Below are 55,607 nucleotides of genomic sequence, written 5' to 3' on the forward strand. Positions count from 1 at the left end.
GTCCTGTGCGTGGTGAGCGGCAGACTGCAGCTGCGCGGTCATGGGGAGGGAGCTGTCGCGCCCGAGGGTGATTTCGCCGCCGCCGGCTATTTTCAGCACCACTGAGCCGTGGGCACCGGTGACCAGCTGTTCGCCGACGAACACCTTGTCTCCCTGGCTCAGAGGACGACGCGATCCATCGGCGGCTACCGCAAACACTTCGCCGACCACTTTACTGACGACACCCATCAACGTAGCCATGAGTCCTTCCTCCGCTCCACTGCCCAACCGGTCCTACCGGAAAGCAGGCGTCCGAAACAGGCCAAGGCACGCTTGTATTCGGATGTTGCGAAGAAAGTTGCGAAGGTGGCGAAAAGGACTGGTGGCGTCTCAGCATCAAAAAGCCAGCGACATTTTTTTGTCACTCTGACGACGCTTTTTCGTGTCCTTCTGCTGTAGTCCCCGCCCTAACTGCTCCAAACCGTACCTGGCTTCGTTCGCAAGCGCCGTCCAGCCCATACTCAGGAAACACCGGGGCTTGCAGGCTTAAACAATGTGCTGCTTTTCAGATGTGTCATAAGACTTTTTCAGAATAAGCCTTGTGAAAAATTCTTCTGAGCTGCCCGGAAAGTTGTTCTTAGCTGTGATGTTACAGGCGTGAAACGCTTGATAAGAGAAAAAAGCCAATAAATTGGCGCCTAAAGAGCATCGAAGGTAAGAAAACGCTAGGAGCAGAACCATGCGCAGTCGTAACGCGGCACTATGGAGCGGTGTAGTTATGGCAGCGTCATGCGCCCATGGGCAGGCCATGACACTGACCGAAGCCATACAAAGCACACTGCAATATCACCCGGAAGTCAGCCAGAGCGTGAACAGCCGCCTGACCGCCGATGAAGAACTCAAATTCGCCAGGGGCGGCTACCTGCCCACTGTCGACCTGATTGCCGACTATGGCCGGCAGAACACCGACAGCCCGACCACCCGCTCCAACAATCCCAACAATGGCGACCAGACCCTGACCCGCGGCGACTCCGAGATCCGCCTGCGGCAGATGCTGTTCGACGGCTTCGGCACGCCCAACGAGGTCCAGCGCAACGAGGCCAACGTCAACTCCAAGGCCTTCCGCATCCTCGGCACCTCGGAAACCGCCGCCCTGCGCACCGTCGAGGTCTACCTCGATGTACTCAAGCGCCGCGAGATGGTGACCCTGGCCAAGAACAACCTGCAGGCCCACGAGCGTATCGGCGACCAGATCCGCCTGCGCAGCGAGCGTGGCGTGGGCAGCACCGCCGACAACGATCAGGCCGTCGCCCGCCTGGCCCTGGCGCAGAACAACCTCTACACCGAAGAGGTGAACCTGGCCGACGCCGAGGCCAGCTTCTATAGCGCCACCGGCCGGATGCCCGACCAGTTGGAAGCCCCCTCCACCGTCAAGGCCGAAGTACCGCCGGACCTCCTGGTCGCGCGGCAGAACATGCTCAGCGACAACCCGCTGCTGAAATCCGCCCAGGCCGACGTGAACGCCGCCCAAGCCCAGTACGAAGCAGCCAAGGCGCCCTTCTACCCGCGCTTCGACGCTGAACTGGCCAAGTCGGCCAACCACAACGTCGATGGTGAAGAGGGCTACTACAACAGCTGGGAAGCCCAGGTGGTGATGCGCTACAACCTGTTCAACGGCATGCGCGACAAGGCCCACCTGAACGCCACCTCGCACCAGATTGGCGAGGCCCAGGACGTGCGCAACAACGCACTGCGCCTGATCAACGAGAACCTCTCGCTGGCCTGGGACGCGATGGAGAACGCCAAGAAGCAGACCCCGCCGGCCCGCGAATACGCCGACTACTCCCGCAAGGTACGCGAGGCGTACCAGCAACAGTTCACCCTCGGCCAGCGCACCCTGCTCGACCTGCTGGACAGCGAGAACGAACTGTTCACCGCCAACCGTCGCTACACCGAGGTCCGCTACACCGAGGAATTCTCGATGTACCGCGTGCTCGCCAGCATGGGCGGACTGCTCCGGTCCCAGCACGTGGTGGCGCCGCACGAGTCCGTGGCCCTCACGGATGTGAAGAACGAGGCACGCCTGCCTGACCTGAAATAAGAAGGTCGCTGACGACCGTCCTCCGTACCCCGTGCCATCCGGCCACGGGGTGGCGGTCGTAAAGCGATACGACAGCGTGCACGGAACCGTCGTGCGGCGAAATGCCGGGGCACCCCGCGGGGGGCGGCCAGCGGCGACTCGGTCCGGGAGGAAGTAGCGTGACCATGATCATCCAGGAGCGCGGCACACCCGCGCCCGGCGACCCACGCCTGAGCCATGACGACCCCCTGCTCGACGGCCTGCTGATCCTCTGTCGCCTGCATGGCTGCACGGTCAGCCGCAACAGCCTGTCGGCCGGTCTGCCACTGCGCGACCAACGCCTGTCGGCCAGCCTGCTGCCCCGCGCGGCGGCCCGCGCCGGATTGCAGGGGCGCCTGCTGCGCCGCGAACTGAAGAGCATCTCCAGCCTCAACCTGCCAGTCCTGCTGCTGCTCAACGACGGCCGCAGCGCCGTGCTGCGCCAGTGGCGCGACGACGGCCAGGCGCTGATCCTGCCCTGCGAGACCGACGGTGGCGAGCAGTCCGTCAGCGCCGACGAACTGGCCGCCCAGTACAGCGGCCAGGCCTTGTTCGCCCGCCCGCGCCATGAACTGGAAGCCGCGCGCAAACCGCTGGTGCCGCGTGTCGAAGCCTGGTTCCGCGACACCCTCAGGCTGTCGCGCTGGCTGTACACCGATGCAATGGTCGCCAGCCTGCTGATCAACCTGCTGGGCATGCTGGTGCCGCTGTTCGTCATGCAGACCTACGACCGCGTGGTACCCAACCAGGCGCTCTCGACGCTCTGGGTGCTGGCCGCCGGCCTGCTGCTGGGAACGATGTTCGAACTGCTGCTGCGGATACTGCGCTCCAACCTGCTGGACATGGCGGGCAAGAAGACCGACGTGGTGCTTTCGGCGACCCTGTTCGAACGCATCACCGGCATGTCGATGATCGCCAAGCCGGAGACGGTCGGCGGCTTCGCCCAGAGCATCCATGACTTCCAGGGCCTGCGCGAATTCCTCACCGCACTGACCCTGACCAGCCTGATCGACCTGCCCTTCTCTCTGCTGATGATCCTGGTCATCGGCCTGCTCGGCGGCTGGCTCATCGCGATCCCGCTGCTGGCCTTCCCAATCACCATCGTCTTCGCCCTGATCATCCAGAGCCGCCTGCGCGACACGGTGCAGAAGAGCCTGGCACTGGGTGCCGAACGCCAGGCACTGCTGATCGAGACCCTCGGCGGCCTGGAAACCCTCAAGGCCTGCGGTGCCGAGAGCGAGCGCCAGTACCGCTGGGAAAGCACCCACGGCGCCCTGGCGCGCCTGGACAACCACGCCCGCTTCCTCTCCGCGCTGGCCGCCAACGGCACCCTGTTCCTGCAGCAGTTCGCCGGCATGGCGATGATCTGCGCCGGGGTCTACAGCATCCTCGACGGCAACCTCAGCGTCGGCGCACTGGTTGCCAGCTACATGCTCAACAGCCGCGTGCTGGCGCCGCTCGGGCAGATCGCCGGACTGATCACCCGTTACCAACAGGCGCGCCTGACCATGACCAGCACCGACGCGCTCATGGCCCTGCCGCAGGAACGCCAGCCACGCCAGCGCCCGCTGGAGCGCACGCAACTGCACGGCGCCCTGGAAGTGCGCCAGCTCAGCTTCAGCTACCAGGGCCAGAGCGCCCCGGCGCTGAGCCACGTCAGCCTGCGCCTGTCCCCCGGAGAGAAGATCGGCATCATCGGCAAGAGCGGCTCCGGCAAGAGCACCTTCGGCCGCCTGCTGATGGGTTTCTACCAGCCCGAGGAAGGGCAGATCCTGGTCGACGGACTGGACCTGCGGCAGATCGATGTCGCCGACCTGCGCCAGCAGATCGGCTATGTCGCCCACGACCTGCCACTGCTGGCCGGCAGCCTGCGCGACAACCTGACCCTCGGCGCGCGCTACATCAGTGACGCACGGATGCTCGAAGTGGCCGAAATGACCGGCGTCAGCGAACTGGCCCGGCAGCATCCGGCGGGCTTCGACCGCCCGGTGGGCGAGCGCGGCCAACTGCTCTCCGGCGGCCAGCGCCAGGCCGTGCTGATGGCCCGCGCACTGCTGCTCGACCCACCGATCCTGTTGCTTGACGAACCCACCAGCGCCATGGACAACAGCAGCGAAGAAATCCTCCGCAAGCGCCTGCATGAAACCTGTCGCGACAAGACCCTGCTGCTGGTCACCCACCGTACCTCGATGCTCAGCCTGGTCGACCGCCTGCTGGTGCTCGACAGCGGCCGCATCGTCGCCGACGGCCCCAAAGACGCGGTCATCGAAGCATTGCGCAAGGGCCACGTCGGCCCGGCAGCGGGGTAATCGCCATGCAGTTCTCCCAATCGATCCGCGACTACCTCGGCGGCAACGGCGCCCGCGATACCGAGTTCATGCCGGAGGTCCAGGGCACCCTGCTGGAAGACTCGCCCAACGCCACCCGCATCACCCTGTGGGCAGCACTCGGGCTGCTGGTGGCAGCCATCACCTGGGCCTACTTCGCCAATATCGAAGAAGTGACCAAGGGCGAAGGCAAGGCCATCCCCTCCTCCAAGGTGCAGACCATCCAGAACCTGGAGGGTGGCATCATCTCGGAGATCTTCGTCCGCGAAGGCCAGGTGGTGGAAAAGAACCAGCCGCTGCTGCGTCTGGATGACACCCGCTTCGTCTCCAACAAGGGCGAAACCGAGGCCGACCGCAACTCCCTGGAGGCCCGCATCGAGCGCCTGAGCGCGGAAGCCGAAGGCCGGCCGCCGGTGTTCACCGATGCGTTGAAGAAAGACGCGCCGCAGGTGGTGGAAGACCAGTTGGCCCTCTACCAGACCCGCCAGCAGCGCCTGGCCAGCGAGCTGAACATCCTCCAGGAGCAACTGCGGCAGAAGACCCAGGAGCTCCAGGAGTTTCGCGCCAAGCAGCAGCAGTACCGCTCGAGCCTGGGCCTGGTGCAGCAGGAGATCAACATGTCCGAGCCGCTGGTCAAAAGCGGCGCCGTCTCCCCCGTGGAACTGCTGCGCCTGCGCCGCAGCTCCGTGGAGATCAGTGGCGATCTCAATGCGACCAGTCTGGCCATCCCCCGCGCGGAAGCGGCAGTCAACGAAATCCAGCGCAAGGTCGAGGAGTCGAAACTGGGCTTTCGCAGCGACGCGCTGAAAGAGCTCAACGAAGTCCGCACCGACTTCAACAAACTCACCGCCACCAGCCGCGCCATCGACGACAAGGTCAACCGCACCCTGGTGGTCTCGCCCATGCGCGGCATCGTCAAGCAACTCAAGGTCAACACCATCGGCGGCGTGGTGCAGCCGGGCAGCGACATGGTCGAGATCGTCCCGCTGGAGGACAACCTGCTGGTGGAAGCGCGGGTGCGCCCACAGGACATCGCCTTCCTCCACCCCGGCCAGAGCGCCACGGTGAAGTTCACCGCCTATGACTACACGATCTACGGCGGCCTCAAGGCCAAGCTGGAACTGATCAGCGCCGACACCATCACCGACGACAAGGGCAACAGCTTCTATCTGATCCAGGTGCGCACCGACAAGAACCACCTGGGCACCGACGCCAAGCCGTTGCTGATCATCCCCGGCATGGTGGCGACGGTGGATATCACCACGGGCGAGAAGAGCGTGCTCGATTACATCCTCAAGCCGGTGCTGAAAGCGCGGTGGGAGGCTCTGCGGGAGCGGTGAGTTCCGGGGGCTCCGTGCGCGGGCTCGCCCCTCACCCAGCCCTCTCCCGAGGAGAGGGGGCAGTATGTGCCGACTGGACGGGTGACGCTCCTCCGGGATCACGGCATCCGGCGAACTCTACGGACACACTTCACTCGGGACAGTCCCCTTTCCCCCTGGGAGAGGGTTAGGGCGAGGGGCTCTTCAACCGCCCTCCTGCTCCCCCCGCCAATGCGCCCCCGGCCCCTCCTCTGCCAGGCAATCTCCCGGATTACGCAACGGGCAAGCCTCCATCGACAGACAACCGCAACCAATACAGCCGTCCAGCTGATCGCGCAGCAACAGCAGCTTCTCGATCCGCTCGTTCAGATCGTCCCGCCAACGCGCGGACAATCGCGCCCAGTCCGCCGCCGTCGGATTGTGGCCGCTGGGCAACGAACCCAGCGCCTCGGCGATTTCGCCCAGGGGGATGCCAACTCTTTGCGCAACCTTGATCACCGCCACCCGCCGCAAGGTTTCACGGGGATAGCGGCGCTGATTGCCGGCATTGCGCGTACTGCTGATCAATCCCTTGGCTTCGTAGAAATGCAGTGCGGAGACTGCAACGCCGGAGCGCTTGGCCAGCTCGCCGACACTCAGCTCCCGGTGGAGCGAACAGATAGAAGATTCTTTCATGGGCTATTGACCTCAACTTAAGTTGAGGTTTTACCCTCGCCAGGCATTCGATTCAAGACAGGGAGCCAAGGAACATGACCCAGCCCAGCTCGATTCACGCCAAGGCCTGTGTGGACAATCCGCACTTCGTGCTGCAGATCGAAATCGGCGTGACACCTCAGCAGCGCTCGCAGATCGCGGCAAAGCTGGGGAATTACCTGGAGCATCTCCAACAGCTTTTTTCCCTGCGCCCCGGCTACCTCGCCAGCGAACTGCACGCCGAGGACGAATCGCAGCGCCTGATCGGTCGCCTGCACTGGCGCCGCCGCGAAGACTGGGAAGCCGCCTGGGATTGCCGCAGCACCGCCAGCGACCTGTTCGCCGACAGCCTGCTCAAGCTCGGCGCACGGAGCATCCGCTTCGGCAGCGGCGAGACGGAGCAAGTGCAGGCCTAGGGCGTACAACCGTTCGCGGTTGTACGCCGATGTACCCGGCTCGTCGGCGGCTCTGCGATCAAACTCGAAGCACCCTGAAATCAGGGGCAAACGGCGCATAACGTGGAACGTTATACGCCCTACGGAACTGCACCTGCAGGAGCGCCCCATGGGCGCGATCGCGGGCATGGCCCGCTCCTACAGGGGAATGCGGACTTACTCGCCATCCGGCAGGCTCATGTGCAACAGCGGGAATGGCCGCCCTTCACCATCGGTGGGCGAGCGCCCGGTCTGGACGAAGCCGTAGTGCCGATAGAACCCCACTGCCTGAGGATTCTGTTCATTGACGTCGACACTTAGCGTACCGCGCAATTCGCGCGTGAAATCGAGCAGCGCGCGGCCGAGGCCGCGCCCCCGACAGTCCGGATCGATGAAGAGCATTTCCACATGCCGTTCATTGAGCCCGATGAAACCCAGCGGGCGGTCGTCGTTGTCCACCGCCACCCAGACCTCGACGGCGGGCAGGTAGAGGTCACGGACCTGGGGTAGCAGGTCGTCGATGTCCGACGCCTGGAGGAAGTGATGGGTCGCGCGCACGGCGCGCAGCCAGATGTCGAGCAGGCGCGGGTTGTCCGCAGCAATGCGTTGGCGAATGAGCATGAATTCATCCTGAATCAGCAGATCACAAAGGGATAGCACGCCACGCAGGGTGACGGCCGTTGGAGCGTCGGCAGCATGAATGCCCGCTTCGCGATTCAACGCCTGGGCGGAGCACGGCAGAGGCAGCCGGAAAGAGAGGGACGTCGATCCTACCCAGCCCTCCCCGGCCGGTAAAGCCTCACTCGACCAGCCAGCGCCAGCCGCTCTCTCCGCACTCCAGCCGCGCATCCAGTTGCAGCCGCTCGAGAAACGCATCGTCATGGGACACCACCAGCACTGCCCCCCGGTACTGCCGCAGCAGCGTCTCCAGCGCTTCACGGGACTCCAGGTCGAGATGGTTGTCCGGTTCGTCCAGCAACAGCAGTTGCGCCGGTTGCTCCGCGTAGATTTCGCAGGCCAGCGCCGCCTTCAATCGCTCGCCGCCGCTGAGCAGCCCGCTCGGCTGATCGAGCCGCTCTGCCGGCAATCCCAGTTGCGCCAGCCTCATGCGCAGCACGGACTGATCCACCACCCGATTGCGCGCCTGCAACTGCTCCAGCACCGAGCGCTCGGGCTCCAGCGCCGTCAGATGCTGATCCAGGTAGGCGCTGCGCACCTTCACCTGGCATGAGCCGGAAGCCGGGCTCAGCTCGCCCGCGACGACCTTGAGCAAGGTCGACTTGCCGCTGCCATTTCGCCCGATCACCGCCACCCGGCGCGGCCCCGTCAGCTGCAGATCGAGCGGCGCGGCATTGCCGAACGGCAGGCGCAAGACCTCCAGCGAGAGCACGCCGCGCTGTTCGGGCATCGTGAAGTCCGGCGCGTTGAGCGTCACCTCAGCCGTCTCGCGCACCTGCTCGAACGCCTCACGCACCCCGTGCGCCAGCTGCTCGCGGCGATCGCCGTGCTGGGTGCTCAGCCGGGCGATGCTGGTCTGGCTGCGTTCCTTCTGCCGGTCGACGAGGATCTTCGCCTGGTTGGCGTCCTTCGCGTCCTTGCGCCCCTTCGCCTGGCGGTGCGCCTGGCGTTCGCGCTGCTCCTGCATGACCCGTTGCTGACAGTCGCGCTCCAGCTTGCGGCGCTGCAATTCGCGCAGCGCGTTGTCCTGCTCCTGCTGGCGAGCATCCCGATAGACGCCATAGCCGCCGGCGTAGCTGCGCAGCCCCGCAGATGACAGTTCGACGATGCGCGGCAGGTCATCCAGCAACAGCCGGTCATGGCTGACCAGGACCAGCCCACCGCGCCAGCGCCGCAACTGTTCACGGAGCGCCTCGCGCCCGGCGCGGTCGAGGTGGTTGCTCGGCTCGTCGAGGATCAGCCAGTCCGCCCCGCTGAGCCAGGCACCGAGCAACGCGACCCGCGTGCACTCGCCACCACTCAGCCGTGCGGCCGGCGTGTCCGGCTGCAGGTGCCCGAGTCCGCTGGCGGTGAGCTCGGCCTCCAGGCGCGCGCGAACATCCCAGTGGCCGTCGAGGCGCTCGAAATCGGCGGGATCGACGCCGCCCGCCTCGATCCGCGCCAGCGCATCCAGCAAGGGCTGTACGCCGGCGAGATCGGCCACACTGCGAAACGCCTGCGGCTCGATGCGCTGCGGCAGGTAATGCGCAGGCCCCGAGCGCAGGCAGCGCCCGGCGCTGGGCTGTAGATGGCCGGCGAAGATCCGCGCCAGCACGGACTTGCCCGCACCGTTGCGCCCGACCAGCGCGGTGCGGCGGTCGTCGAAGGTTTCGTTGAGATCGCTCAGCAGCGGTTCGCCGCTGGACAGATGGAAAGAGACGCCGTGCAGCGCCAGGGTGAAGGGGCTCGTCATATGCCATCCAGATTGATGCCGGAAATCCCCCAGGGCAGAACCTGGGACGGAAGCGGGCCGTGAAACCACGGCGGCATCAATTGCGCATCGGACGAACACCTCGCGAAGGGGAATGAGGGGCGCAGTATAACGGGTCGATCGCAGCAAGCGTACCCGCCGGCCTACCGGCCGGTTCGCGGGCATGGCCCGCTCCTACAAAAGACGCGCGGTGCCAGATTGCAGGAGCGTGCCATGCACGCGAAGGCGGACAAGGTCCGCCGTCAGGTGGAAGAACGCGGCCCGTGATTGCGCAGGAAGGTCTCCTCGCCCATCGCGGCGATCTGTCCTTCGATCAGGGCTTCGAACGGGCGCAGCAATTCGGCATGGGACTGCGGCGCATCCAGCGCATCGAGGGCGTGCACCACCGCCTCGATGGTCGACAGCGCGCCCTCGGCCGGCGCCTTGCGCAGGCGATAGCGGGAAGTCAGCCCTTCCGCCATGACGACTCGCGGGAGCGCCGCAAGGTTCGGATTGAGGTGCAGCAACTTGCGCGCCTTGCGCCAGGTGCCGTCGGGCACTACCAGCAGGCGGGGTTTATCCACAGGCCGCGCGGCCAGATCGGCCAGCGCCAAGGCAGACTCGCCGGGGAACAGCAGCCAGGCATCCCAGGCCGACAGGTCCAACCCGCTGAAGTCCTCGCCCACCCGCAACTCCGCATTGGCCAACCCCAACGCCGCCAGCCGCGCGGTGTTCAGCGCATGGCCGGTCTCACTCGGGTGCTGCAGCAGCAGGACGCGGGTACGGTTGTCCAGGCGCGGGATCAGCGCACACAGGCAATGCTGCAGCGGGCGCTCGCAGCGCGGGCAGCGGGCGCGGCTCATGGCGTGTTCGGCTGCGTACGCAGCAGGTCACGGAAGTTCTGGATCAGCGGCTCACGGGAGCGGCCACGGCGCAGGATCAGCGAGAACGGCGCCTGGTAGCCGAAGGTGGTCGGCAGCAGGGCGCGCAGCCGCCCTTGATCCACCCAGGGATGGGCGTAGTGCTCGGGCAGGTAACCGATGTAGCCACCGGAGAGGATCAGGATCAGCTGCGCCTCCATACTCTCCACGGTGCCGGCGCTGTGCTTGAAACCGTGCCGCGCCAGTTCCGCCTGGCTCCAGTAGCCACGGCCGACCATGCGCTGCTGGGTGATCAGCTCGGCGGGTATGCGCCGGCCATCGAACAGGGGGTGGCGATCGCTGCAGTACAGCCAGTGCTGCTCTCTATATAAAGGCTGGTAGACCAGACCGTTCATCCGGCTGAAGAAGGAGCCGATGGCCAGGTCCAGGCGGTTGTCCAGAACCGCCAGCTGCAATTCGTAGGGGCTCTGTACCTGCAGGTGCAGGTGCACCGCCGGGTGCAGGCTGCTGAAGGCGCCGATCACCTCGGCCAGCGGCAAGGCCGGGTCGCTCACCGTGGAGTCCAGCACGCCGAGGTTCAGGGTGCCGCGCAGCTCGCCCTTCAAGGTGGCCGCATAGCGCTCGAAGCCTTCCAGTTCGCCGAGAATACGCAGGGTTTCCTGGTAGAACAGCTCACCTTTGCTGGTCAGCCCGAAGCCGCCGCGCCCCCGGTGGCAGAGCACGATGCCCAGTTGGTTCTCCAACTGGCTCATGTAGGTGCTGATCGCCGAGGTCGACAGGTTCAGCTCCTGCTGGGCGGCGGCGAAGCCCTGGCTGCGTACCACGCAGGCAAAGATTCGCAGCAGCTTGACGTCGGGCAATGCGCTGGCGCTCATGAGGACTCCGTAAAACGGCGGCAAAGCCGCTCTAGTTCAGTACTTTCTGCACCAGTGAATCGAATGATAGCAAGCTGCCTATCGATCTACAGGTCACGCCCCATGCGTCCGGCAAGCCGGGCCCTGCGACGAGGTGGCGCAGTCTAGCGCTCAGGGATAGTTTAGAAAACTCTGAACTGATTATTTGTAGCCAGCGATTTTTCCCACTACCCAACCTGATGAGAATCCAGCCTCAGTATCAACAAGCCTGTTTCCAAGAAAACAGCGAACCAGCGTGAGGCGTACCCCATGGACAAGAAACTTCATCAGCCCCTGGGCGGAAACGAAATGCCGCGTTTTGGTGGTATCGCCACCATGATGCGCCTGCCGCATATCCAGTCCCCTGAAGAACTCAACAAACTGGATGCGGCCTTCGTCGGCGTACCGCTGGACATCGGCACCTCCCTGCGTTCGGGAACCCGTTTCGGGCCGCGCGAAATCCGCGCCGAATCGGTGATGATCCGTCCGTACAACATGGCCACCGGTGCCGCTCCGTTCGATTCGCTGAACATCGCCGACATCGGTGACGTGGCGATCAACACCTTCAATCTGCTGGAAGCCGTGCGCATCATCGAGGAAGCCTACGATGGCATCCTCGACCACGGCATCGTCCCGCTGACCCTGGGTGGCGACCACACCATCACCCTGCCGATCCTGCGTGCCATCCACAAGAAGCACGGCAAGGTCGGCCTGGTGCACATCGACGCCCATGCGGACGTCAACGATCACATGTTCGGCGAGAAGATCGCCCACGGCACCACCTTCCGCCGCGCGGTGGAAGAAGGCCTGCTGGACTGCGACCGCGTGGTGCAGATCGGCCTGCGCGCCCAGGGCTATACCGCCGAAGACTTCAACTGGAGCCGCAAGCAGGGCTTCCGCGTGGTTCAGGCCGAAGAGTGCTGGCACAAGTCGCTGGCTCCGCTGATGGCTGAAGTGCGCGAGAAAGTCGGTGGCGGCCCGGTTTACCTGTCCTTCGACATTGACGGTATCGACCCGGCCTGGGCGCCCGGTACCGGCACTCCGGAAATCGGTGGCCTGACCACCATCCAGGCCATGGAAATCGTGCGTGGCTGCCAGGGCCTGGACATCATCGGTTGCGATCTGGTGGAAGTCTCCCCGCCCTACGACACCACCGGCAACACCTCGCTGCTCGGCGCCAACCTGCTGTACGAAATGCTCTGCATCCTCCCGGGCGTAGAGCGCCGCTAAGCGCGCGAGTACACACATGAACAACGATGCCTGCGTAGCACAGGTGCTGGAGGCTGCCCGCGATCTCGTGGCAGCCTTCGCGCGCACCGACACCGAGGCCTACTTCGCGGCCTTCAGCGAAGACGCCAGCTTCATCTTCCACACCTGGCCGCAGCCTTTGCTGTCGCGCGCGGCGTATCGCGAGGTGTGGGAAGGCTGGCTGCGTGACGACGGCTTCGAAGTCCTCGAATGCCAGTCCAGCAATACCTTTGTCAGCCTGCAAGGCGAAGACGTGGCGGTGTTCTGCCACGACGTCGCCACGCGGCTGCGCATCCAGGGAGAGGAGAGCCTGAACCACGAACGGGAGACCATCGTCTTCCGCCGTGATCCGAAACAAGGCCGCTGGCTGGCCACGCACGAGCACCTGTCACCGTCTCCGACGCCATAAAGACAGGGCATCCCGGGAGGAAGTCATGGATAACAAGAACAACGCACACGCCATTACAACGATCGAGACATTCGGGGTCGAACAGATCCCGGATCACGAACGTAACGCCACGCCCACCGATCTGTTCCGCATGATCTTCGGCGGCGCCAACACCTTCGCCACCGCTGTGCTCGGCAGCTTCCCGGTTCTGTTCGGGCTGTCGTTCCAGGCTGGCGTCTGGGCCATCGTCCTCGGCGTCCTGGTCGGCTCGCTGATCCTCGCGCCGATGGGCCTGTTCGGCCCGCTCAACGGCACCAACAACGCGGTCTCCTCGGGCGCCCACTTCGGCGTGCACGGGCGGATCGTCGGCTCGTTCCTGTCGCTGCTCACGGCGGTCGCGTTCTTTTCCCTCTCCGTGTGGAGCTCGGGCGATGCGCTGATCGGCGGTGCCAAGCGCCTGTTCAACCTGCCGGAAACCGACCTGACCCTGGGCCTGGCCTACGGTCTGTTCGCCGTGCTGGTGCTGATCGTGTGCATCTATGGCTTCCGCTTCATGCTGATGGTCAACAAGATCGCCGTATGGGCCGCCAGCCTGCTGTTCCTGCTCGGCCTGTTCGCCTTCTCCGGCCACTTCGATGCCAGCTACGCCGGCACCGTGCAGATGGGCAGCGAAGGCTTCTGGGCCGCCTTCATCGGCGCCGCCCTGCTGGCCATGAGCAACCCGGTGTCGTTCGGCGCCTTCCTCGGTGACTGGGCGCGCTACATCCCGCGCCAGACCTCGCAGAAGCGCATCATGCTGGCGGTGATCTGCGCCCAGCTGGCGACCCTGATCCCGTTCCTGTTCGGCCTGGCCACCGCCACCATCGTCGCGGTCAACGCCCCGGATTACATCGCCCAGAACAACTACGTCGGCGGCCTGCTGGCGGTATCGCCGAGCTGGTTCTTCCTGCCGGTGTGCCTGATCGCGGTAATCGGCGGCATGTCCACCGGCACCACCTCGCTGTACGGCACCGGCCTGGACATGTCCAGCGTGTTCCCGCGCCTGCTGAACCGCGTTCAAGCGACCCTGCTGATCGGCGTGCTGTCCATCGCCTTCATCTTCATCGGCCGCTTCGCCGCCAACCTGGTGCAGAGCGTGTCCACCTTCGCCGTGCTGATCATCACCTGCACCAGCCCCTGGATGGTGATCATGATCCTCGGCCTGGTCATTCGCCGTGGCTTCTACCACGCCGACGACCTGCAGGTGTTCACCCGTGGCCAGGAAGGCGGTGCCTACTGGTTCCACAACGGCTGGAACTGGCGCGGCATGGGTGCGTGGATCCCGAGCGCGGCCCTTGGCCTGTGCTTCGTCAACCTGCCGGGCCAGTTCGTAGGTCCGATGGGCAACCTGGCCGGCGGCATCGACATCAGCCTGCCGGTCACCCTCGGCATGGCCGCCCTGCTCTACATCGCCCTGCTGCGGACCTTCCCGGAATCGGCCGGCGTGTATGGCCCCAAAGGCCCGCGCTGGGTCGGCAGCCATGATCGTCCGGTACTGGACATCAGCGAGCCGGCAGCCTGATCGACCGCCTGTCCGAGGCGGAGCAATACCCCCAAACCCCATCGGACCGACCTCCGTCGGTCCGGTGAATCACCGCACGCCACAAGCGTGCGGCAACAATGACAATGCACGCGTGAGGAGCCAGCCATGGCCTTGGATATATTCGTCGTTCTGATCTATGCCGCCGGCATGTTGGTCCTGGGCTGGTACGGCATGCGCCGCGCCAAGACCCATGAAGACTTCCTGGTGGCCGGCCGCAACCTCGGCCCGTCCTTCTATATGGGCACCATGGCTGCCACCGTACTGGGTGGCGCGTCCACCGTCGGTACCGTGCGCCTGGGCTACGTCCACGGCATCTCCGGCTTCTGGCTGTGCGCGGCCCTCGGCGCCGGGATCATCGCGCTGAACCTGTTCCTCGCCAAACCGCTGCTCAAGCTGCGCATCTTCACTGTTACCCAGGTGCTGGAGCGTCGTTATAACCCCATGGCCCGCCAGGCTTCCGCGGTGATCATGTTCGCCTACGCCCTGATGATCGGCGTGGTCTCCACCCTGGCCATCGGCACTGTCATGCAGGTGCTGTTCGGTCTGCCGTTCTGGGTCTCCGTCCTGCTGGGCGGCGGCGTGGTCGTGGTGTACTCCACCATCGGCGGCATGTGGTCGCTGACCCTGACCGACATCGTGCAGTTCATCATCAAGACCGTTGGCCTGATGTTCGTCCTGCTGCCGATCTGCCTGTACCGCGTAGGCGGCTGGGATCAGCTGGTGGCCAAGCTGCCGGCCAGCGCCTTCAGCTTCCACACCATCGGCTACGACACCATCATCACCTACTTCCTGATCTACTTCTTCGGCATCCTGATCGGCCAGGACATCTGGCAGCGCGTGTTCACCGCCCGCGACGAGAACGTGGCCAAGTACGCCGGCACCACCGCAGGCGTGTACTGCGTGATCTACGGTCTGGTCGGTGCCCTGATCGGCATGTGCGCCAAGGTACTGCTGCCTGACCTGGACAACGTCAACAACGCCTTCGCCGCCATCGTCCAGTCCGCCCTGCCGGACGGCATCCGTGGCCTGGTGATCGCCGCTGCCCTGGCCGCGATGATGTCCACCGCCAGCGCCGGCCTGCTCGCCGCTTCCACCACCATCACCGAAGACCTGCTGCCCAAGCTGCGCGGCGGCAAGGAATCGAGCCTGGGCACCAGCCGCCTGTTCACCGCCCTGACCGGTCTGGTGGTACTGGCCATCGCCCTGGTGGTGAACGACGTGATCAGCGCCCTGACCCTGGCCTATAACCTGCTGGTCGGTGGCATGCTGATCCCGCTGATCGGTGCCATCTACTGGAAGCGCGCCACCACTGCCGGCGCCATCACCAGCATGGCCCTGGGCTTCGTCACCGCGCTGGTGTTCATGCTCAAGGATGGCTTCGACGCCAATACCCCGATCTACTACAGCCTGGCCATCGGCCTGGTCAGCTTCGTCGTCGTCAGCCTGCTGTCGCGCCGCCCGGCGGCGGTCGCCAACGCAGCCTGATCAAGACCTGCACAAGGCAAAAGGGCGCGGCGAGTGATCTCCGCGCCCTTTTGCTTGATGACAACAATCTCTCTCACGAACAGTAAGGAACTGCCATGACCACCTGCGGCGAATTCCTCGTCAAGCAACTCGAAGCCTGGGGCGTCGACACCGTATTCGGCATCCCCGGCGTGCACACCGTCGAGCTGTATCGCGGGCTGCCCCACAGCGGCATCCGTCACATCACCCCACGCCACGAACAGGGCGCCGGCTTCATGGCCGACGGCTACGCCCGTGTCACCGGCAAACCGGGCACCTGCTTCATCATCACCGGCCCGGGCATGACCAACATCCTCACCGCCATGGGCCAGGCCTACGCCGACTCCATCCCCATGCTGGTGATCTCGAGCGTCAACGAGCGTTCGCGCCTGGCCCACGGCAACGGCTACCTGCACGAGCTGCCCAACCAGCGCGCCATGACCGCCGGCGTGACCGCCTTCAGCCACACCCTGATGAGCGTCGAGGAACTGCCCGCCGTGCTGGCCCGCGCCTTCGCCGTGTTCGACAGCGAGCGTCCGCGTCCGGTGCACATCGAGCTGCCGCTGGACATCATCACCGCCCCGGCCGACCACATGCAGGTGCTGCCGCGTGTGCAACTGGCCCGCCCTGCCCCGGCCCGCTCGCCGCTGCACGAGGCCGCCGCCAAGCTGGCCAAGGCGCAGAAGCCGCTGCTGCTGCTCGGTGGCGGCTGCGTCGAAGCCCAGGCCGAAGCCCGCGCCCTGGCCATCGCCCTCGACGCCCCGACCGCGCTGACCATCAACGCCAAGGGCCTGCTGCAGCCGGACCACCCGCTGCTGATCGGCAGCAACCAGTCGCTGATCCCGGTCCGTGAACTGGCGCTGGAAGCCGACGTGGTACTGGCCATCGGCACCGAGCTGGGCGAGACCGACTACGACGTGGTGTTCGACGGCAACTTCAAGATTGGCGGCGAGCTGATCCGCATCGACATCGACCCGCAGCAACTGATGCGCAACCACGCGCCGAAGATCGCCATCCACGCCGACGCCCGCACCGCCATGCGCGGCCTGCTGGAACTGCTGCCGGCCCGTGAAGCCGACACCGCCAGCCCCGGCGCCCAGCGCGCGGCCAAGGTGCGCGCACAACTGGCCGAGGACTTCAGCGGCTGGGAGCACTACCGCACCCTGTTCGGCAAGATCCTCGAAGTGCTGCCCGATGCCCGCTTCGTCGGCGACTCCACCCAGACCGTCTACAGCGGCAACCACCTGGTGGAACTGGACGGCGGCCGCCGCTGGTTCAACGCCTCCACCGGCTACGGCACCCTGGGCTACGGCCTGCCGGCGGCCATCGGCGCCAAGCTCGGTGAACCGGGTCGTCCGGTGATCAGCCTGATGGGCGACGGCGGCCTGCAGTTCACCATGACCGAACTGGCCAGCGCCGTGGAAGCCAAGGTGGGCATCATCGTGCTGCTGTGGAACAACTACGGCTACGGCGAGATCAAGCGCTACATGGAACGTCGCGACATCACTCCGCTGGGCGTGGACATCTACACCCCGGACTTCCTGGCCATCGCCAAGGGCTTCGGCTGCGCCGCCGAGCGTGCCCGCGACCATGCGCACCTGCAGGAGCTGCTGCGCAACGCGCCGAGCGATCGTCCGCTGATCGTGGAAGTGATGGAAGCGGCGCCCTTTGTGCCGTAATCCTCTGTAGGAGCGAGCTTGCTCGCGAACCACCCAGCTCGGGATTGTTCGCGAGCAAGCGAAAGCACCAAGCGCTCCGGGCTTAGCCCTGGCGTCAATGAGTGGCACGGTGTATCGGCGTACAACTGCGAAAGGTTGTACGCCCTACGCTCCCTTTTCTGGGTTCCCGCGTTCGCGGGAATGACGGCGTCGAGCGTAGTGTTTCCTGGCGTCATTCCCGCGAACGCGGGAACCCAATAGACAGCTGCTACAGCACGCACCAACGCCACAGAACAAGGACTCGCCATGAAAATAGTCACCCGTGACCGCTGGTTCGAAGTCCGCCACTGCTACGACGGCGTCAGCCTGATCCACGAGCCCTACGTCCGGCCCTTCTACCGCTGCAACCTGTGGCACATCCAGGGCCGCGACCGCGACGTGCTGGTGGACAGCGGCTCCGGCCTGGTCAGCCTGCGCGAACAACTCCCGTGGCTCACCGAGCGCCCGCTGCTGGCCGTGGCCAGTCACACCCACTTCGACCACATCGCCGGCCACCACGAGTTCGACGAGCGCCTGGTGCATCCGGCCGAAGCCGACATCCTCGCCAACCCCGACGGTGAGCGCACCCTGGCCACCGCCTTCGTCGGCGACGAGATGTTCGACGCCCATCCGGATTGCCCGCTGTGCTATGCCGAATACCGGATCAAGGCCGCGCCGGCCACCCGCACCATCGACGAAGGCGATGTGCTCGACCTGGGCGACCGCACACTGCAGGTGCTGCATACCCCCGGTCATTCGCCGGGTGGCATCAGCCTCTGGGAGGAGAAGACCCGGACGCTGTTCTCCGGCGATATCATCTACGACGGCCCGCTGATCGAGGACGCCTACCACTCCAACCTCGACGACTATGCCAGGAGCCTGGCGCGTCTGCGCGAGCTGCCGGTGCGCACCGTGCACGGCGGGCACTTCCCGAGCTTTTCCGGGGAGCGACTCAAGGCAATGATCGACGACTGGTTCAAGGCCCACGACTGACGGGCAAGAAAAAACCCGCCATCAGGCGGGTTTTTCTTTTCGCTCAGGCCAAGGCTCAATCAGTAGCGCCGGCGCTGCTCCATCAGGCGACGCTGTTCGTCGCTGCGGACGGGGATGGGTTGCAAACGTGGAGGCTGGATCAGTCCGAGCGTGACAGCCAGTTTCCACGCGATGCCTTGCAGCCAGACTTTCATGGGATGCCTCCTCATTCCAATTCGGGTCGGGCGGCCCGTTACCACCGTGGACCGCCCTGGGAAAGAATAGCTCGGCGTCCCACTCTCCGCCCGCGCTACTCATTCCTTGATACAAAGCCTATCGGTTAGCGCCGGATCGTCGCCTGACCTGAATCAACGGCGCGACACATCGCCGATCATCGACGCAGCTTTCGCCGTATCCACTGCTCGCTGCTGACCAGGGTGATACCCGCCAGCACCAGCACCGCGCCGCCGACGAAGTTCAGGCTCAGCGGCTCGCCCAGGATCAGCACGCCGAAGGCGATGCCGAACATCGGCGTCATGAAGGAAAACACCGCCAGGTTCGACGCCAGATAGCGGCGCAGCAGCCAGAACCAGCAGAAGTAGCTGAAGAACGACACCACCACGCCCTGGAACAGCACGCTGCCCACGCCGATGGCGGTGAAGCTGACCTCGTGGGTCTTGCCCAGCACCATCGCCGCCAACGGCAGCAGCAATGCGGCGACGAACATCTGGTAGAACAGCGTCAGGCTCGGCGGCGCCTCGGACAGGCGCGTCGTGCGCACCGCCACCGTGGTCATGCCCCAGGACAGCCCGGCGAGCACACCGAAGAAATCGCCCAGCAACATGCGGCTGTCCATCCCGGCGAGGTCGAAACCGCCACCGAAGCACAACAGGATGCCGCCAAAGCACACCGCGATGCCCAGCCACTGCAAGCGCCGCAGGCGTTCGCTGGGCAACAGGAAGTGCAGGGCCAGCGCGGAGAAAATCGGCGCCGTGTAGAGGAACACCGCCATGTGCGAGGCGGAGGTGTACACCAGCCCCTGAGCGATGAAGAAGAACTCCGCGGCGCACAGCACCCCGGCCACCGCCCCGCCTTTCAGGGTGCCCTGGCGCAGGCCTTCCCAACCGCCGCGCCAGCACATCCACAAGCCCAGCAGCACGGCGGCGATCAGGTTACGCCCGAAGGCCTGCATGATCGGCGCGATGTCCGGCGCCGCCAGCTTCACCGCCACTTGCTGGATGCCCCAGATCACGCACAGGCCGGTCATCGTCTGGATGGCGAACGCATCGGCGTTCCTGCGTTCGGGAATCATGGGCGCCTCCGGACAAGGGCGCATTCGTAGTTCGGACGGGACATGGCAAGGCTCGGCAGCAGAAAGGGGATGTCCAAAGAAAATCGGCGAACATGAAAGTCCGCCGATTATTCCAGTTCCAGGCAGCTCACTGCCAACGGAAACCCGCTGTCCAGCCAGCCGCGAACGACATCACTTGCCCGACTTCACCTGGCTCCAGGTACGGGTGCGGATGCGCTCAAGCTTCTGCGGCAGCGGCTCCACCGAGTACAACCGGGCCTGCACCTCGGCGTTGGGGTAGACGTTGGGGTTGTCGCGCAGCTCCGCCGAGATCAGCTTGTCGGCTTCCTGGTTGGGGTTGGCGTAAGCCACGTAGTCGGAGATCGGCGCCACCACGTCCGGGCGCAGCAGGTAGTTGAGGAAGGCGTGAGCCTCTTCGACGTTCCTGGAATCCTTCGGGATCGCCAGCACGTCGAACCAGGCCGCCGCGCCTTCCTTGGGAATGCGGTACTCGATGTGGATGCCATTCTTGGCTTCCCTGGCGCGGTTGGCCGCCTGCATCGCACCGCCCGACCAGGCCAGCGCCACGCAGACATCGCCGTTGGCCAGGTCGGTGACGAACTTCGAGGAGCTGAAGTAGGTAATGCTCGGGCGCAGCTGCATCAGCAGCGCCTCGGCCTTCTTGTAGTCCTCGGGGTTGCGGCTGTTCGGCGACAGGCCCAGGTAGTGCAGCACCTGCGGGACCACTTCGGTGGGTGAATCGAGGAAGGCGACGCCGCAGGATTTCAGCTTGGCCAGGTTTTCCGGCTTGAACACCAGGTCCCAGGAATCCACCGGCGCGTTGTCGCCGAGCACGGCCTTGACCTTGTCGACGTTGTAGGCGATGCCGTTGGTGCCCCACATGTAGGGCATCACGTACTGGTTACCCGGGTCCTTGCTCTCCAGCACCTTGAGCAGCGCCGGATTGAGGTTCTTCCAGTTCGGCAGCTTGCTCTTGTCCAGCGGCTGGAACACGCCGGCCTTCAGGTAGTTGGGCAGGAAGCCGTCGCTGGGCACCACCACGTCGTAGCCCGAATGACCGGAGAGCAGCTTGGCCTCCAGCACTTCGTTGCTGTCGTAGACGTCGTACTGCGGCTTGATGCCGGTGTCGGCCTGGAAGCCCTTCAGGGTATCCGGGCCGATATAGTCGAACCAGTTGTAGATGCGGACTTCGGGCCCGGCGCTGGCGGCGCAGGCAGTGGCGAGGGCGGAGGCGGCGAGCAGGCCGCGCAGCGCATTATTCTTGTTCATGTCCTTCCCCAGGTGATGGGCCCGCGCAAAGGTTCGCGAGCCAAAATGCAAACGGGCGGACTCTCGTCCGCCCGCTTGCGTCTGTCAACGTGCCTTGGCTTCGTAGCCTTGCAGCACGTTCACCGCGTTGACGCCGATGGCCTCCACCGCGTAACCGCCCTCCATGATGAACAGGGTCGGAATACCCATGGCGGCGATGCGCTCGCCCATCTTCAGGTAGTCCGGGCTGTCCAGCTTGAACTGGGAGATCGGGTCATCCTTGTAGGTGTCGACGCCCAGCGAGACCACCACCGCGTCCGGCGCGTAGGCGGCGATCTTGCGGCACGCGTCTTCCAGCGCGGCGGACCAGCCGTCCCAGCCGGTGCCATGGGCCAGCGGGTAGTTGTGGTTGTAGCCTTCACCGGCGCCTTCGCCGTGCTCGTCGGCGTGGCCGAGGAAGTACGGGTACTCCACCAGCGGGTCGCCGTGGATCGAGGCGAACAGCACGTCGTTGCGGCGGTAGAAGATGTCCTGGGTACCGTTGCCGTGGTGGTAGTCCACGTCGAGAATGGCCACGCGCTTGGCGCCCTGGTCGAGGAAGGCCTGGCTGACGATGGCGGCGTTGTTCAGGAAGCAGTAGCCGCCCATGAAGTCGCTGCCGGCGTGGTGGCCCGGCGGACGGCACAGCGCGAAGGCGGTGCTGGCACCCTGGCGCATGTGGTCCTGGGCAGTCAGCGCGACCTGGGCCGAGCTGTACACGGCCTGCCAGGTGCCGGCGGTGATCGGCGCCTCGGTGTCGAAGCTGTAGTGTCCCACTTCGCCCATCAGCGCAGTCGGGATCGGACCGTCACGCAGCAGGCGGCGCCCCGGGAAGGTAGTGGAGACCAGGTCGCCGGTGTGGCCTTCGGCCGCCCAGCGGGCCCAGGCGCCCTTGAGGAATTCGACGTAGCGGGCATTGTGAGTGCGCAGGATCGGCTCCATGCCGAAGTCCTTGGGCTCGATGATTTCGCCCAGGTTCTGCGACTTCACGCGGGCCAGCACGGTGTCCGCGCGGCTGGGCATTTCGAAGCAGGGCTGGAGTTTGCCGTCGACCAGTTCGGACTGGCCGAAGTGCAGGCGGTGATCGTCGCTGTAAACCGTGAGCATGAGAGTAGACCTCGCAGGATTCTTGTTCTCGGGTGACAGGATTCTGCCCAGCCTGGGCACGGCACAGAACAGCGTGAGCGGCCAAAAGGGGATCGATATGGCCATAATTTTTGACCCTTAACCAACCGTATCGATCAACAGTTCACCACGAAACCCTCCCCCAGGGCACCCTGCCTCGCTATGCTTCAGGGAATTGCCACGGCGCGAACCGGCGTATCCCCGGTATCAGGCCATGACCAGCGGATGAGGGGAAGATGCGGGAAACCATCGCACGGGCGTGCCGTCATGCCGTGATGCTACAGGTGTTGGCGCTGATGCTGTTGCTGACCGGCATCACCACTGTGCAGGCGGACGAGCCGGCCACGGCGGCGCCGGCCTCCGCCTTCGAACTGCCGGAGCTGCCCGAAGACGCCAGTCTGGACCAGTTGAGCGAGCGCCTGGAACTGATTCGCCAACGCGTCTCCGCCAACAGCGACGACAGTCTGCTCGCGGCACTGCGCCAGGCGGCGCTGCAGGTCCAGCTGCACGCCGAACAGAACGCCGGCGGCCTGGGCACCCGGCTCGCTCGCACCGAGGACCAACTCAAGGTCCTCGGTCCGGAAGTAGCCGGCGAAGCGGAAAAGCTCACCCGCCAGCGCAATGACCTGCAGGCGGAGCAGAAGCAACTGGCCTCCCAGGTACAGCGCGTCAACCAGGTGGTCAACGCCGCCCAGGACCTCGCCGCGCAGATCGTCAACCTGCGCCGCAGCCAGCTCAACTCGCAGATCGCCACGCGCTCCCCGCCGCCCTTCAGCCCGCGCTTCTGGTCCAGCCTGATCCGCCCCACCGACGATGACCTGGCGCGCCTGAGCGCCGTCCACCGCCAGGTTGCCGACAGCTTCGTCCAGGCGTGGCAGCCCGGCAATCGCGCGCCCTTCATCGTCTGCCTGATTGCCGCCACGCTGCTCTGGGTGCCGGGGCGCCGCCTGCTCGAGCGCCTGCTGACCAAGGTGATGATCCGCTGGATACCCGTCGGCCGGCTGCGGCGCAGCGCCCTGGCCCTGTCGGTGAGCCTGGCGACCATCGTCACCCTGGGCGGCGGGGCCGCCCTGGTCCGCGAAGGGTTGGACTGGCGTGAACAACTCGACGGCAACATGACCAACCTGGCGGACCAGTTGCTCGCCCTGGTGATCTTCTGCACCTTCACCGCCGGGCTCGGCCGTGGCCTGCTGGCCGTACAGCGCCCCACCTGGCGCCTGCCCGACCTGCCCGACCCGGTGGCCAGGGCCCTGTCGCCCTTCCCCTGGCTGATGGCCTGGCTGCTCCTGCTGCTGGGCACCCAGGAGCGCCTGAACAGCACCAGCGGCGCCAGCCTCGCCCTGACCGCAGCAGTCAATGGCATCACTGCACTGGCCACCTCGGCACTGTTCGCCACGGCGCTATACCGCTACCGGCGCAGTAGCCGCGACGCGGGCGACTATGAAGCTTCGCCACTGACTGGCGTGATGGTCCTGGCGATTCTGTTCACGGTGCTGCTGATCCTCCTCGCGCTGTTCAGTGGCTACCTCTCGCTGGCCTATTTCCTCGCCGGCAAGCTGCTCTGGGCCAGTGTCATCTGCGCCAGCGGCTACCTGCTGACCGCCCTCTTCGGCGACCTCTGCGTGGCCCTGCTGTCGCCCAAACACCCGATCGGCGAGCGCCTGGCACAGAGCCTCGGGGTCAATCCGCAGCACCAGGCGCAATTCACCACGCTGCTCACCGGGAGCGGCCGCACGCTGCTGGTGCTGTCGACCCTGCTGGTGGCCTTCTCCACCTCCGGCACCAGTCCGGGCGAGCTGCTGCAGGGCCTGGTGCAACTGGTGAAGAGCGGCCAGTCGCTGGGCCGCCTGAACATCGTCCCGCAGGACATCCTGCTGGCCCTGGCGACCCTGGGCGGCGGCCTGTTCGGCCTGCGCCTGCTCAAGCGCTGGCTGGCCGACGAGCTGCTGCCGGAAACCAGCATGGACGTGGGCATGCGCGCCTCGCTGGTGACCCTGGTCGGCTACCTCGGCATGGTCATCCTGGTGCTGCTGGTGCTCTCGGCGTTGCGCATCAACCTCACCAGCCTGACCTGGGTGGTCAGTGCCCTTTCGGTGGGCATCGGCTTCGGCCTGCAGGCGATCGTGCAGAACTTCATCTCCGGCCTGATCCTGCTCACCGAGCGCCCGGTGAAGGTCGGCGACTGGGTCAGCCTGACCGGGGGCGTGGAAGGCGATATCCGCCGGATCAACGTGCGCGCCACGGAAATCCAGATGTCCGACCAGTCCACGGTGATCGTCCCCAACTCGCAGTTCATTTCGCAGAACGTGCGCAACGTGACCATGAGCAACGCGCTGGGGCTGGTCAGCATCAGCCTGACGCTGCCGCTGGATACCGACGTGCTGAAGGTCCGCGAAGTGCTGCTGGCCGCCTACGCCGAGCACGAGTCGATCACCGCCACGCCTGCCACGTCGGTGACCTTCAAGGAGCTGGGCGCCACCGGGCTGACATTGTCCGTGTCGGGCTACGTGAACAGTCCGCGAGCGGTCTCGAACACGCGCAGCGACCTGCTGTTCACCATTCTCGGGCGCCTGCGCGAGCTCGGCATCCCGCTGTCCTCACCGCAGAGCCTGGTGCTGCAACAGCCCTTGCCGGCCCCGGAGGCAGCCCCGCAGAAGGCCGGTGAATGAGCCTCGACCGTGGGTCGGCGCTCACGCCCGCGCAAGTGGGCGAACCTAGACTGAACAATGGGCCCCCGCACGGGGCCACGCCCCGCTGAGTCCGTCGTCGAGCGCAACACCGTCGGTGCCGGTGCGCTCCGATTCGGCTGGCCAGCACGCAATGCTCCCGCCCGGGACGCCGCCATTGCGTGACGACGCACCGGGCCGTCGCGCCCGGTGTGCGGCGCGGCAATGGGTCATCCGGCATGCTCCCCCTCGCCGCCCTACTCCCTACCCGACCACCGTCGGGCCGACGCGTGCACGGTGGTCCAGCGCAGGAGTCGCGCCATGGACGAAGCCAAACTCAATGAATTCATGGGCAAGCTGGTCACCGACATGGGCGGGGCGGCGATGCTCGCCAACATCATCCTCGGCGACGAGCTCGGCCTTTACCGCGCCATGGCCGACAGCCAGCCGATCAGCGCCGAGACCCTGGCCGAACGCACCGGCTGCAACGCCCGCCTGGTGCGCGAATGGCTCAGCGCCCACGCCGCCTCCGGCTACATGGAGCACCACGACGGACTCTTCCGTCTGCCGGAAGAGCAGGCCCTGGCGCTGGCGGTGGAAGACTCGCCGGTCTACGTCGCCGGCGGCGCCGTGGTCGTTGCTGCGCTGTTCCATGACAAGGACAAGCTGGTGGCCGCCATGCGTGGCGACGGCGCGCTGCCCTGGGGCGATCACCATCCCTGCATGTTCTCCGGCACGGAGCGCTTCTTCCGCCCCGGCTACCGGGCGCACCTGGTCAGCGAATGGCTGCCGGCGCTCGACGGCGTGGTCGAGAAGCTCCAGCGCGGCGCGCGAGTCGCCGACATCGGCTGCGGCCATGGCGCCTCCACGGTGATCATGGCGCAGGCCTTCCCCGACTCGCGGTTCGCCGGCTTCGACTACCACGCGCCGTCGATCGACACCGCCACCCAGCGCGCCATGGATGCCGGGGTGAGCGATCGCACGCACTTCGAGCGCGCCAGCGCCAAGGACTATCCAGGCGACTACGACCTGATCTGCTTCTTCGACTGCCTGCACGACATGGGCGACCCGGTCGGCGCCGCCCGCCATGCGCGCCAGGCGCTCAGGCCGGGTGGCACGGTGCTGCTGGTTGAGCCCTTCGCCAACGACCACCTCGACCAGAATCTCAACCCGGTGGGCCGGCTGTACTACGCGGCGTCCACCTTCATCTGCACGCCCAACTCGCTGTCCCAGGAAGTGGGCCTGGGGCTGGGCGCACAAGCGGGCGAGGCACGTCTGCGCAAGGTCTTCGAGGAAGCCGGGTTCAGCCAGTTCCGCCGCGCGGCGGAGACGCCCTTCAACCTGATCCTGGAAGCTAGCGCCTGACCTTCATCGAGCGGCGGCACACCCTTGCCAAGGGGCGCGCCGCCGCGCACAAATCGTTCATCTACCAGTCATCACTCCGTTACAAACGCTGGCGAAACTCCCTGGCTTTCAACCTGGGGAGGTAAACCGATGTTCAACAACAAAGTGTACAAAGCCGCATCCATCGCCCTGCTCGTCGCCGGCCTCGGCGCCTGCGCCATGCAACCGCCGGTTGCCAGCAAGGAAGTCACCCCGAACAACGATGACTGGTACCTGGTGCGCACCGACGAAACCCTCTACCTGTTCGACGACGCCACCGTCTACCGCGACTACCTGGTGACCGGCAAGACCACCTACACCAAGGACGTGGGCGAGAAGGACAAGTTCGGCCAGAACGTCGTGCTGGTCGTACGCGCCGAGGACAAGGACAAGGACGTGAAGAAGATCGCCTCCTACCAGTTCTACAAGCAGAGCCTGCCGCCGGCAGCCGGCTTCTACGGCGAAATCCGCAAGGATGGCGTGATCTATGTGGCCCAGCGCTACGGCGACATGGTCGACATGAACGGCCTGGGCGAGCCGATCTTCCGTCACACCGAGATCGCCAGCGGCCCCAACGGCGAGCGCGTGGTCTACCTGATGCAGAAGGAAGAATCCAAGCCGGTCGCCCTGATCAGCAAGTTCCAGAAGATCTACGGCATCACCCCGGCCAAGGGCTGATCCCGCAGCCGCGTCCGGCCCGACCAAGGGCCGGATGCGGGCTTTGCCACGGCGTAGACTCTGCTCATCGGCATCCGCAATGGAGGCAACCATGAGCATCGAGCTGGATCACCTGCTGGTGCCCGCCGCCGACAAGCTGGCCGCGGCGCGGCAATTGGCGCAGCTACTGGACGTGCCTTGTGCGAGCGAGGGCGTCGACCCCTTCATACCGGTGTTCGTCAATGCGGGACTGACCCTGGACTTCGACCAGTGGCAAGAGCCCTTCCCCCGCCTGCACTTCTGCTTCCGGGTCAGCGACGCGGAATTCGATGCGATCCTCGGCCGCCTGCGCGACGCGGGAATCCCCTGGCGCAGCCGCGTGCACGGGCCGGTGGATCATCAGGTCGACACGGAAAACGGCGGACGCATCCTCTACTGGAACCAGCCGGACGGCCACCAGTGGGAAATCCTCACCGTCAGTTACGCGCGCCAGGACGGCGCGGCGTGAGGCGCTAGCTGGAAGGCTCCAGCTGCACGGGAATCTTCTCCGGCACTTCGATGCCCCAGTCGCCGAACTGGTACCAGTCCTCGCCGAGCATCTCCGACGGGTGCATGGTGCGGTCCGCACCATTGCCGCAGGCCAGGTTGGTGGACGGGCAGTAGCGGTCGCAACCCCAGCAGATGCGCTCGGGGTGCGGTGGATTGAGGGGGAATTTCTTGGCCATGGTCAGGCCCTCGGGTTTCCTTGCGGGATTCCTGAACGCTATGCCTGTCGGACTGGCCTACTCCTTGATCTGCGACAATTTCGCCCGGATTTCAGGCGCGGCTTTTACGCACGGCCTACTATGCGCGGCTTTCTATCTATGCACGGAAGTGGCTCGGCGGCTGGCCGCTCCAGCGCTGGAAGGCATGGCGCAAACTGGCCGTTTCGCTGAAGCCGAGTTCCTCGGCGATGCGGTAGATCGGCATGTCGCCGTCCTGCAGCAGCTCCTTGGCGCGGGCGAAGCGCAGCTCGTCGAGCAGCTGCTGGTAGCTGGTCTGCTGTTGCTGCAGGTGCCGGCGCAGGCTGCGCGAGGAGCAGTTGAGGCGGCGCGCCAGTTCCTCCAGGCCCGGCGGCTCCTGCAGGCGTTCGCCGAGGATCGCGCGGACCTTGTCCAGCCAGGCGCGGCGGGCGGCCAGGTCGATGTTCTGGCGGCGGCACTGTTCCAGCATCTCGCGGTGGGTCACGGCATCGGCCAGGGGCAGGCGCATGTCCAGCCAGGAAGCTGGGAAGCCGATGGCGCTGCGTTTGCTCCCGAAGCCCAGCTGGCAGCCAAACAGGGTGGCGTAGGCGGCGCGGCGATCCTCGGGGCCGTCATAGTCGAACTCGGCGCGCACCAGCGGCAGCGGCTGGCCGAGCAGGTCGGCACAGGCCACCTTCAGCGAGCCCAGGCACAGCTCGGTGTTGAACGGCCGCATCGACTCGGTTTCGCCATAGCCGGTGGCGACCAGCCAGGCCATGTCGCCGTCTACTTCCAGCACCAGGTGGAAGTAGGTGCCCAGCAACACCGGGTAGCTCAGGCCGATGCGCAATGCCTCGCCCAGAGTCGGTGCGGAAAGCAGCGCGTAGCCCAGCAGGCCGTAGGCGGTGATCCGTGTGCGGACGCCCAGGCGCAGGCCGAGCGCGGGCTCGCCGGCGAGATTCTGCACGTTGCCGAATACCTGCTGCTCCTGCCACGGGCTGACCAGCCGGCGCAGGTCGAGGAGATCGTCGCTGGTGATCCCGCTGCCTTCGAGGATCGACTCGCGGCTGTGCCCTTCGGACTCCATCAGCGCGACGGTCAGCGAGGTCATGTGCAGGGAGTTGAGCCAGGTGGAGCGGGAGAAGGTCAGCGGAGTCATGTCATGCCCAGGGTAGACGCGATGGCGTGCCCGTCGGTGTTACCGCGACGGGCGCAGCTCAAGGGCAGGCAAGTTGCGTGCCGGCCACGCCAGGTGGCCGGATCGATCCCCGCGCTACGGGGACTTCGACACAAGACGGGCTTTTTCCGTCCTGCCGAAAGGTTACCTTTGCGGACACCAGGACGGTGCGGGCGCACCGTCCTGGCGCTCAGCCGAGGGAAAGCTCAACCGCGGGAGAGGAACCGCATGCCCTCTTCCAGGCCGCTCAGGGTCAGCGGGAACATCTGCTCCTTCACCAGCTCACGGACGAGGCCCGTGGAGGCGGTGTAGTTCCAGGTGTCTTTCGGGTAGGGGTTGATCCAGATGAGCTTCTTGTACTTCTCCATGAAGCGCTGCATCCAGACGTAGCCGGCCTCCTCGTTCCAGTGCTCGACGCTGCCGCCGGCCTGGGTGATCTCGTAGGGCGCCATGGCGGCGTCGCCGACGAACACCACCTTGTAGTCCGGCCCGTACTTGTGCAGCAGGTCGAAGGTAGAGGTGCGCTCGCTGCCGCGACGCAGGTTGTTCTTCCACACCGACTCGTAGATGAAGTTGTGGAAGTAGAAATATTCCAGATGCTTGAACTCGGTCTTGCAGGCCGAGAACAGTTCCTCGCAGACCTTTACGTGGGCATCCATGGAGCCGCCGATATCCAGCAGCAGCAGGAGCTTCACGGTGTTGCGGCGCTCCGGGCGCATCTGGATGTTGAGCAGGCCGGCATCCTTCGCGGTGTGGTCGATGGTGCCGTCGATGTCCAGCTCTTCCGCTGCGCCCTCGCGGGCGAACTTGCGCAGGCGGCGCAGGGCGATCTTGACGTTGCGCGTGCCCAGCTCGACCTGGTCGTCGAGGTTCTTGTACTCGCGCTGGTCCCACACCTTGGCGGCCTTGCCCTGGCGCTTGCCGGCGTCGCCGACGCGGATGCCCTCGGGATTGAAGCCGCCGGAGCCGAACGGGCTGGTGCCGCCGGTGCCGATCCACTTGTTGCCGCCGGCATGGCGCTCCTTCTGCTCTTCCAGGCGCTTCTTGAACTCCTCGATGAGCTTGTCCAGGCCGCCGAGGGACTGGATCTGCGCGCGCTCCTCGTCGGTCAGCAGGCGCTCGAATTCCTTGCGCAGCCACTCTTCGGGGATCAGTGCCTTGAGGTGGTCGTCGAGCTTTTCCAGGCCCTTGAAGTAGGCGCCGAAGGCCCGGTCGAACTTATCGAAATGGCGCTCGTCCTTCACCATGATGGTGCGGGCGAGGTAATAGAACTCGTCCATGTCGGCGAACACGACGCGGTGCTTGAGCGCATCGATCAGGTCGAGCAGCTCGCGCACCGACACCGGCACCTTGGCCGCGCGCATTTCGTTGAACAGGTTGAGCAGCATGGCTGCGCCCTCTTGTCGTCAAACCCGCTGGAGCGGTCGTCTTCTGGGTTCCCGCGTTCGCGGGAATGACGTGGGGTGGAAACACTCTCTGGCGTCATCCCCGCGAACGCGGGGACCCAATTAACCCGCTCCGGCGAAGGAACAGGTTCAGCGCGAAGCGCGGCGGCTCATGAACGCCAGGCGTTCCAGCAGTTGCACATCCTGCTCGTTCTTCACCAGGGCGCCGGCCAGCGGCGGGATGGCCTTGGTGGGGTCGCGCTCGCGCAGCACGGCTTCGCCGATGTTGTCGGCCATCAAGAGCTTCAGCCAGTCCACCAGTTCGGAGGTGGAGGGCTTCTTCTTCAGGCCCGGCACCTTGCGCACGTCGAAGAAGATGTCCAGCGCCTCGCTGACCAGCGTGCCGCTGATCTTCGGGTAGTGCACGTCGACGATCTTCTGCAGGGTCTCGCGGTCGGGGAAGGCGATGTAGTGGAAGAAGCAGCGGCGCAGGAAGGCGTCCGGCAGCTCCTTCTCGTTGTTCGAGGTGATGATGATGATCGGGCGCTGTTTGGCCTTGATGGTCTCGTTGGTCTCGTAAACGAAGAACTCCATCTTGTCGAGTTCCTGCAGCAGGTCGTTGGGGAACTCGATGTCGGCCTTGTCGATCTCGTCGATCAGCAGGATCACGCGCTCTTCGGCCTCGAAGGCCTCCCAGAGCTTGCCCTTCTTGATGTAGTTGCGCACGTCGTGGACCTTGTCCACGCCCAGCTGCGAGTCGCGCAGGCGGCTGACCGCATCGTACTCGTAGAGGCCCTGGTGAGCCTTGGTGGTGGACTTGATGTGCCAGGTGATCAGCCTGGCGCCGAAGGACTCCGCCAGCTGCTCGGCCAGCATGGTCTTGCCGGTGCCCGGCTCGCCCTTCACCAGCAGCGGACGCTGCAGGGTGATGGCGGCGTTGACCGCCAGCTTGAGGTCGTCGGTGGCGACGTAGGACTGAGTGCCTTCGAACTTCATCGGGAAATCCTCGAACGGTAGCGGCCGGGGCTGACCCGGGCGGAGAGGTGCGTTTGGGAGACTGCGACTATAACGCGCATGGCGCTCGACTGTGAACGCAGGACGGGCATTCAGTCACTGAATGCCCGGTCATCGCGCGGACGGCCATTTCTCGCCAGCTCGCGCCTCCCGGACACTCATTTGAGGCCCGATCCAGGCGCTGCGGCGACCGATCTTTCCGCCGGTTCTGCGTCTGGACGCAGAGGCGGGCGGGGAATAGGCTTTCGGGTCTACTCAAGAGTGACAAGGACTCTCTCCCCATGAGCCGCATTTACGCAGACAACGCGCAGTCCATCGGCAACACGCCGCTGGTCCAGATCAATCGCATCGCCCCGCGCGGCGTCACCATCCTGGCCAAGATCGAAGGGCGCAACCCCGGTTACTCGGTGAAGTGCCGGATTGGCGCCAACATGATCTGGGATGCCGAGTCGAGCGGCCGCCTCAAGTCGGGCATGACCATCGTCGAGCCGACCTCCGGCAACACCGGTATCGGCCTGGCCTTCGTCGCCGCCGCCCGTGGCTACAAGTTGATCCTCACCATGCCCTCCTCCATGAGCCTGGAACGCCGCAAGGTGCTCAAGGCACTGGGCGCAGAGATCGTCCTGACCGAACCGGCCAAGGGCATGAAGGGCGCCATCGCCAAGGCCGAGGAAATCCTCGCCAGCGACCCGGCGAAGTACTTCATGCCGGTACAGTTCGACAATCCGGCCAACCCTGCGATCCACGAGAAGACCACCGGCCCGGAAATCTGGAACGACACCGATGGCGCAGTGGACGTGCTGGTGGCCGGCGTCGGCACCGGCGGCACCATCACCGGGGTCTCGCGCTTCATCAAGAACACCAAGGGCAAGCCGATCCTCTCGGTGGCCGTGGAGCCGATCAGCTCGCCGGTGATCAGCCAGACCCTGGCCGGTGAGGAAGTGAAACCCAGCCCGCACAAGATCCAGGGCATCGGTGCCGGCTTCGTGCCGAAGAACCTCGACCTGTCGCTGGTGGATCGCGTCGCCACCATCGCCGACGACGACGCCAAGGCCATGGCCCTGCGCCTGATGCAGGAAGAAGGCATCCTCTGCGGCATCTCCAGCGGTGCCGCCATGGCCGCCGCGGTGAAGCTGGCCGAGGAGCCGAACATGCAGGGCAAGACCATCGTGGTCATCCTGCCCGACTCCGGCGAGCGCTACCTGTCGAGCATGCTCTTCGACGGCCTGTTCGACGAGCAGGATCTGGTCCAGTAAGACTCCTCCGCCCCGTTCCGGGGCGGATTCCTACCTGCGATTCCGACTCAGCGCGATCCGAGTCACGCCTGGCTGTCTGCGGACCCGCAAGCAGCCAAGGCCTCTCGCCATACTCCGGCAAAATGATTAATTCTTGCCCAGCCCGTGACACCTTGCCGCCCTGAGCGGACGGCACCGGGCATCCCGCACCGCCGTCAGGAATACAAGAATGAAAATTTCCGCCCCGTTGCTCTCCACCCTCGCAATTTCCCTCGCCGTGTCCGCTGGCGCCGCCCAGGCCGACACCGTGAAGATCTACAACTGGTCCGAGTACATCGCCCCGGAAACCGTGCCGAACTTCACCAAGGAAACCGGCATCCAGGCGACCTATGACGTCTACGACAGCAACGAGACTCTCGACGGCAAGCTGATGACCGGCAAGTCCGGCTACGACGTCGTATTCCCGTCCAACCACTTCATGGCCAAGCAGATCCAGGCCGGCGCGCTGAAGAAGCTGGACAAGAGCCAGCTGCCGAACTGGAAGAACCTCAACCCGGTGCTGATGAAGGCGCTGGAAGTGAACGACCCGGGCAACGAGCACGGCTTCCCCTACCTGTGGGGCACCACCGGCATCGGCTACAACTCGGCGAAGATCAAGGAAGTGCTGGGCGACAACGCGCCGATCGATTCCTGGGACATCTTCTTCAAGCCCGAGTACATGGAGAAGCTGGCCAAGTGCGGCGTAGCGGTGCTGGACAACGGTCCGGAACTGCTGCCGATCACCCTGAACTACCTGGGCCTGCCGCACCACAGCCAGAAGCAGGAGGACTACAAGAAGGCCGAGGAAGCACTGCTCAAGGTGCGTCCGTACATCCGCTACTTCCACTCCTCCAAGTACGTCAGCGACCTGGCCAACGGCGAGATCTGCATGGTGGTCGGTTTCTCCGGCGACATCCTGCAGGCCGCCACCCGCGCCAAGGAAGCCAAGAACGGCGTGGACGTGCAGTACTCCACTCCGAAGGAAGGTTCGCCGCTGTGGTTCGACATGGTCGCCATGCCGGCAGACGCGCCCGATGAAAAGGCCGCCTACGCCTTCATGAACTACCTGCTGCGTCCGGAAGTGATGGCGGGCGTGAGCAACTCGGTGCACTACGCCAACGGCAACCTGGCCGCCGATCCGCTGGTGGACAAGGCGATCAAGGCCGACCCGGCGATCTACCCGCCGCAGGACAAGATGGCCAAGCTGTTCGCCCTCGAATCCATGCCGCAGAAGATCGACCGCCTGCGCACCCGCATCTGGAACACCATCAAGACCGGCAAGTAAGCGTCACCCTTGCCCCTGCAACGCGCGGTTTCGGCCGCGCGTTGTCATTTCTGTCGCGAGAGTCGCGCTTTGCCGCACGACTCGCGCAGGGCTCGCCTCGGGGCACGTTGCCCGCTATAGTCAGCCCACACGGCACTTCGCTGCCTCACTGAATCAGGTTTCCGTCCATGTCCCGATACCCGTTGCCCACCCAGGCAATCATCGCTGCAGCCTCCCCGGCACGCGGCGCGGGTATGGGTGCGGCCTGCCCTCCCCCTCCTGTCGTCGCCATCGCGTCGCCTCCGCCTCCCAGCGCGGCCAATCCGCCGCCCGGCGTGAGCTGCTGACGCCCACGCATCACGCGTTTTCCATCGCCCGGTTTTCCGCGCTCATCTGACGCGGCACCTGGCTTGTGGCCGGCCGCCTGAAGGCCGGTCGTGATCTGCCTGACGACAGGTGCATTGCATGATTTCGTTCAATCGTTCTTCCCTGGCCGCCCTGGCCAGTACCTCGCTGTTCGTGCTGCTGTGGAGCAGCGCCGCCATCATCAGCAAGTGGGGGCTGGCCCATGCCTCGCCCATGGTCTTCCTCATCGCCCGTTTCGGCACCGCGCTGGCGGCGCTGCTGATCCTTTCACCGCTGATCGGCCTGCGCTGGCCACGCGAGCGCCGGCAGGTGCGCCAGGCGGTACTGACCGGCCTGGTGATGCTCGGCGTCTATCCGATCTTCTACCTGCTGGCGCTGGACCAGCACGTCACCCCCGGCGTCATCGCCACGGTGCTTGGCGTGCAGCCGATGCTCACCAGCTTCCTGCTGGAGCGCCGGCACTCGGCCACGCGCCTGGGTGGCCTGGCGCTGGGGCTGGTCGGGTTGGTGATGGTGGTGTACCAGAGCATCGGGCTGTCGGGCCTGACCTTCGCAGGATTGGCCTGCTGCCTGCTGGCACTGCTGTCGATCACCGGCGGCTCGATCCTGCAGAAGAACATCCGCGAGAATCCGCTGGGCACCCTGCCCCTGCAGTACATCGCCGGCCTCACCCTGTGCCTGGCCGTGGCGCCTTTCCAGCCGCTGTACGTGGAGTGGAACACCGCGTTCATCCTCAGCGCGCTGTGGATGGGGCTGATGGTCTCGGTGCTGGCCACCGTGCTGCTCTACCGGCTGATCGCCGCGGGTGATCTGGTCAACGTCACCAGCCTGTTCTACCTGGTGCCGGCGGTTACCGCGCTGATGGACTACCTGGTGTTCGGCAATCGCCTGTCCGCGCTGGGCCTGCTGGGCATGGGATTGATCGTGGCGGGATTGATGCTGGTGTTTCGCAAGGCGGGCCCGGCGCGCACTTCAGCAGCCACACAGGCGGTCGATAGCTGATCGTCTGGTGCACAAGCCGGAGGCGGGGACTCTTCCTCGCCTCCGGCTCACTCAACTGGCCGTTTCCACTTTCGCCAACGGCGCCGGCCGCAGCACCAGCCACAGTGCCACGGCAATCAGCACCCCGCCCTGCAGGTGCGCCCAGGACAGCGACTCGTCCAGCAACAGCACCCCCCAGAGCACGCCGAACAGCGGAATGAGGAAGGTCACCGTCATGGTCTTCAGCGGGCCGACGCTGGCCAGCAGACGGAAGTACAGGACGTAGGCGAAGGAGGTGCAGAGGAAGCCCAGCCCGGCCAGGGCCAGCAGAATCTTCGGCTCGAACAGCGGCGCCAGCGGCATGTCCAGGCTGGTACCGAGAAAGGCCGGCAGCAGGCACAGGGTCGCGCCGATCTGGCTGCCGAGTGCCGAAATGCCGAAGTCCAGGCCACCTTGATCGTTGATCCAGCGCTTGGTGATGAACCCGGCAAAGCCGTAGCAGGTCGTCGCCACCAGGCAGGCAGCGGCACCCCACAGCACGGCGGCGTCCAGCGGCACCGGGCCGGCACCGGTCAGCACGGCCACCCCGGCCAGCCCCAGCAATACACCCAACGCCTTGGAGCCGGTCAGCGACTCACCGAAGAACAACGAGCCGATCAGTACGCCCATCAGCGGCGTGGTGGCATTGAAGATCGCCGAATAACCGGCCGGCAGCACCCGCGCCGCCAGGCTGTACATCAGCACCGGAATGCCCGAGCTGATCACCCCGATCACCAGCAAGCGCCCGAACTTGCCGCGAAAATCCCAGCGCGTGCGCAGCACCAGCAGGATCGCCACCAGCCCGAGGGCGGACAGGAACACCCGGAAGAATGCCGTCGGCATCACCCCGATACTTGGCACCAACTGGCGCATGAACAGGAAACTGGCACCCCAGATGGCGGCCAGGCCGAGCAGATTCAGCAGTGCTGCGGGACTCATCGCGAATAGCTCCATGGCAGGTGAGCCACCAGCCTACGCCGGTGGCCGGCAGCATCCATCCACAGCTGACTTTCAAACTCCATATTCAGCTCCTGCGCAGCCGCGCCATGCTCAGCACGTCGGCATGAACGCCATCGCGTAAGGCGAACTCACGCAGCTGCCCTTCCACTTCGAAACCGAACTTGCGGTACAGCGCGATGGCAGGCTGGTTATCGGTGTACACGGTCAGTTCGATGCGACGCAGGCCCATCCAGTTGTCGGCGACCTCCAGCAGCTCCGCCAGCAGCCGCGTGCCGAGGCCACGCCCCTGCCAGGTGACCGCCACGCCCATGCCAATGGCGCCGCAATGGCTGCGACGCGCGCGCGGGTACTGCTCCAGATTGGCGCTGCCGACCACCTCGCCCTCATGCAGCGCCACCAGGGTCACCTGGCGCTCGCTGTCCAGGGTCAGTCGCTTTCGCCACATCTCCGGCGCCTGGTAGGGCATCTGCAGCACCTGGCGCGCCACCGCGGGATGGTTGTAGAGGGCGGTCAGGCCGTTGATGTGCTGCTCCGTGCAGCGCTCGATGCGCATGTTCTCCATCGCGTCAGCTCCTTGCCGAGGTTCCTGTCGAAGAGAATGGGTGGATCAGCATACGCCCGATAACTCTCGGAATGCTGCCCGGACGCCACGCGAATTCCCACTTTCCCTCGCCGTTCACGCTGGCTAAGCTCGCTGCACAACGACTCTGCAGAGGCACTCCCATGGCTCAGCACTGGCCGGCGATCGAGATCGCGACCCTGATCCTCGAAGGCTTCGACGACTACCGCGCACGCTTCCACCAGATCACCGACGGTGCCCCGGCGCGCTTCGAACAGGCGCTCTGGCAGGAGGCGCAGCGGGCCTCGGCCGAGCGCATCAACCTGTACGAGGAAAAGGTCGCCGAAACCGTGGAGCGCCTGACCGGCGCCATGGCCCATATCGACCTGGTGGACGTGGAGCGCTGGCCCATCGCCAAGAGTGCCTACATCACCCTGATCGACCCGCGCCTGGACGACGAGCTGGCGGAAACCTGGTTCAACTCGATCTTCTGCGGCCTGTTCAGCCACGACAACATCAGCGACGGCACCATGTTCGTGCACACCACCCGGCCGTCCCTGCGTGCCCACGCGCGCGCCCCGCACACCCGCCTGTACCGCCCTGGCGGCCACCTGCGCCCTACCCTGGAGCAGATCTTCGACGACTACCGCTTCGCCGTGGACTACGACGACCGCGAGCGCGACCTGGAGCGCATGGACAGCCTGCTGCACGCCAACCTGCCGGATTGGGTGTGCAAGGACCCGACGCTGACCATCGAGCTGATCGGCTCGGTGTTCTACCGCAACAAGGGCGCCTACCTGGTGGGCCGCCTGTTCACCCCCGAGGAGCAGTGGCCGCTGGTGTTCCCGCTGGTGCACCACGAGGGGCGCGGCATCCAGTTCGACACGGTGATCACCGACGAGGCGGAAGTCTCGATCATCTTCTCCTTCACCCGCTCCTACTTCATGGTCGACGTGCCGGTTCCGGCGGAGCTGGTGGCCTTTCTCAAGCGTCTGCTGCCGGGCAAGCACATCGCCGAGCTGTACACCTCCATCGGTTTCTACAAGCAAGGCAAGAGCGAGTTCTACCGCGCGCTGATCAACCACCTGGCGACCACCGACGACCTGTTCGTCATGGCGCAGGGCGTGCGCGGCATGGTGATGAGCGTGTTCACCCTGCCCGGCTTCAACGTGGTGTTCAAGATCATCAAGGACAACTTCAACCCGGCCAAGACCGTGGACCACGCCACGGTGATCCAGAAGTACCAGTTGGTGAAGAACCACGACCGTGTCGGTCGTCTGGCCGACACCCAGCAATTCGCCGACTTCCGCTTCCCGGTAGGCAAGTTCGACCCGGACTGCCTCGCCGAACTGCTGGATGTGGCGCCCTCCACCGTGGTCCTGGAAGGCGACGTGGTGCTCATCCGTCACTGCTGGACCGAGCGCCGCATGACACCGCTGAACATCTACCTGGAGCACGCCACCCAGGCGCAGGTAGAGGAAGCGCTGAACGACTACGGCCTGGCGATCAAGCAACTGGCGGCGGCGAACATCTTCCCAGGCGACATGCTGCTGAAGAACTTCGGCGTCACCCGCCATGGCCGCGTGGTGTTCTACGACTACGACGAGATCAGCTACCTGACCGAGGTGAACTTCCGCCACATCCCGCCGCCGCGCTATGAGGAGGACGAGCTGTCCTCCGAGCCCTGGTATTCGGTGGGGCCGATGGATGTGTTCCCGGAGGAGTTCCCGCGCTTCCTGTTCGTCGACCTGAAGCAGCGCCGGCTGTTCGCCAAGCTGCACGGCAACCTGTTCGACGCCGATTACTGGAAAAGCCTGCAGGAGCAGATTCGCGCGGGCAAGGTGATCGACGTGTTCCCCTACCGCCGCCACGAATCGCCGGAGGAAGCGCTGGCGCGCTGATCCCCCACGTTCCCGCTGGCATCCCCATAGGGCGCATAGCCCGGAACGGGTTATGCGCCACATGCCCCGCGGCGGATAGCGCTGGCGCGTTATGCGCCCTACCAGGGCATGACCGGGTTTGGCAGAGGCACGACGCAGGATGGCGTGGAGCGCAGCGATACCCATCAACGCACGTGCACCGGACAGCATGGGTATCGCTGCGCTCCAGCCATGCTACAAAAGCGGCCCCGGGTCAGGCGTGCAGGTGGTTTTCCAGCAAACCCACCGCGTCGCGCCAGCGCACCCGAAGGCTGCCCTGCCAATCCATCACTGGCAGCGACTCGCCAAGCAGGTGCTGCATGCGCCGGCGCGGCAGGCGGGCATCGCGGTTGTACTGGTCGCGCAGCGCGGGCATGACTTCGTTGCTCAGCCATTGGCGCAGGCTGCGATTCTCCGGGTGGTAGCAGTACACCAACAGCAGCGCGTAGAGGCCGCTCTCGTTGACCAGCAGTTCCGGCTCAGGATTGCCGGTGAGTCGCTCGTGGCGGCGCTGGTCGTTGTCCAGGCGTTCGATGAAAGGCTCGTGGATCTTGCGGCTGAGCAGCTTGCTCAGGTCGCGCACGACGAACCACGCCTGCTGCTCGATCAGCAGCGCGCGCAGTTGCCGGTTGTAGCGGACGAAGAAGGTTGCGGTCAGGCCGTCGTCGGCCGGGGAAATCGAAAGGTTCATGCTGGAGCTCCTTGCTGAATCAAGAAGCCGCCGCCCGAAACTGCCGAAAAGAGGGAGGCGGACCGTGCAAGGGTAGAAATCCGGGTCAGAGACACAGAGAGACCGGCCGGGCCGAAGCCCGCCTCACACGGTCCGCCATAGATAGCCAGAGTCCGGCCGGCGCGGAACAACCGGCCGGATTTTCTCTGCTTTGGCAATATGTCTCTGGACTCAGGTTTCTACGCCTGGCCACGATGACGCTGTGGCAGGCGAAACGCTAAGCAGTGAACTCGTAGGACCGCAACGCCGCGGGAGTGTAGGGGCCTTCCCAAGCATCCCGCAGTGGCTTTACCGGATTGGTGCGATGGCTTTCAGGAACTGCGAGGCCGTCGGGCATTTCCGCATGAATGCCCGTGCGCCGGCGTCCACCTGTAGGAGCGCGCCATGCGCGCGATCGCGGGCATGGGTTAGGCGCCCCCACCTCTCCTACAGATCCATACCGCCTTCTACCTGTGCGTAGGAGCAACTGTCTTTTGGGCTCCCGCGTTCGCGGGAGTGACGATGTCGTGCACCGCGCTCTGCAATCGTCTTCCCCGCGAACGCAGGACGCGGGCGCTGGCCCGAAGGGGTATCACCCAGAAAACAATGTAGGAGCGGACTCCGTCCGCGATTGGCTGAAGCCCGCAGCAGAATCTCGACAGCGTGCCATTCGTAGAAGCGTCTGCGATCAGTTCCAGTGCCGGCGCGACGCGTGGCGCCTGTCACCCAGGCCGACCAGCGCCGCCAACGACGCCATCAGCACCTCGGCGATCCACGCCAGCACCAGGCCTCCGGCCAGGCCCCAGCCGATGGCCTCAGGCTCCAGGACCACTTGGTAGCGGTAGTTCTCGTAGGTTTCCCGCAGCAGCTCAGGGTTCGGTGCCGTTACCATGTGCCAGGCACGCTGGGCCCATCCGCCCTGCAGGGCCTGCCATTCATTCTCGAACAACTGGGCACGGCGCAGCAGGCGCTCGATGTTGTCGGCGTCACGCTGGAATACCGGGTCGGCGCTGCCACGATAGTGCGCCACCAGGGCATTCAGATCGCCCTTGAAGAACTGCCCGGAGGTGTCCTTGAAGCCTTGCAGCGACTGGGCGGCCTCGATGCGATGGGCGTCGATGCGCTGGGTGTAGTCCTTGATGAAGCCCGGCACCTGAACCGCCACCATCAGGCCCAGCGCGAACAGCACCATGCGAATGTAGCTGCGCAACATTTTCTCCCCCTTTCATTCTTCTCATTTTGGTATCGCCCACCAGGCGCCGCCGATTGTCGTCGAAGGCGCCCCCCGGGGCCGGGCCTGTGTCGCACGGATGCGCGCAGGCCGCGTCAGACGCGTCCCTGATCGACGATCTCGCCGCGCCACCAGAGCATCCATTCACCACCCTGCATCAGGGTCCAGTTCTCGTTATCGGTCAGCGGCTCGGTGGCGATCACCGTGACCACATCGTCAGGCGTGGTCTCGGACTGGAAGTCGACGGTCAGGTCGGCGTCCTTCAGCCGCGCCGGACCGAACGGCGCGCGACGGGTGATCCAGGCCAGCTTGCTGCTGCAGAAGGTGAACAGCCAGTCGCCGTCGCTGAGCAGGCAGTTGAACACACCCTGCTCGCGGTAGGTCGCACAGGCGCGAACCAGCGTAGGTAGCAGTACTTCCACCGGCACCGGCTCGGGGAAGGCGCGACGCACACGGTTGAGCAGGTCGCAGAAGGCCGCCTCGCTGTCGGTATCACCCACCGGACGGTACAGCCCCGGCTCGGGATGGAAGTCGGCCAGTTGACCATTGTGGGCAAAGGTCCAGTAACGCCCACCCATCTCGCGCACGAAGGGGTGCGTATTGGCCAGGCAGACCTTGCCGACGTTGGCCTGGCGGATGTGGCCAATCACCGTTTCGCTCTTGATCGGGTAGCGCTGCACCAGACGCGCCACTTCCGAATCGATGCTCGCCGACGGGTCCTGGAACAGGCGCACCCCGAGACCCTCATAGAAAGCGATGCCCCAGCCGTCGCGGTGCGGGCCGGTACCGCCGCCTCGCTGCATCAGCCCGGTGAAGCTGAACACGATGTCCGTCGGGACGTTGGCGCTCATGCCGAGCAACTCGCACATGAATCAGTTCTCCTCCAACATTGCCTCGCGCAGCTGATGCAGCTCGCGCTCCAGGCGATTGTGCATCCTGCGCCGCCCCAGCGGCAGGAAACGCGTGAAAAAGCGCAGCGCCATGGCCGGCAGGTCGTTCAGCTCACGCGGAATCAGGTGCAGATGAAAATGCTCTACGTGCTGGTTGGCTGCGGGGCCGTCGTTGACCAGCAGGTTGATGCCGAGCCGGCCGTAGCCGGCACGGCGCAGTACGCGCTGCATTCGCTCGGCCAACGGCATCAGGCTCTGCTGTGCGCTTTCCGAAAGCTGGTGCAGGTAGGTTGCGTGCTCCCGCGCCACCACCAGCAGATGCGCGGGCCGCAGCGGGTAGAGGTCCAGCAGCACAACGAATTGATTGTCTTCGTAGAGCATATGGGTCGGCACGCGACCGGCCGCGATGGCGCAGAACACGCAGTCCATGGGAACTCCTCGAAAGGCCGTTCAGTTCATGCTGGACGCGTGTCGGTCAGGACGCAAGGCGCGACTCTACAGGCGCGGCTCGATGCGCATGCGACGGTCGCCGCGCTCGTCGGTGCGGGTATCCACGTCGGGCATCAGCTCCGGCTGCATCAGCTGGCGCAGGGTCGGCTCATCGTCCGGCTCCGGCACCTTGCGGCGCTTCTTCAGCGCCCGCTCGATGGGCCAGCGGATCAGCACGAACAGCAGGTACACGCCGAATGCCGCCAGCAGCACCAGCGCCAGGTCCGAGACCGCGCGCCAGGCGTTGTTGCCGACCTTGAACACGATGTCCAGCGCCGTGATGGCGATAGCCGGGGCGTACATGTTGTTCGCCGGGTCCACCGGGGTCGGCGTGAACAGCAGGACGATGACGATCACCCGCAGCGGTTCGCGTAACCAGCGCCACATCCAGCCGGTCATCAGGAACCAGACCAGAGTCAGGCCGAGGCCGGCGCCAAGATAGGCGCCCCAGGCGAGCAGGTAATCGTGTTCGTTCATACGCGTGCGTGCGATAGCGACAGAGGGGGGCTTATGATAGCCGCTTTTATCCATGGGTGCGCAGCCGGGCGTCATCCATGCCGTCGCCCAGGAGCCGCCATGTCCAACCGCCAGCCCCCCATCGCCCGCCGCGAAGCCGCCGCCGATCCCTATGCCTGGCTGGAAAACCGCGACGCCGAGGACGTCCTCGACTACCTGAAAGCGGAAAATGCCTACCTTGAGGATCAGCTTTTTCCTCAGACAGAACTGCGTGAACAGCTGTTCCAGGAGATCAAGGGACGTATCCGCGAGACCGATCTCTCCCTGCCCACGCCCTGGGGCCCCTGGTTGTACTACCAGCGCACCACCGCCGGCGACGAGTACCCGCGCCACTACCGAGCCCCGCGCCCGACCGACGGCTCGCTGACGGTCGATGAAAGCGCCGAGCAACTGCTGCTGGACCCGAACGCCCTCGCCGGCGACGGTTTCCTTTCGGTCGGCGCCTTCAGCATCAGCCCCGATCATTCGAAGCTGGCCTACAGCCTGGATACCAGCGGCGACGAGATCTACACCCTTTACGTGAAGGACCTGACCGACGGCAGCGTCACCACCCTGCCCTTCGAGGACTGCGACGGCAGCCTGACCTGGGCCAACGACAACCGTACCCTGTTCTTCGGCGAACTGGACGATACCCACCGCCCGCACAAGCTGTACCGCCACTGCCTGGGCCAGAGCGGCGCCGAGCTGGTCTTCGAGGAAAACGACGGCCGCTTCTTCCTGCATTGCTACCGCGCCAGCTCCGAGCGCCAGCTGGTGCTGCTGCTGGGCAGCAAGACCACCAGCGAAGCCTGGGTACTCGACGCCAACCACCCGGAAGGCGAATTCGTCTGCCTGGCGCCACGCGAGGAAGGCCACGAGTACTACCCCGACCACGGCCGCCTGAACGGTGACTGGGCCTGGCTGATCCGCAGCAACCAGACCGGCATCAATTACGCCCTCTACCGCGCCAGCGAAGCGCAGCCGACCCGCGAGCACTGGCATGAGCTGGTGGCGCACCGCGACGAGGTGATGCTCGAAGGCCTGACCCTGAGCGCCAGCGCCCTGACCCTGAGCCTGCGCGAAGGTGGCCTGCCGATCGTCGAAGTGCACCCCCACGACCAGCCGGCGCACCGCGTGCACCTACCGGACGCCGCCTACAACCTCTACGTGCAGGACAGCCTGGAATTCGACGGCCCGGTGATCCGCCTGCGCTACGAGGCACTCAACCGCCCGGCGCAGATCCGCCAGCTGGCGCTTTCCAGCGGCGAGCAGAAAGTGCTGAAGGAAACCCCGGTGGAAGGTCCGTTCGACGCCGACGCCTACGAGAGCCGCCGCCTCTGGGCTGCTGCCGCCGACGGCGTGCAGGTGCCGATCAGCCTGGTCGGTCGCCGTGAGGTGCTGGAAGCCATCGCCCGTGGCAAACCAGCGCCGCTCTATCTCTACGGTTATGGTGCCTACGGGGAGAGCCTCGACCCCTGGTTCTCCCACGCGCGCCTGAGCCTGCTCGAGCGCGGTTTCGTCTTCGCCATTGCCCACGTGCGCGGCGGCGGCGAGCTGGGCGAAGCCTGGTACCGCGCCGGCAAGCTGGAGCACAAGCAGAACACCTTCAGCGATTTCATCGCCTGCGCCGAGCACCTGCTGGCATTGGGTTACAGCAGCCCGGCGCAGCTCGCCATCAGCGGCGGCAGCGCCGGAGGCCTGCTGATCGGCGCGGTGCTCAACCAGCGCCCGCAACTGTTTGCCGCCGCCATCGCCGAGGTGCCCTTCGTCGACGTGCTCAACAGCATGCTCAACCCCGACCTGCCGCTGACCGTCACCGAGTACGACGAATGGGGCAATCCGGAGGAGCCGGAGGTCTACGCCCGCATCCGCGCCTATGCGCCCTACGAGAACGTCAGCGCCCAGGACTACCCGGCGCTGCTGGCGGTGGCCGGCTACAACGACAGCCGCGTGCAGTACTGGGAAGCCGCCAAGTGGGTGGCCAAGCTGCGGGTGAGCAAGACCGACGACAACCTGCTGCTGCTCAAGACCGACCTGGACGCCGGCCACGGCGGCATGAGCGGCCGCTACCAGGGCCTGAAGGACGTGGCGCTGGAGTACGCCTTCCTGCTCAAGGTGCTGGGCATCGAAGGCAACGCCTGATGCTCTATACCTGTCCCTGCTGCGGTTACTTCAGTTTCGGCGACCCTCCGGGGTCGTACGAAATCTGCGAGATCTGCTTCTGGGAAGACGATCACCTGCAGCTGTGCTTCCCCGACGCGCGCGGCGGCGCCAACGCCGTGAGCCTGATCGAGGCGCAGGTCAACTTCGTGCAATGGGGCGCCTGTGAACGGCGCTTCCGCACGCAGGTGCGCCCGCCGACCATCGACGACGAGAAGGACGAGCGCTGGTTTCCGCTGTGGGAGAAGCGCGTGCAGCTGCCGGATGACGAGGCGCCACTGACCGGCGAAGAGGCCTGCTACTGGCTGCGGACGCCGGGCTGAGCGCAGCTCAGCGCCGGCCGCTGAAGGCCAGGCCGACGCCCATGGCGACGATCAATCCACCCGACGCGCTCTGCTGCCAGCGGCGCCAGGTCGGGTTGCTGCCCACCCGGTTGCCGACGCGCCCGGCGACCACCGAAACCACGGCATTCACCAGGCAGCCGCCGAGGTTGAATAGCAGGCCGAGGCAGAGGATCTGCAGGACGAAGCTCGGGCTGCCGGCGGGAACGAACTGCGGCAGGAAGGCGAGGAAGAACAGCGCCACCTTGGGGTTGAACACGTTGACCATCATGCCCTGCAGGAACACCCGGCTCAGGCGCGCTGGCTCGAGTTCGGTACGTTTCTGCTCGCGCCACGCCCCCCGGATCAGTTGCACGCCGAGCCAGACCAGATAGAGCGCGCCCAGCCACTTGAGCACGCCGAAGGCCACGCTGGACATCATCAGCAGCGCCGACAGGCCAAACGCTGCCGCCAGCATGTGCACGATACAGCCCGCGCCGATGCCGAGGGTCGACATCAGGCCCGCCGCGGTACCTTGGGCAGCCGAGCGCGAGGCGACGTAGAGCATGTCCGGGCCGGGCGTGAGGTTGAGTGCCAGGGTGGCGATGAAGAACAGGCTGAGGCTTTCGAGGCTGGGCATGGCGCGGCTCCGGGGTGCGACACGGAAAGAATGCCACGCCGTACCCCGCCGACAATCCAGCCGGCGGAAGGATCAGCCGGCGCGGAAGATCAGGTGCTCTTCCCAATCATCCTCGGGCACCGAGCCCTCGGCGAGCATGCGACCGGACTGGGAAATGCGCTCGTGGTGTACGGCGTCGGGGTCGCCGCAGACCAGGTGGTGCCACAGCGGCAGGTCCTTGCGCTCGGCCACCAGGCGGTAGCCGCAGGTGGGCGGCAGCCACTGGAATTCGTCGGCCTGGGACGGAGTCAGCTGGATGCAGTCGGGCACACTGGCGCGGCGGTTGGCGTAGTCGGTGCAGCGGCAGGTCTTCATGTCCAGCAGCTTGCAGGCGATGCGTGTGTAGTAGACGGCGCCGTCGTCCTCGTCTTCCAGCTTCTGCAGGCAGCACAGGCCGCAACCGTCGCACAGCGACTCCCACTCGTCCTGATCGAGCTGGTCGAGGGTCTTGCGTTTCCAGAAGGGTTCGACTTTTGCGGCCATTTTTTGTACAGGGGCTGTTTCACGGGGCGCAAAGTCTAAGCCCGTAGCGCGCCCAGGCCAAGCGCAGGCGACCATTGACCGCGCGGTGCTTGCCAGAGCGTGCCGCGCTGGTTAGTTTGGGCGCCCCACGGGCCTGGTCCGCCACACGTGCCACCACGTGCCGCGCGACCCGCCAGCGGTCATCCGCCGCCGCGCCACCCGTCCCATCCGCGATGCCCGGCCGTCCACGGCACCATCGGCATGTCCCAAGCAGTCACAGGAGCCACCATGAGCGCCAACCCCCGCGTTGCCGAGCACCCGATCGACCCGCAATTCATCAATCGCTGGTCGCCCCGCGCCTTCAGCGGCGAAGCCATTCCCGAAACCACCCTGCTGAGCTTCATCGAGGCCGCGCGCTGGGCGCCCTCCTCGTTCAACTCGCAGCCCTGGCGCTTCCTCTATGCGCGCCGCGACACGCCGAACTGGCAGCGCTACCTGAACCTGCTGGGCGAGTTCAACCGTGGCTGGGCGCAGAACGCCTCGGCGCTGGTGGTCGTGTTGTCCAAGACCACCTTCGCCCCGCCCGGCTCCAGCGAAGAGAAACCGGCGCTGTGGCACAGCTTCGACACTGGCTCGGCCTGGGGCTTCATGGCACTGCAGGCGAGCCTGGCCGGCTGGCACACGCACGGCATGGCGGGCTTTGACCGCGAGCTGGCGCGTAGCGAACTGAAGGTGCCGGCGGACCACGAAATCCACGCGGTCATCGCCATCGGCAAACTGGGCGACAAGTCGATCCTCTCCGAAAGCCTGCAGGCCCGTGAAGTGCCCAATGCCCGCCGCCCACTGGCGGAAATCGTCGCCGAGGGCGATTTCTCGCTCTGACCGGCTCTCTTTATGTAGGAGCGAGCTTGCTCGCGAACCTGCAAGGCACGGTGCAATGCGGTTCGCGAGCAAGCTCGCTCCTACGAAGAGCCAATGAAAAAGGCCCCATCCGGGGCCTTTTTCATATCCACACCGGTCAGTAACCGCGCGCGAAATCCACTTCTCCACGCATTTCCTGGCCTGCCCAGAAGCGCGTGAGGTTGTCGCGGAACAGTTCGATCAGCGGCCCCGGCAGCGTCGGTGCGGCAGTGTGCCCGGTGAGCAGCAGGCGCGGCGTGTGCCAGAACGCATGCTGCGGCGGCAGCGGCTCTTCGCGGCAGACATCGATCACCGCGCCGGCGATCTGGTTGGCCTCCAGGGCCATCACCAGATCGTTATCGACCACCGAGTTGCCACGCCCGGCGTTGATGAACAAGGCGGTCGGCTTCATTCGGTTGAACAGCGGCAGGTTATAGATATCGCGGGTATGCGCGGTGTCCGGCAGCAGGTTCACCACGTAGTCGGCGGTCTGTACCAGGCGCGGCAGATCCTCCAATCCGCCGACCCGGCTGAACGGCAACAGCGGCCGTGGGTTCTTCGCCACGCCCACCAGCTCCACGCCGAACGGCGCCAGCATGTGCGCCACCGCCTGGCCGATCTCGCCGGTCCCGACTATCAGTACCTGGCGGCCGTAGAGCGTACCGGGCAGGCGATCATCCCACTGCACGCCGACCTGGCTGGCCAGGCGGCCGAGCATCTGCCGCTCGTGGGCGAGCAGGTACGTGAGCAGGTATTCGGTCATGACCTGGCCGAAGATACCCACGGCACGGGTCAGCGCGTAGTCCTTGGGCAGATCGTTCGCCAGCAATGGGGTAATGCCGGCCCAGCTGGACTGGATCCATACCGGGTGTACGCCCTGGCGCAGCAGTTGCGCGGCGAAATCGGGTTGGGCGAGCCAGACGGGGCATTCGGCGGCAGCTTCGAGGAGGCGGTCCGGCTTGTCGCCGGAAACCACCGAGATTCGCGGTTCCGCCGCCATGATCAGGGCGGCATAGAGGGCATGATCACGATCGAGAACGAGCAGGCGCATGATTCAGGACCTTCGCTTCGATCGGTGGGACGTTTCCGGCTGGCGCATCTGGACTCGCTTCAGGAGAACTTCCCGTTGATATCAGCATCAGTTGAGGGAAGACAGGCGGCTATAGACACAGCTAGAGACCAAGCGTTCCGCTCCATTGCATCCTTTCTCGACGCATAATGCGCTCAAGCCGCGAACTTGCACAGTGCCACCACTGCACCCGCTCGCGGCTCGAGGGGAGTTGCGCTACAGCAAGGCTTCAGAGCGGATCGTTCATCCGCAGCAGCTCCTCGGGCAGGTGCTCGATGTACTCCTCTTCACCCGGCGGCATCTGCAGGTGGTAACCCTGCTTCTCGATGTTTTCCAGGACCTTGTGGATGTCCTCGCGGGCCAGTTGGCGTTCCGGGCTGAGCACCAGGTCGAAGGTGTGCTGCGGCGGGCCGAACGCGGCGATCAGCCCTTCGGGCACGCGCGACAGCGCCTCGCGCTTGTCGACGTACAGGTACATCTCGTTCTTGCGCGGACTCTTGTAGATAGAGCAAATGCGTTTCATGGTGTGTCTTTCCGCGTTATTCGTGGGTCTGGACGGCAAGGCTGTCCAGCAAGGCCTGGCCCATCAGCGCGCGGCGCCAGCCCTGCAGCGACTCGGGCAGTTGGTAGGGGCCGTTCGGCCAGCCGGTCTTGAGCAGCGCCTCGAGTACCTTCTTGCGCAACATCAGCTCTGGAGCCATGTTCAGGCGCTCGGCCTCCTTCTGGCCAATTTCGCGCAGCTGCTTGAGCACTGGGGTGACCTCGCGCGGCAGCGGTTCAGGCAGCGTTTCGGGGCGATCGGCTTCCGGCAGCTTCGCCGCGTGGGCGATCAGTGCGATCAGGATATCGCCATCCTGGCGGACGGTGCGCGGGTGCATATCATCGATGCGCGCCAGGGCGACCTTGTCGGCGGGCTGGAAGCGCGCCAGCGGCCACAGGGTGTGTTCGCGCAGCACGCGGTTGCGCGGCTGGTTGCGCACGCGGGCCTGCTCTTCGCGCCAGGCGCACAGTTCACGCAGCACGGCCAGTTGCTGGCGATTGAGCTTCCACGCCAGCTTCACATCGAGGTAGGCCTCCTGCGGGTCGCTGACACGGGTCTGGTTGGCGGTCAGGTCCGCGCCGTCGGCCAGCAGCCACTGCAGCTTCTCGTCACTCAGGCGTGGCGCCAGCTTCACGTAGACCTCGGCCAGGTGCTGTACGTCCTCGGCGGCGTAGCGCACCTGCATCTCGGTCAACGGACGCTGCAGCCAGTCGGAACGGGTCTCGTCCTTGGGCAGGTCGATACCGAGGATCTCCAGCACCAGCTTCGAGTAGCCCATCGAGTGCGGCATGCCCAGGTAGGCGGCGGCCAGCTGGGTGTCGAACAGCGGCTGCGGCAGGCTGCCGGTCAGGCGCAGGAAGACCTCCAGGTCCTCGCCACAGGCGTGGAACACCTTGACCACCACCGGCGACTCCAGCACGGCGGCGAATGGCGACCAGTCGCGGATCAGCAGCGGGTCGATCAGCCACACGCCACTGCCGTCGCCCACCTGCACCAGGCCAGCTCCGGGGTAGAAGGTATCGACACGCATGAACTCGGTATCGAGCGCGAGGTACGGCAGTTCTTTCCAGTCCTGGCATTTGCGCGCCAGGCTGGCATCGTCGCGAATCCACTGAATATCGAGAGCGGTCACGAACATCTCCTTCGTTTCGGTGCGCGCATTATATAGAGATGCATGATGTGCGAGCATTCCGCTCGGCCATCAGTCTGTGTCGAGCCCGGAGCAAGGACTAGGCTGGGCCCGCCCCATAACAACAATAAGGCAACTCCCCATGAAGAAGCTTTTCGGGCTGATCGTCCTGCTGGTCGCCGCCCTGGCCATCTACCTGGCAGTCACCCCCAGTCCCATCGACCCGCTGGCGTGGACACCGCCGAAGGCCCCGCCGATGACCGGCGTGATGGAGCCCAACGACACCCTGATGAGGGCCGAGCTGATTGCCCAGGGGCAGATCGTCGGGCCGGAGGATACCGCCGTAGACAGCCAGGGGCGCGTCTTCGCCGGCCTGGAGGACGGCCGCATCGTGCGCATCGGCGCGGACGGCAAGGCGCAGACCTTCGTCGAGACCGGAGGCCGGCCACTGGGTCTGGCCTTCGATAAAGCCGGCAACCTGATCGTCGCCGACGCCTGGAAGGGCCTGCTGCAGATCGATCCGCAAGGTCAGATCCGTGTACTGACCGATTCCGTTGACGGCGTTCCCTTCGCCTTCACCGACGACCTGGACATCGCCAGCGACGGACGCATCTATTTCAGCGATGCATCCAGCCGTTTCCACCAGCCGGACTACATCCTCGACCTGCTCGAAGCCCGCCCCCACGGCCGCCTACTGCGCTACGACCCGGCCACCGGCAAGACCGAGACACTGCTCAAGGACCTGTACTTCGCCAACGGCGTGGCGCTTTCGCAGAACGAGGACTTCGTGCTGGTCAACGAGACCTACCGCTACCGCATCACCCGCTATTGGCTCAAGGGCGAGAAGGCCGGCCAGCACGACGTCTTCATCGACAACCTGCCGGGCCTGCCGGACAACCTCGCCAGCGATCGCAACGGTACCTTCTGGGTCGCCCTGCCCTCGCCGCGCAAGGCGGATGCCGACCTGATCCAGCAGCTGCCCTGGCTGAAGCGACAACTCACCAAGCTGCCGCGCGCCGTCCTGCCCAAGCCGGTGCCTTACGGCCTGGTGATCCAGGTGAACGAGAAGGGCGAGATCGTGCGCAGCCTGCATGACACCAGCGGCCAGCACCTGCGCATGGTCACCTCGGTGAAGCCGGTGCACGGCGTGCTCTACCTGGGCAGCCTGGAGAACGACCGCATCGGCCGGCTGCCCTTGCGCTGAAGGCTCCAGCTGCACTGACGCCTCAGACGGGCGTCTGTTCCTTCAGGGCAGGCGCCGGTGCGGACGCGGCGGAGGGCTCCAGCAGCTCCAGCATGCGCCCGCGCACTTCGGCCATCAGCGCGTCCACGCCCTGCTCGGCAAATCCGGTGGAGTCGATTGGCGCACCCACGTGCACTTCCACCGGCATGCCCAGATTCAGCTTCAGTCCACCGACCGGCAGCAGCTGCTGGATGCCGCGAATCGCCACCGGGACGATGACCGCATCGGTCTGCTGCGCCAGCCGGAAGCAGCCTTTCTTGAACGGCTGCAACTTGCCGTCCTTCGAGCGGGTGCCCTCGGGCGCGGCCCACAGCACGATGCCGCTTTCCATCATTTCCCGCGCCCTGGCCAGGTCGGCGATGGCCTGGTGGCGGTTGTGCCGGTCGATGGAGGGGAACTCCGCCGCACGCATCGCCGCGCCCCAGACCGGCACCGCGAACAGCTCCTTCTTCGCCAGCATGCGGACCGAGCCGGGCATGGTCACGAAGATCGCCGGAATGTCGTAGAAGCTGGAGTGGGTGCAAAGGATCATGTAGCGGCGGCCATCGCCGAAGTCCGGCACTTCACCGTGGCGGCTCAGGCGCGCTCCGGTCAGACGCAGCAGGCTTCCCGACCAGTCGCGGGTGAAGCCATCGACCTTGCCGCGACGCAGCCGGCCAACGGCGCCGAGCGCCAGCACACGGACGCTGTAGCCCAGGGTGATCAGGACGGTCGCCAGCCCCACCAGGGCGACGCGCAGCGGGCCGGCCTTGCGCGGCTCGGGTTGCAGATTGAGCATTTTCGCCAATTCCCCACCGACAGTAACTTGTTCGCGATACAAGCCTTATGATGCGCCAAAGCCCCGTCACGACACAGGAATGCGCCCATGACCTACGCCCGACTGCTCACGCCCGAGCAACTGGCCGCCCGCCTCGATGACCCGAATCTTGTCCTGCTCGACTGCCGCTTCTCCCTCGACGATCCCGGCTATGGGGCGCGCAGCTATCAGGAAAACCACATTCCCGGCGCCCACTTCGCCGACCTCAACAAGGACCTCTCCTCCCCCGTCGTCCCCGGCGTGACCGGCCGCCATCCGCTGCCCGACCCGCACAAGTTGCTGGAACGCCTGCGCACCTGGGGGCTGAACGCGGAAAGCGAAGTGGTGCTCTATGACGACGGTCCCGGCGCCTTCGCCGCCCGCGCGTGGTGGCTGCTGGCATGGCTGGGCAAACGAGAAGGCGTCTACCTGCTCGATGGCGGCCTTACCGCCTGGCGCACCGCCGGCCTGCGCCTGACCACCGCCGAGACGCCCGTGCGCCCTGGCGACTTCCGGGGCAAGCCGGACAACAGCCTGCTGATCGACGCCGATGCCCTCGGCAAGCGACTGGGCGAGCCGGACCTGCCGCTGGTGGACGCCCGCGGGCTGCCGCGCTTCCGTGGCGAGGTGGAACCCATCGACCCGGTCGCCGGCCACATCCCCGGCGCCCAGTGCGCGGCCTTCACCGACAACCTCGGCAACGATGGCCGCTTCCTGCGTCCGGAGCATCTGCACCAGCGCTTCGCCAGCCTGCTGCGCGGCCGCCCGGCGCAAGACCTGGTGGCCTATTGCGGCTCAGGCGTCACCGCCTGCCACAATCTGTTCGCCATGAGCCTGGCCGGCTACCCGCTGGGGCGCCTGTACGCCGGCTCCTGGAGCGAATGGATCACCGATGCGAAACGCCCGGTGGCCAAAGGCGACTGATTCACCATCGCGCAATGAAAACGGAAGGCAGGTCACGCTGTGACCTTGTGTTCCGATGGATAGGTACCTGGGCATGCGTCAGACTCATGCCCATTTTTCAAAGGAGTGAACTGATGCCCCGCTGTTTCCGCCACACCCTGCTCGCCAGCGCGCTGCTGTGCCTGTGGGTCGCCACACCGATTCAGGCCGCCCCGCTGGAAGCGACGCCCTGCTCCATCGTCGACCAATGGTCCGACCTCTACGGCGACGAATTGGTGGCGGCGGCCAACGCCGGCCACGCCACGGCCCAGTACAGCCTCGGCCTGGAATACGACGCGGGCAGCGATGAGTTCGAGCAGAGTTACGAGCAGGCGGCGTACTGGTACCAGAAGGCGGCCGAACAGGGGCACGCCTGCGCCCAGTACAACCTGGGCAACGCCTACGACAGCGGCGACGGCGTGGAGCAGAGCGCGGAGAAGGCCGTGTACTGGTACCAGAAGGCCGTCGACCAGGACGACAAGGACGCCGAGTACAACCTGGCGATCATGTACGACAACGGCACCGGGGTGACCCGCAGCTACAAGAAAGCCTTCGAGCTGTACCGCAAATCCGCCGAGCAGGGCGACGTGGATGCCCAGTTCGCCGTGGCCGAGAGCTACGCCAAGGGTCGCGGGGTGGCGAAGAATCCGGCCCAGGCCCGTCTCTGGTACCAACGCGCCGCGGAACAGGGGCACGAGGAGGCTGAGGAAAAACTGGACGCCATGCCCGAGTTGCCGCCCAGCATCTAATTTCCGGACGGAATATGGATTATTCCTGCGCCATCAAAACAATTTAAAAACAGACCTTTACAGCACAATTATCGCACTACACTTCAAATCGAGCGGCTAAGTACGCTCCCGGCGGGGCCAGGAAAATCATTAGAAGCTGCCAAGTCGCCCCGCCCCGCCGGTCACCGAGGACGAGGATGTCATGGGAATTGCCGCCAACGACCTGTGCCACTACGTAATCCGGCCCACCTTGCACTATCTGGGACGGCACAGTATTGCGGCGGAAGCACTGCTGCTGGGGGCAGCAGCCTGTCAATCGGCGCTGGGGAGTGCGCTGGGCGACAGCCATGGCCACGGGCTGTACCGCATCGGTGAGAACCGTCACCAGAGTCTCTGGGACTGCTATCTGGCCTGCGACCCGGAGCTGGCTAGCCGGGTTCGCGGGCTGGCCAGTCAGCACGCCTTCCTCGACGCCCCGCACCTGGAGCTCACCGTCAACCTGCGCTACAGCACGGCCATTGCCTGGATGATGGTCGAGGCCGAGCGCATCCCCCTGCCCCATGCCAACGATCCGCTGGGCCTGGCCCGGGTCTGGCGTCGGGTATTCCAACCCCACGGGCGCCTGCACGATTTCGTCGACGCCTGGCACAGCTACATCGGCAATCTCGGCCAGGTGGCCTGAGCGAAGCATTCAGTCCCCAACTGACCATTCAGTCATGAATTTCTCTCCGTCCGCGACGAACGGCAGCGATGCCGATAGAACGCTTGTTTGAGCTTTGAAGCCCAAAATAGAGCGCTTTCCGGAGGCTACCCAAGACCTGGGAATCTTGGTAGCTTGCGCGGCGTTAAACACAGGAGTTGCTCTTACAATGAAAACAACATGGCTCAAGACCACGCTTGCTCTGACCATTAGCGCCGCCTCTGCCCAGGCACTGGCCAACGGCATCGCGATCAACGAGCAAAGCGCCAGTGGCGCTGGTACCGCTTACGCAGGCCGCGCCTCCTCCGCGCTCGACGCCAGCACCGTCTACGGCAACCCGGCCGGTCTGTCCAAGCTCAAGCGCACCGAAGTCAGCGGCGGTCTCGCCATCGTCGACGCGAAGGACGACATCAGCCAGGCCAGCAGTCCGCACCCGGGCACCAACAAGGGCGACTCCGTGCCCCTGGCCGCCGTGCCGTTCGGCTACTTCTCCACGCCGATCAACGACGACTTCACCTTCGGCTTCGGCATGTATGTCCCCTACGGCATCATCAACGACTACGAAAGTGGCTTCCAGGGCAGCTACCACGGCTCCTACAGCAAGGTTCAGGTCATCACCCTGCAGCCGACCGTGGCCTACAAGATCAACGACAAGGTTTCCGTCGGCTTCGGCCCGACCATCAACCGCATCGATGGTCAGCTGAAGAACGACCTGGCCACCAACGGCATCGCCGGCGCCCAGGGCGACACCCACATCGACATCAAGGGTGACGACACCGCGCTGGGCTACAACATCGGCGTGATGGTCGATCTGGCCGAAGACACCACCTGGGGTATGACCTACCACTCCAAGGTCGACTACCACCTTGACGGCCACACCAAGGTCAAGAACGCTCCCAGCGCTCTGGGCCTGAACGGCTCCTACGACGCCAAGCTGGACATCACCCTGCCGGAGTCCGTGGATACCTCCTTCACCCACAAGTTCGACGACAAGTGGACCGGCTACATCGGTGCCGTCTGGACTCGCTGGAGCCGCCTGGAAAAGATCGAGGTGAACAACAGTGGCGTCCCGCCGCTGGGCCAGGCCCTGGGCTTCAACACCATCGGCGAAGACCTGAAGTGGGATGACACCTGGTCCGGTTCGGTCGGCGCCTCCTACCAGCTGACCCCGGAATGGGTCCTGCGTACCGGCTACGCCTACGATCCGTCGCCGACCAACAACAAGTACCGCAACGTGCGCATCCCGGTGGGCGACCGCCAGATCGTCACCTTCGGTGCCGGCTGGTCGCCGAACCCGGACCTGACCGTCGACGTCGCCTACGCCTACCTCTGGGAAGACACTGCCAGCGTCAACCAGGAAGGCAACGCACTGCAGCCGGCCTACAGCGCCAAGTACGACAACAGCGCCAACGGCCTGACCGCGCAGATGACCTATCGCTTCTGATAGCGTTCTCCGCGTGGCATGAAAAAGCCGGGCAGATGCCCGGCTTTTTCATGCCTGCGATTCAGGCCGCCTCGTCGGGGGCGCGGTGCTCGCGGCAGATCAACTCGCCCTCGCGAGGCTCCAGGTGTTCGCCGGTGAGTCCGCAGTG

General features: G+C 65.4%; 54 protein-coding genes (2 of these 54 running past the window's edge). 26 read left to right on the forward strand and 28 right to left on the reverse strand.

Annotated features, from left to right (window positions below):
* A protein-coding gene (locus tag GA645_RS20350) for a retention module-containing protein (protein ID WP_152224797.1) crosses the window boundary here: on the reverse strand, positions 1-240 show its start. The gene continues 10,905 nt to the left of window position 1, outside the view; only the first 240 of its 11,145 coding nucleotides appear in the window; its start codon is at positions 238-240; its stop codon lies beyond the left edge, outside the window.
* Positions 241-787: 547 nt separating this feature from the next.
* On the opposite strand from GA645_RS20350, the gene GA645_RS20355 reads away from it, so the two are divergent.
* From GA645_RS20355 to GA645_RS20365, 3 genes are all read left to right on the forward strand, one after another.
* A complete protein-coding gene (locus GA645_RS20355; protein ID WP_372239768.1) occupies positions 788-2,080 on the forward strand; it encodes a TolC family outer membrane protein in 1,293 nt (430 codons plus the stop codon).
* A 164-nt stretch (positions 2,081-2,244) separates the two neighbouring features.
* Positions 2,245-4,407, forward strand: a complete 2,163-nt coding sequence (locus GA645_RS20360; protein ID WP_152228221.1) for a type I secretion system permease/ATPase — start codon at positions 2,245-2,247, stop codon at positions 4,405-4,407.
* A gap of 5 nt (positions 4,408-4,412) precedes the next feature.
* Positions 4,413-5,765, forward strand: a complete 1,353-nt coding sequence (locus GA645_RS20365) for an HlyD family type I secretion periplasmic adaptor subunit (RefSeq protein ID WP_152224800.1) — start codon at positions 4,413-4,415, stop codon at positions 5,763-5,765.
* A 183-nt stretch (positions 5,766-5,948) separates the two neighbouring features.
* Here GA645_RS20365 and soxR read toward each other — a convergent pair whose 3' ends face one another.
* The gene (gene soxR, locus GA645_RS20370; RefSeq protein WP_152224802.1) at positions 5,949-6,419 is read right to left on the reverse strand and encodes a redox-sensitive transcriptional activator SoxR; all 471 of its coding nucleotides are present in this window, start codon (positions 6,417-6,419) and stop codon (positions 5,949-5,951) included.
* 74 nt (positions 6,420-6,493) lie between these two features.
* On the opposite strand from soxR, the gene GA645_RS20375 reads away from it, so the two are divergent.
* A complete protein-coding gene (locus GA645_RS20375) occupies positions 6,494-6,853 on the forward strand; it encodes an antibiotic biosynthesis monooxygenase (protein WP_152224804.1) in 360 nt (119 codons plus the stop codon).
* A gap of 195 nt (positions 6,854-7,048) precedes the next feature.
* Here the strand turns inward: GA645_RS20375 and GA645_RS20380 are convergent, their stop codons facing one another.
* From GA645_RS20380 to GA645_RS20395, 4 genes are all read right to left on the reverse strand, one after another.
* Positions 7,049-7,492 (reverse strand): acetyltransferase, encoded by a 444-nt coding sequence (locus GA645_RS20380; RefSeq protein WP_152224806.1) that lies wholly within the window; start codon positions 7,490-7,492, stop codon positions 7,049-7,051.
* Positions 7,493-7,670: 178 nt separating this feature from the next.
* Positions 7,671-9,281, reverse strand: a complete 1,611-nt coding sequence (locus tag GA645_RS20385; RefSeq protein WP_152224808.1) for an ABC-F family ATP-binding cassette domain-containing protein — start codon at positions 9,279-9,281, stop codon at positions 7,671-7,673.
* A 260-nt stretch (positions 9,282-9,541) separates the two neighbouring features.
* Positions 9,542-10,141 carry a tRNA-uridine aminocarboxypropyltransferase gene (locus GA645_RS20390; protein ID WP_152224810.1) on the reverse strand — a complete coding sequence of 200 codons (600 nt, stop codon included), beginning with the start codon at positions 10,139-10,141 and terminating at the stop codon, positions 9,542-9,544.
* Positions 10,138-11,034 carry a LysR family transcriptional regulator gene (locus GA645_RS20395; RefSeq protein WP_152224812.1) on the reverse strand — a complete coding sequence of 299 codons (897 nt, stop codon included), beginning with the start codon at positions 11,032-11,034 and terminating at the stop codon, positions 10,138-10,140. The genes GA645_RS20390 and GA645_RS20395 overlap by 4 nt, the downstream gene beginning before the upstream one ends.
* A gap of 288 nt (positions 11,035-11,322) precedes the next feature.
* Between GA645_RS20395 and speB the strand changes: the two genes are divergently transcribed.
* From speB to GA645_RS20425, 6 genes are all read left to right on the forward strand, one after another.
* On the forward strand, positions 11,323-12,282 hold the full coding sequence (gene speB, locus GA645_RS20400) for an agmatinase (protein ID WP_152224814.1): 960 nt from the start codon (positions 11,323-11,325) through the stop codon (positions 12,280-12,282).
* Between the two features lie 16 nt (positions 12,283-12,298).
* Positions 12,299-12,709 carry a nuclear transport factor 2 family protein gene (locus tag GA645_RS20405; RefSeq protein WP_152224816.1) on the forward strand — a complete coding sequence of 137 codons (411 nt, stop codon included), beginning with the start codon at positions 12,299-12,301 and terminating at the stop codon, positions 12,707-12,709.
* Positions 12,710-12,734: 25 nt separating this feature from the next.
* Positions 12,735-14,249: a cytosine permease gene (locus GA645_RS20410; RefSeq protein ID WP_152224819.1), complete on the forward strand. Its 1,515-nt coding sequence runs from the start codon at positions 12,735-12,737 to the stop codon at positions 14,247-14,249.
* Positions 14,250-14,375: 126 nt separating this feature from the next.
* A complete protein-coding gene (locus GA645_RS20415; protein WP_152224821.1) occupies positions 14,376-15,755 on the forward strand; it encodes a sodium:solute symporter in 1,380 nt (459 codons plus the stop codon).
* A 95-nt stretch (positions 15,756-15,850) separates the two neighbouring features.
* Positions 15,851-17,452 (forward strand): 5-guanidino-2-oxopentanoate decarboxylase, encoded by a 1,602-nt coding sequence (locus tag GA645_RS20420; RefSeq protein WP_152224823.1) that lies wholly within the window; start codon positions 15,851-15,853, stop codon positions 17,450-17,452.
* A gap of 285 nt (positions 17,453-17,737) precedes the next feature.
* A complete protein-coding gene (locus tag GA645_RS20425; RefSeq protein WP_152224825.1) occupies positions 17,738-18,463 on the forward strand; it encodes an MBL fold metallo-hydrolase in 726 nt (241 codons plus the stop codon).
* A 59-nt stretch (positions 18,464-18,522) separates the two neighbouring features.
* Here the strand turns inward: GA645_RS20425 and GA645_RS29100 are convergent, their stop codons facing one another.
* From GA645_RS29100 to GA645_RS20440, 4 genes are all read right to left on the reverse strand, one after another.
* The gene (locus tag GA645_RS29100; RefSeq protein WP_256675983.1) at positions 18,523-18,657 is read right to left on the reverse strand and encodes a PA1414 family protein; all 135 of its coding nucleotides are present in this window, start codon (positions 18,655-18,657) and stop codon (positions 18,523-18,525) included.
* 176 nt (positions 18,658-18,833) lie between these two features.
* The gene (locus GA645_RS20430) at positions 18,834-19,754 is read right to left on the reverse strand and encodes a DMT family transporter (RefSeq protein ID WP_152224827.1); all 921 of its coding nucleotides are present in this window, start codon (positions 19,752-19,754) and stop codon (positions 18,834-18,836) included.
* 171 nt (positions 19,755-19,925) lie between these two features.
* Positions 19,926-21,023, reverse strand: coding sequence for an extracellular solute-binding protein (locus tag GA645_RS20435; RefSeq protein WP_152224829.1), 1,098 nt, complete (start codon positions 21,021-21,023; stop codon positions 19,926-19,928).
* Positions 21,024-21,107: 84 nt separating this feature from the next.
* Entirely contained in the window at positions 21,108-22,148 is a 1,041-nt protein-coding gene (locus GA645_RS20440) for a histone deacetylase family protein (RefSeq protein WP_152224831.1), read from the reverse strand.
* A 254-nt stretch (positions 22,149-22,402) separates the two neighbouring features.
* Between GA645_RS20440 and GA645_RS20445 the strand changes: the two genes are divergently transcribed.
* From GA645_RS20445 to GA645_RS20460, 4 genes are all read left to right on the forward strand, one after another.
* Complete coding sequence (locus GA645_RS20445; RefSeq protein WP_152224833.1) at positions 22,403-24,835, forward strand: DUF3772 domain-containing protein; 2,433 nt, start codon at positions 22,403-22,405, stop codon at positions 24,833-24,835.
* Positions 24,836-25,153: 318 nt separating this feature from the next.
* Positions 25,154-26,197, forward strand: coding sequence for a trans-aconitate 2-methyltransferase (locus GA645_RS20450; protein WP_152224835.1), 1,044 nt, complete (start codon positions 25,154-25,156; stop codon positions 26,195-26,197).
* Between the two features lie 129 nt (positions 26,198-26,326).
* On the forward strand, positions 26,327-26,893 hold the full coding sequence (locus tag GA645_RS20455; protein WP_152224837.1) for a hypothetical protein: 567 nt from the start codon (positions 26,327-26,329) through the stop codon (positions 26,891-26,893).
* A gap of 91 nt (positions 26,894-26,984) precedes the next feature.
* Positions 26,985-27,380: a VOC family protein gene (locus GA645_RS20460; protein ID WP_152224839.1), complete on the forward strand. Its 396-nt coding sequence runs from the start codon at positions 26,985-26,987 to the stop codon at positions 27,378-27,380.
* A 4-nt stretch (positions 27,381-27,384) separates the two neighbouring features.
* Here GA645_RS20460 and GA645_RS20465 read toward each other — a convergent pair whose 3' ends face one another.
* The 4 genes from GA645_RS20465 to GA645_RS20480 all read right to left on the reverse strand — a co-directional run bounded on the left by GA645_RS20465 (position 27,385) and on the right by GA645_RS20480 (position 31,152).
* The gene (locus GA645_RS20465) at positions 27,385-27,597 is read right to left on the reverse strand and encodes a DUF3079 domain-containing protein (protein WP_152224841.1); all 213 of its coding nucleotides are present in this window, start codon (positions 27,595-27,597) and stop codon (positions 27,385-27,387) included.
* A 136-nt stretch (positions 27,598-27,733) separates the two neighbouring features.
* Complete coding sequence (locus GA645_RS20470) at positions 27,734-28,753, reverse strand: AraC family transcriptional regulator (RefSeq protein ID WP_152224843.1); 1,020 nt, start codon at positions 28,751-28,753, stop codon at positions 27,734-27,736.
* Between the two features lie 224 nt (positions 28,754-28,977).
* Positions 28,978-30,159 (reverse strand): VWA domain-containing protein, encoded by a 1,182-nt coding sequence (locus GA645_RS20475; protein WP_152224845.1) that lies wholly within the window; start codon positions 30,157-30,159, stop codon positions 28,978-28,980.
* A 147-nt stretch (positions 30,160-30,306) separates the two neighbouring features.
* Entirely contained in the window at positions 30,307-31,152 is an 846-nt protein-coding gene (locus GA645_RS20480) for a MoxR family ATPase (RefSeq protein WP_152224847.1), read from the reverse strand.
* Between the two features lie 299 nt (positions 31,153-31,451).
* On the opposite strand from GA645_RS20480, the gene cysK reads away from it, so the two are divergent.
* The 3 genes from cysK (at position 31,452) to GA645_RS20495 (ending at position 35,076) form a co-directional block, all read left to right on the forward strand.
* Positions 31,452-32,426 (forward strand): cysteine synthase A, encoded by a 975-nt coding sequence (gene cysK / locus GA645_RS20485; RefSeq protein WP_152224849.1) that lies wholly within the window; start codon positions 31,452-31,454, stop codon positions 32,424-32,426.
* Between the two features lie 208 nt (positions 32,427-32,634).
* Positions 32,635-33,729, forward strand: coding sequence for a polyamine ABC transporter substrate-binding protein (locus GA645_RS20490; RefSeq protein ID WP_152224851.1), 1,095 nt, complete (start codon positions 32,635-32,637; stop codon positions 33,727-33,729).
* 444 nt (positions 33,730-34,173) lie between these two features.
* Positions 34,174-35,076: a DMT family transporter gene (locus tag GA645_RS20495; RefSeq protein ID WP_152224853.1), complete on the forward strand. Its 903-nt coding sequence runs from the start codon at positions 34,174-34,176 to the stop codon at positions 35,074-35,076.
* Between the two features lie 51 nt (positions 35,077-35,127).
* Here the strand turns inward: GA645_RS20495 and GA645_RS20500 are convergent, their stop codons facing one another.
* Entirely contained in the window at positions 35,128-36,033 is a 906-nt protein-coding gene (locus GA645_RS20500) for a DMT family transporter (RefSeq protein ID WP_152224855.1), read from the reverse strand.
* Between the two features lie 85 nt (positions 36,034-36,118).
* Positions 36,119-36,616: a GNAT family N-acetyltransferase gene (locus tag GA645_RS20505; RefSeq protein ID WP_152224857.1), complete on the reverse strand. Its 498-nt coding sequence runs from the start codon at positions 36,614-36,616 to the stop codon at positions 36,119-36,121.
* A 161-nt stretch (positions 36,617-36,777) separates the two neighbouring features.
* Between GA645_RS20505 and aceK the strand changes: the two genes are divergently transcribed.
* The gene (gene aceK / locus GA645_RS20510) at positions 36,778-38,514 is read left to right on the forward strand and encodes a bifunctional isocitrate dehydrogenase kinase/phosphatase (protein WP_152224858.1); all 1,737 of its coding nucleotides are present in this window, start codon (positions 36,778-36,780) and stop codon (positions 38,512-38,514) included.
* Positions 38,515-38,746: 232 nt separating this feature from the next.
* Here the strand turns inward: aceK and GA645_RS20515 are convergent, their stop codons facing one another.
* The 5 genes from GA645_RS20515 to GA645_RS20535 form a co-directional block, all read right to left on the reverse strand.
* Positions 38,747-39,223, reverse strand: a complete 477-nt coding sequence (locus GA645_RS20515; RefSeq protein ID WP_152224860.1) for a Bro-N domain-containing protein — start codon at positions 39,221-39,223, stop codon at positions 38,747-38,749.
* 706 nt (positions 39,224-39,929) lie between these two features.
* Positions 39,930-40,454 carry a DUF2937 family protein gene (locus tag GA645_RS20520; RefSeq protein ID WP_152224862.1) on the reverse strand — a complete coding sequence of 175 codons (525 nt, stop codon included), beginning with the start codon at positions 40,452-40,454 and terminating at the stop codon, positions 39,930-39,932.
* Between the two features lie 113 nt (positions 40,455-40,567).
* Positions 40,568-41,341, reverse strand: a complete 774-nt coding sequence (locus GA645_RS20525) for a class II glutamine amidotransferase (protein ID WP_152224865.1) — start codon at positions 41,339-41,341, stop codon at positions 40,568-40,570.
* Positions 41,342-41,344: 3 nt separating this feature from the next.
* On the reverse strand, positions 41,345-41,791 hold the full coding sequence (locus GA645_RS20530; RefSeq protein ID WP_152224867.1) for an HIT family protein: 447 nt from the start codon (positions 41,789-41,791) through the stop codon (positions 41,345-41,347).
* Between the two features lie 66 nt (positions 41,792-41,857).
* Positions 41,858-42,328: an MFS transporter gene (locus GA645_RS20535; protein WP_152224869.1), complete on the reverse strand. Its 471-nt coding sequence runs from the start codon at positions 42,326-42,328 to the stop codon at positions 41,858-41,860.
* A 99-nt stretch (positions 42,329-42,427) separates the two neighbouring features.
* Here GA645_RS20535 and GA645_RS20540 point away from each other — a divergent pair, with 99 nt between their 5' ends.
* Positions 42,428-44,488: a S9 family peptidase gene (locus GA645_RS20540; RefSeq protein WP_152224871.1), complete on the forward strand. Its 2,061-nt coding sequence runs from the start codon at positions 42,428-42,430 to the stop codon at positions 44,486-44,488.
* On the forward strand, positions 44,488-44,829 hold the full coding sequence (locus tag GA645_RS20545) for a CPCC family cysteine-rich protein (protein WP_152224873.1): 342 nt from the start codon (positions 44,488-44,490) through the stop codon (positions 44,827-44,829). Before GA645_RS20540 ends, GA645_RS20545 begins: the two co-directional genes overlap by 1 nt.
* Positions 44,830-44,836: 7 nt before the next feature.
* Here the strand turns inward: GA645_RS20545 and GA645_RS20550 are convergent, their stop codons facing one another.
* Together GA645_RS20550 and GA645_RS20555 are read right to left on the reverse strand one after the other, a co-directional pair.
* Positions 44,837-45,466, reverse strand: coding sequence for a LysE family translocator (locus GA645_RS20550; protein ID WP_152224875.1), 630 nt, complete (start codon positions 45,464-45,466; stop codon positions 44,837-44,839).
* A gap of 72 nt (positions 45,467-45,538) precedes the next feature.
* On the reverse strand, positions 45,539-45,988 hold the full coding sequence (locus tag GA645_RS20555) for a YcgN family cysteine cluster protein (protein WP_152224876.1): 450 nt from the start codon (positions 45,986-45,988) through the stop codon (positions 45,539-45,541).
* A gap of 267 nt (positions 45,989-46,255) precedes the next feature.
* Between GA645_RS20555 and GA645_RS20560 the strand changes: the two genes are divergently transcribed.
* Positions 46,256-46,849 carry a nitroreductase family protein gene (locus GA645_RS20560; protein WP_152224878.1) on the forward strand — a complete coding sequence of 198 codons (594 nt, stop codon included), beginning with the start codon at positions 46,256-46,258 and terminating at the stop codon, positions 46,847-46,849.
* Positions 46,850-46,985: 136 nt separating this feature from the next.
* Here the strand turns inward: GA645_RS20560 and GA645_RS20565 are convergent, their stop codons facing one another.
* The 3 genes from GA645_RS20565 to rnd all read right to left on the reverse strand — a co-directional run bounded on the left by GA645_RS20565 (position 46,986) and on the right by rnd (position 49,609).
* Positions 46,986-47,918 (reverse strand): D-2-hydroxyacid dehydrogenase, encoded by a 933-nt coding sequence (locus GA645_RS20565; protein ID WP_152224880.1) that lies wholly within the window; start codon positions 47,916-47,918, stop codon positions 46,986-46,988.
* A 247-nt stretch (positions 47,919-48,165) separates the two neighbouring features.
* A complete protein-coding gene (locus GA645_RS20570; protein WP_152224882.1) occupies positions 48,166-48,459 on the reverse strand; it encodes a YcgL domain-containing protein in 294 nt (97 codons plus the stop codon).
* A 16-nt stretch (positions 48,460-48,475) separates the two neighbouring features.
* Positions 48,476-49,609, reverse strand: coding sequence for a ribonuclease D (gene rnd / locus GA645_RS20575; RefSeq protein WP_152224885.1), 1,134 nt, complete (start codon positions 49,607-49,609; stop codon positions 48,476-48,478).
* A 139-nt stretch (positions 49,610-49,748) separates the two neighbouring features.
* Here rnd and GA645_RS20580 point away from each other — a divergent pair, with 139 nt between their 5' ends.
* Positions 49,749-50,810, forward strand: coding sequence for an SMP-30/gluconolactonase/LRE family protein (locus tag GA645_RS20580; RefSeq protein WP_152224887.1), 1,062 nt, complete (start codon positions 49,749-49,751; stop codon positions 50,808-50,810).
* Between the two features lie 22 nt (positions 50,811-50,832).
* On the opposite strand, the gene GA645_RS20585 is transcribed toward GA645_RS20580, so the two are convergent.
* A complete protein-coding gene (locus GA645_RS20585; protein ID WP_152224889.1) occupies positions 50,833-51,627 on the reverse strand; it encodes a 1-acyl-sn-glycerol-3-phosphate acyltransferase in 795 nt (264 codons plus the stop codon).
* Positions 51,628-51,714: 87 nt separating this feature from the next.
* On the opposite strand from GA645_RS20585, the gene GA645_RS20590 reads away from it, so the two are divergent.
* The 4 genes from GA645_RS20590 to GA645_RS20605 all read left to right on the forward strand — a co-directional run bounded on the left by GA645_RS20590 (position 51,715) and on the right by GA645_RS20605 (position 55,459).
* Complete coding sequence (locus GA645_RS20590) at positions 51,715-52,569, forward strand: sulfurtransferase (RefSeq protein WP_152224891.1); 855 nt, start codon at positions 51,715-51,717, stop codon at positions 52,567-52,569.
* Between the two features lie 113 nt (positions 52,570-52,682).
* Positions 52,683-53,336, forward strand: coding sequence for a tetratricopeptide repeat protein (locus GA645_RS20595; protein ID WP_152224893.1), 654 nt, complete (start codon positions 52,683-52,685; stop codon positions 53,334-53,336).
* A gap of 181 nt (positions 53,337-53,517) precedes the next feature.
* On the forward strand, positions 53,518-53,997 hold the full coding sequence (locus GA645_RS20600; protein ID WP_152224895.1) for a hypothetical protein: 480 nt from the start codon (positions 53,518-53,520) through the stop codon (positions 53,995-53,997).
* A 187-nt stretch (positions 53,998-54,184) separates the two neighbouring features.
* A complete protein-coding gene (locus GA645_RS20605; RefSeq protein WP_152224897.1) occupies positions 54,185-55,459 on the forward strand; it encodes an outer membrane protein transport protein in 1,275 nt (424 codons plus the stop codon).
* 61 nt (positions 55,460-55,520) lie between these two features.
* Here the strand turns inward: GA645_RS20605 and GA645_RS20610 are convergent, their stop codons facing one another.
* A protein-coding gene (locus GA645_RS20610) for a MarR family winged helix-turn-helix transcriptional regulator (protein WP_152224899.1) crosses the window boundary here: on the reverse strand, positions 55,521-55,607 show its final stretch. Its footprint extends 483 nt past the window's final position; 87 of the gene's 570 nt are visible here — the last part of the coding sequence; the start codon falls outside the window, past its right edge — the gene reads right to left on this strand; it ends in the stop codon at positions 55,521-55,523.

This window comes from Pseudomonas sp. SCB32, from assembly GCF_009189165.1.
Lineage (GTDB): Bacteria > Pseudomonadota > Gammaproteobacteria > Pseudomonadales > Pseudomonadaceae > Pseudomonas.

Bases quoted from the DNA above. Each gene is read 5' to 3' on its own strand.
- aceK (WP_152224858.1), top strand. From the start codon at position 36,778: ATGGCTCAGCACTGGCCGGCGATCGAGATCGCGACCCTGATCCTCGAA.
- cysK (WP_152224849.1), top strand. From the start codon at position 31,452: ATGAGCCGCATTTACGCAGACAACGCGCAGTCCATCGGCAACACGCCG.
- GA645_RS20360 (WP_152228221.1), top strand. From the start codon at position 2,245: ATGATCATCCAGGAGCGCGGCACACCCGCGCCCGGCGACCCACGCCTG.
- GA645_RS20580 (WP_152224887.1), top strand. From the start codon at position 49,749: ATGAAGAAGCTTTTCGGGCTGATCGTCCTGCTGGTCGCCGCCCTGGCC.
- GA645_RS20440 (WP_152224831.1), bottom strand. From the start codon at position 22,148: ATGCTCACGGTTTACAGCGACGATCACCGCCTGCACTTCGGCCAGTCC.
- GA645_RS20415 (WP_152224821.1), top strand. From the start codon at position 14,376: ATGGCCTTGGATATATTCGTCGTTCTGATCTATGCCGCCGGCATGTTG.
- GA645_RS20600 (WP_152224895.1), top strand. From the start codon at position 53,518: ATGGGAATTGCCGCCAACGACCTGTGCCACTACGTAATCCGGCCCACC.
- GA645_RS20525 (WP_152224865.1), bottom strand. From the start codon at position 41,341: ATGTGCGAGTTGCTCGGCATGAGCGCCAACGTCCCGACGGACATCGTG.
- GA645_RS20500 (WP_152224855.1), bottom strand. From the start codon at position 36,033: ATGAGTCCCGCAGCACTGCTGAATCTGCTCGGCCTGGCCGCCATCTGG.
- GA645_RS20380 (WP_152224806.1), bottom strand. From the start codon at position 7,492: ATGCTCATTCGCCAACGCATTGCTGCGGACAACCCGCGCCTGCTCGAC.
- GA645_RS20540 (WP_152224871.1), top strand. From the start codon at position 42,428: ATGTCCAACCGCCAGCCCCCCATCGCCCGCCGCGAAGCCGCCGCCGAT.
- GA645_RS20460 (WP_152224839.1), top strand. From the start codon at position 26,985: ATGAGCATCGAGCTGGATCACCTGCTGGTGCCCGCCGCCGACAAGCTG.
- GA645_RS20435 (WP_152224829.1), bottom strand. From the start codon at position 21,023: ATGAACAAGAATAATGCGCTGCGCGGCCTGCTCGCCGCCTCCGCCCTC.
- GA645_RS20445 (WP_152224833.1), top strand. From the start codon at position 22,403: ATGCGGGAAACCATCGCACGGGCGTGCCGTCATGCCGTGATGCTACAG.
- GA645_RS20430 (WP_152224827.1), bottom strand. From the start codon at position 19,754: ATGATTCCCGAACGCAGGAACGCCGATGCGTTCGCCATCCAGACGATG.
- GA645_RS20595 (WP_152224893.1), top strand. From the start codon at position 52,683: ATGCCCCGCTGTTTCCGCCACACCCTGCTCGCCAGCGCGCTGCTGTGC.
- GA645_RS20535 (WP_152224869.1), bottom strand. From the start codon at position 42,328: ATGAACGAACACGATTACCTGCTCGCCTGGGGCGCCTATCTTGGCGCC.
- GA645_RS20515 (WP_152224860.1), bottom strand. From the start codon at position 39,223: ATGAACCTTTCGATTTCCCCGGCCGACGACGGCCTGACCGCAACCTTC.
- GA645_RS20520 (WP_152224862.1), bottom strand. From the start codon at position 40,454: ATGTTGCGCAGCTACATTCGCATGGTGCTGTTCGCGCTGGGCCTGATG.
- GA645_RS20570 (WP_152224882.1), bottom strand. From the start codon at position 48,459: ATGAAACGCATTTGCTCTATCTACAAGAGTCCGCGCAAGAACGAGATG.
- GA645_RS20455 (WP_152224837.1), top strand. From the start codon at position 26,327: ATGTTCAACAACAAAGTGTACAAAGCCGCATCCATCGCCCTGCTCGTC.
- GA645_RS20490 (WP_152224851.1), top strand. From the start codon at position 32,635: ATGAAAATTTCCGCCCCGTTGCTCTCCACCCTCGCAATTTCCCTCGCC.
- GA645_RS20530 (WP_152224867.1), bottom strand. From the start codon at position 41,791: ATGGACTGCGTGTTCTGCGCCATCGCGGCCGGTCGCGTGCCGACCCAT.
- GA645_RS20590 (WP_152224891.1), top strand. From the start codon at position 51,715: ATGACCTACGCCCGACTGCTCACGCCCGAGCAACTGGCCGCCCGCCTC.
- GA645_RS20585 (WP_152224889.1), bottom strand. From the start codon at position 51,627: ATGCTCAATCTGCAACCCGAGCCGCGCAAGGCCGGCCCGCTGCGCGTC.
- GA645_RS20425 (WP_152224825.1), top strand. From the start codon at position 17,738: ATGAAAATAGTCACCCGTGACCGCTGGTTCGAAGTCCGCCACTGCTAC.
- GA645_RS20365 (WP_152224800.1), top strand. From the start codon at position 4,413: ATGCAGTTCTCCCAATCGATCCGCGACTACCTCGGCGGCAACGGCGCC.
- GA645_RS20470 (WP_152224843.1), bottom strand. From the start codon at position 28,753: ATGACTCCGCTGACCTTCTCCCGCTCCACCTGGCTCAACTCCCTGCAC.
- GA645_RS20355 (WP_372239768.1), top strand. From the start codon at position 788: ATGACACTGACCGAAGCCATACAAAGCACACTGCAATATCACCCGGAA.
- GA645_RS20450 (WP_152224835.1), top strand. From the start codon at position 25,154: ATGGACGAAGCCAAACTCAATGAATTCATGGGCAAGCTGGTCACCGAC.
- GA645_RS29100 (WP_256675983.1), bottom strand. From the start codon at position 18,657: ATGAAAGTCTGGCTGCAAGGCATCGCGTGGAAACTGGCTGTCACGCTC.
- GA645_RS20385 (WP_152224808.1), bottom strand. From the start codon at position 9,281: ATGACGAGCCCCTTCACCCTGGCGCTGCACGGCGTCTCTTTCCATCTG.
- GA645_RS20405 (WP_152224816.1), top strand. From the start codon at position 12,299: ATGAACAACGATGCCTGCGTAGCACAGGTGCTGGAGGCTGCCCGCGAT.
- GA645_RS20475 (WP_152224845.1), bottom strand. From the start codon at position 30,159: ATGCTGCTCAACCTGTTCAACGAAATGCGCGCGGCCAAGGTGCCGGTG.
- GA645_RS20560 (WP_152224878.1), top strand. From the start codon at position 46,256: ATGAGCGCCAACCCCCGCGTTGCCGAGCACCCGATCGACCCGCAATTC.
- GA645_RS20565 (WP_152224880.1), bottom strand. From the start codon at position 47,918: ATGCGCCTGCTCGTTCTCGATCGTGATCATGCCCTCTATGCCGCCCTG.
- GA645_RS20375 (WP_152224804.1), top strand. From the start codon at position 6,494: ATGACCCAGCCCAGCTCGATTCACGCCAAGGCCTGTGTGGACAATCCG.
- GA645_RS20390 (WP_152224810.1), bottom strand. From the start codon at position 10,141: ATGAGCCGCGCCCGCTGCCCGCGCTGCGAGCGCCCGCTGCAGCATTGC.
- GA645_RS20495 (WP_152224853.1), top strand. From the start codon at position 34,174: ATGATTTCGTTCAATCGTTCTTCCCTGGCCGCCCTGGCCAGTACCTCG.
- GA645_RS20550 (WP_152224875.1), bottom strand. From the start codon at position 45,466: ATGCCCAGCCTCGAAAGCCTCAGCCTGTTCTTCATCGCCACCCTGGCA.
- GA645_RS20505 (WP_152224857.1), bottom strand. From the start codon at position 36,616: ATGGAGAACATGCGCATCGAGCGCTGCACGGAGCAGCACATCAACGGC.
- GA645_RS20465 (WP_152224841.1), bottom strand. From the start codon at position 27,597: ATGGCCAAGAAATTCCCCCTCAATCCACCGCACCCCGAGCGCATCTGC.
- GA645_RS20605 (WP_152224897.1), top strand. From the start codon at position 54,185: ATGAAAACAACATGGCTCAAGACCACGCTTGCTCTGACCATTAGCGCC.
- GA645_RS20545 (WP_152224873.1), top strand. From the start codon at position 44,488: ATGCTCTATACCTGTCCCTGCTGCGGTTACTTCAGTTTCGGCGACCCT.
- GA645_RS20395 (WP_152224812.1), bottom strand. From the start codon at position 11,034: ATGAGCGCCAGCGCATTGCCCGACGTCAAGCTGCTGCGAATCTTTGCC.
- GA645_RS20480 (WP_152224847.1), bottom strand. From the start codon at position 31,152: ATGAAGTTCGAAGGCACTCAGTCCTACGTCGCCACCGACGACCTCAAG.
- speB (WP_152224814.1), top strand. From the start codon at position 11,323: ATGGACAAGAAACTTCATCAGCCCCTGGGCGGAAACGAAATGCCGCGT.
- GA645_RS20410 (WP_152224819.1), top strand. From the start codon at position 12,735: ATGGATAACAAGAACAACGCACACGCCATTACAACGATCGAGACATTC.
- GA645_RS20555 (WP_152224876.1), bottom strand. From the start codon at position 45,988: ATGGCCGCAAAAGTCGAACCCTTCTGGAAACGCAAGACCCTCGACCAG.
- soxR (WP_152224802.1), bottom strand. From the start codon at position 6,419: ATGAAAGAATCTTCTATCTGTTCGCTCCACCGGGAGCTGAGTGTCGGC.
- GA645_RS20420 (WP_152224823.1), top strand. From the start codon at position 15,851: ATGACCACCTGCGGCGAATTCCTCGTCAAGCAACTCGAAGCCTGGGGC.